Source organism: Myxococcus xanthus (assembly GCF_013116825.1).
Taxonomy (GTDB): Bacteria; Myxococcota; Myxococcia; order Myxococcales; family Myxococcaceae; genus Myxococcus; species Myxococcus xanthus_B.
Genome location: NZ_JABFNS010000072.1, coordinates 1 through 45,391 on the forward strand (window position 1 = coordinate 1; position 45,391 = coordinate 45,391).

A 45,391-nucleotide genomic window follows, 5' to 3' on the forward strand; every position below is an offset into this window, starting at 1 on the left:
CCCCGCGTCCCGAGCCCGCCGCCCCCATCGTGGAGCGTGCGCCGGCTCCCGTCGGGCCTCGGACGAGCCCGCCGCAAGCCCTCCAGAAGCCCGTCGTGGAGCCGCCGCCGGAAGCTCGCGCCACGAGCCCGGAGGACGAGGAGCTGCTGCTCATCGATGACGCCCACCGTGCCCTCCAGCGAGGCGCCGCCGAGGAGGCCCTCTCGCTGCTGCGAGGACACGCGTCCCGGTTCCAGGCGGGCACGCTCGCGCAGGAGCGGGAGGTGCTCGCCATCGAGGCGTTGGTCCTGCTGGGCCGACGCGCGGAAGCCCAGCAGCGCGCCGAGGACTTCCAGGCGAAGTACCCGACGTCCTCACACCTCGTCCGTCTCCAGAAGCTGCTCCGTCCGCCAGCGCTGGAGTGACGAGGTGTTGGAGGCCCCCTTGAGCCCATGGGCGCCGCGAATCCGAATCAGTGACCGGACTGGGCCCCCACGTTGCGGCCATTCAACGGCTGCACGGGGCGGTTGTTCGGGTTGAGGTGGGGCAGCTGCTCGAAGGCGGCAATCTGCGAGTCGGACAGCTGGATGGGGTTCTTCATCACGAACCACTGGAGCCCCTCGCTGCAGGGGGGGCGTGGCAAGTGAGCCAGCGTCATGGAAGAACGCCCGGTTGAAGGGCAGCAGCGCGCTGGCGTTGATGAGCGCGCCCACCGGCGTGCTCGTCTCACCCTCGTGACGGGGCAGGTGGCGGAAGGCGGTGAAGAGCGCCGCGTTCACCAGCCCCTCCTCGATGAGCACGCCCACGACGACCTTGGGCGTCCCCGCTGCGCCGGTGTGCACCAGGTGCACATCGAGCGGATAGTGCTCGCCGTTCTTGGTGTGCTCGCTGGGGGTGTGGAAGTGGAACTGCGCCAGCTTGTACTCCTGGTTGCTCAGGCGCAGGGTGCTGCCCACGTCGTAGTTGAGCTGCACCGTGTGGCCGTTGTTCACCATGCGCACCTGGCTGGTGCCGTAGTGGAAGCTGGGCGCCGTCATCCGCGCGCTCACGCCCTTCGCGGCGACGCTGGGACGGGACGGCATCCCCCGGCCCGAGTTGGAGGACGAGCACCTCCCCACGAACGACGACAACTCGGGGCACCGGCGCCTGCGCTGATTCGAAGCCTCTTCCGCGTCGCGAGCGGAAGGACCTCACGGGCATTGGCACCCCATGAGCCTGTTTTCACCCGGGCACAACCAGACTCGAGCGCCCGTTTCGAATAGAGCGTCAGGACGTCCGACCTCCCCGCGACAGGTGCCGCATGCCTCTCCCCAGACTGACCCTGCTTTCCGCCGTTCTGCTCACGGGCTGTGCGACCAGCCCCGCCGCGAACCGCACTGAATCCACTGAATCCAAGCCCACTCCCGCGGCGTCAGCGCCCGCCGAGCCACGAACCGTCCGTGAAGCGCTCGCCCGGGAGATCACCGCGCCATTGCCGCACAAGCCCGTGGAGGCCGAGGGAGTCCTCTTCCGGGGCAAGGTGCTGGCCGCGGGTACGCCGGAGCTGATGAAGCGCCCAAATGGGGTGACCATCCTCACCCTCCCGATTGGGACCTCCGAGCCGGTCACCTGTCTCTTCTACACGAGCGCCATCGATGCCGGCGCCGCGGTGAGGAGCCTGCTCGAGTCACTCCTCGATGACGTCACCGTGGAGCGGGTGCGCGCCACGGACGTCAAGTCCTTCACGGGCAGCCCCGCCATGTACCTAGAAGGTGACTACTCGCGAGGCGCTGCTCCGGCCGTGCAGGTGGGCCGCATCAAGGTGATGGTCCACGCGGACCCCGTGCTCCCCAAGACCTGCTTCCACAACGAGCTGGGATACACGAAGACCTTCCTCGACGTCACCGAGTCCATCGCCACGGGCCTCACCTCCACGGCGCCGGAGCAGCCGGTGGCGCCCTACTACAGCGACGTGCAGGTGATGCGGCTGGGCGACGTCCCCCTCGGGTTCCAGTACACGGCGCTCTTCGGCTCCAAGGCGGGCGGGAGCATCCTTGAGGTCAGCACCACGATGGTGCGTCCCGGGGCCCCGGCCCAGCTCCAGTTCCAGGACACCAACATCACGGAGCAGGCGGACATCTCGGGAGTGCTCGTCGCCAAGAGCTATTCCAAGCGGGTCAACGACACGGTCGCCGCGAATGTGCGCCTGCGCCGGGAGCAGAACGGGAGCTACGGCGTCTCGGGGCAGGTGGCCACCAAGGAGGTGCAGGCTCAGTTCGGGGGCGAACTCATCGGCGAGGTGGGGCTCGCCGCGCGGCTCCGCGAGGGCCTGCTGAAGGGCCAGGGCGACGCGCTCGAGGCCCTGCTGTGGGTGCCTCCCGCCGACGCGTCCGCACCGACGAAGGTGGTCATCCGCCCCCGCGAGGAGGCGGGAGCCCGCGCCGCCACGATGGAGCTGGGCCCGATGTCCGTGAAGGTGCAGCTCGACGCCCACGGCTTCCCCCAGCGGACGGAAATCCCCGCGGGAAGCGCCACTGTCGTCCAGGAGCGGCTGTCCCAGACTGGCGAGCCGTAGCGGCAGGCGGGCGTCGAACACTCAAGGGGCAACGTCCAGGTTCGACGCGGCCCTGGACGCAGGCGGTTGTGAATGCACCGTGCGATGCGGTGGGCCGTCCCCACCTCACGCACCCCCATGAATCCCTCCCGCACAGCCCACCTCGTCGTTGACCTCGGCTTCGGAGACGCCAGCAAGGGCACGCCCACCGACTGGCTGGTGCGCCGCCATGGCGCGGGGCTCGTGGTGCGCTTCAACGGCGGAGCCCAGGCGGGCCACAAAGTCATCACCGATGACGGGCGGCACCACACCTTCTCGCAGTTCGGCGCGGGCACCTTCGTCCCGGGCGTGCGCACGCACCTGGCGCGGCCCCCCCTCCTCCATCCCCTGGCCATGCGGGTGGAGGCCAGCTACCTCGCGGAGCGCGGCGTGCCGGGCGCGATGGAGTTGGCGCGCTAAAAACTACTGTCGCCCCCAGAGACTCGGCACGGGATGCATTCACTGGACTCTATCCGGCGCCATGTCGAATCAGGCGACCCGTGAGAACCACTCCCCCGTGGAGAACTGGGCCTCCAGCACCGCGGCCAGGTGCGTGTCCTCCAGCAGCACGCCCACTTCGATGTTCCGTGTCTGTCCTCGGTTCGTGAAGTTCGCGGACGTCACGAAGACCCACCGTGCGTCCACCACGACGCATTTCGCATGCAGGCTCGCGAAGACACCCCTCCTGGGTGAGAAGCCGTGGCACTCCGGAAAGGGCGGACCGAAGGGCCAGTGCTCCCGCAAGAACGCCGAGGCCACCGGTGCGCTCGCATAGAGCCTGCAACTCACGCCTCGCTGGAGGGCTTCGTGCAGCGGCCCCAACACGTCCGCCGCGTGGTCGAACGCGAACCCGGCCACCAGCACCGTGCTCGTGGCCTTGTGGAACAGGTCCGCCAGCACCACTGCCGTGTCGCGAGCGCCGCTCCAGCGGGTCTCCGGCCCCGTCCAGACCAGCTCTGGCCGCCGGGCACCCGCGCGCCGCTCCATGAGCACCGTGTCCAGCAGCACCAGCGTTCCCTCCCGTCCCAGCGCGTTCAACGCCGCGACCTCCCCCGTCAGCCGCTCCAGCCCCTCTCCCTGGAGCGCCAGTCGGGACAACGGAAACCCGAGCCGGCGCGTGCCGACCACGGCCTTCAGCCGCTCCAGGTCCAGCGTCGCCACGCCGCTCAGGTCCACGGCATCTTCAGGAAGGCGACGTCCTCGTGGCCCAGCGTGGGCACGACGAGCGCGCGATCGAGGTACTGGTTGAAGCGCTCGCAGGAGCACTCGGGGAGGAAGAGGCACCCGTGGCACGCGGCGCCCTCCAGGTCGCGGTCGTCACGGCCCGTGGGTTCGTGATGCGCGCAGACGGGGTCGTTGGAGCAGAGGCGCGCGTCCTCCAGCGCCCGGGCAAGGTGCTGCCCCAGTCGCCGGCCCTCCTCCACCAGGCCTCCCAGCGTGCCTTCCGCGCCCGTGGTACCCGTCATCAACAGGATGCCCGCCATGGGGACGGCGTCGCTGTGCGGCGCGCAGTAGAGCCGCTCGCGGATGGAGCTCGCGGGATAGCCACACTCCAGCGCCACCTCCGTCATCAACAGGTGCGCCAGCGAATGGAGCAGGTAGAGCCGCACGCCCGGGAAGGGGAGCTTCGAACCGGAGCCCTGCTTCCAGCGCTCATATCCAGCCCTGAGCACCTCCTCGCGCCGCAGCACGGGTTCGGACAGCTCCCAGTCATGCACCTGCTGCTCGTCGAGCACCAGCAGCATGCCCTCGCCCTGCATCTCCGTGACGGGTACCCAGTCCCGGTGGAGCGACATCGGAGCGAGGGCCACGTCCAGGTCGTAGCGGCCCTGGAGGTCCTTCGACAGGGGCTCCAGCCGCGTGAAGCCGACCTGGGCCTGGACCTCCCGCAGTCGTCGCGCCAGCACCACGCGTTCGACCAGCGAGGGCAGTCCCTGGGGCCGAGCGATGCGCCGGGCCCAGAAGACCTCGGTGCGGTCCCGGGGCATCTCGCCAGGCTTCTCCTGTGGCTGCGCAAGGAACTGGAGCCACTCCGCGGTGCGGATCTCCGGGACGGCTTCGGGCGCGTGCTCGCGCTCCGCCGTGATGGCCGCCAGCACCTCCGCGTTGGAGGCGGAGCCGAGCGCCGCCTGCACCTGGGCAATGGTCCGGAAGGCCGGCAGGGTCTCCGCGGTGGCTGACTGGAGGATGCTCCACGCGGACTGCACCTTGCGCCGGAGCGACTCCGGTTCAGGGATCGTGATGGCACTGGTGGTCTGCGCGAAGTAGCCGTTGCTGGCGGTGCGGACCAACAGCCGCTGCTTCTCGCCGCAGCGCTCGCGCGCCTCCAATCCCAGCCAGGGCCGCTCCCCATCGCAGTGGTCCTGCTGCTCCTTGAGTGTCATGTCGATGAGGCGCCTGCGCTTGCCGCACGTCGAGCACGCGACCTCGATGTCACTGAAGTCACCGCTCACGCCCTCCTCAAGCTTGAGCTGTGGGGCGTCGCAAGGCTTGCGCTCGTGCATCCACCAGGTCCAGTCGATGTCCGACAGGTGCCCCCGCGGACAGGCCGCGACGAAGCGCACCGGCACGCAGCGCTCGGGCTTCGCGTCCACACCCGCGCAGCGGTGGCGGTACTCCTGGTTCACGCGCTCCAAGCTGTTGGCCCGCACCAGCGTGCGGCAGTGGGGGTTCTGGCAGACAAACCAGCGCGGAAACTCATACACCTGGATGCCGCAGGACTCTGTCGGCTCTCGCTCATCCCCAGCGGGGGGCTTGCGGAAGGGGGCCTCCTTGCTGAGCGGCCACTTGTTGCGGTGGTAGAGCGGTTCGACGATCTCCAGTAGCCGTGGCTCGTTGACCACCTCACCCTGGCCCTTGAGACGCCAGAAGTCCAGGCCGCCCACGAGGACTGCGTCGTTCAGCAGGTCCAGCATGCTGCCCGGACCGAAGGTGGAGACCACCTGGCTCTGGCGCACGCGCCCATCCGGCGGCCGCGTCGAGCGGGCCCTGGTCCACTTCCTACGGTTCGTCATGCGCTACCTCCTCCGTCGCTGCCTTCGGGGCGCGGTAACCGCCCAGGGGTTGACGTGAAATCCACAGGTGCACCGAGGACTCCACGTCACGCATGGACGTGGGCGCCTCGAACTTGAGCTCGTCCTGGGTGAGGTTGTCGGTGGGGTCCAGGAAACCGCGCAGCAGGGGCTTGAGCCCCTTTCCCTCCGGGTCGTAGGGCGAGTACGCGCGCTGGGCGGCGTCCTTCTTCGCCTGCTCGATGATGTTGCGCCACGAGTCGAGCAGGCTTCGCGCGCGCTGCATCACGATGCCGCTGGCGCGCTCCGACTCCTCCTTGGGCAGCCCTCGGCCAGCGCGCTTCGACAGGGTTTCGAGCGCCTGCTCCAGCGCGTCCCGGTGCGCCTGCAGGGACTTCCACTCCAGGGGCGCGGTCATGGCAGTGTCCAGCAGCCGGCCCAGCGCCACCACCACGCCCGCGAGCCCCCGGTCGAGCGCCGGCGCCGAGAAGGGTGTCACCGAGGTGGCTTCGACGAAGCGATAGAACGACTCGTGGTATGTCCCGAAGCGCTCGTAGTGGCTGCGGTCGCGAGGCTTGGCCGCGTTGAGGCACGTCACCACGAGGCCGGGCTTGTTCATCTTGCGGCCCACGCGGCTGGACGCCTGGATGTACTCGCTGGTCGTCTTGGGCTGTCCCGCCACGACCATGAGTCCCAACCGGTCGATGTCCACGCCGACGGAGATCATGTTGCTGGCGAGCACGACGTCGATGCTCTGGGGCTGACCGTGCGTGAGTTCCAGGCGGCTCTTCGATGCCTTGATGTCAGCGGTCTTCTCTCGGCTGGTCAGCTCGATGGGCTCGCCGCGGATGGTCCTGCCCCGGTACCAGGGATGCTCGGCCTCTCTGCCGAAGTCCTCTGGACGACGGCGGACGCGGTCCATCACCAGTCGGCGCACCTCGTCCTCGACCAGCCGGCGCATGCCGCCCAGTTCGCGCAGGCTGTTGAAGTATCCGACGAGCGTCAGGTACGGGTCCGCGCTCACGGCGCCGTGAAGTTGTTCACCGCGCGCGGCGGCGGCGAGCAGGCTGACATAGACGCGCAGCAGGATGGCCTTCATGGGCCGCCCGGGTGCCGCCACGCCCACGTATTGGCGCGCGCCTTTCTTGCCCACGGAGGCGAAGAACGTCTCGGAGGCATCCACGCCTGGCGGAGGGAAGAGCGCGACGTCCCGTCCATAGAGGCGACTCACCTGTTGCCGGGAGCGGCGGACGGTGGCGGTGGAGGCCACCAACTTCGCCCGGGGCGCGAGCGTCAGGACGGCGCCTTCGTAGAGGCCCACCATGGAGCCCAGCGGGCCGGAGATGAGGTGCAGTTCGTCCTGCACGATGAGCTCTGGGGGAGGCAGCCCCCTCGGGAGCGTCACGAGCGCCGCCTTCACGTCCGCGACATCGTTGCACGGGCCGACAAAGCGCTTCCCGGTGCGCCCCAGGACGCGACCGAAGAGCAATCCCGTCTCTCCACGCCACGGCAGCATGGCGAACTTGTCCACGGTAGCGACGAGGAAGCACGGCAGCTCCCGGTATATCTGCTCGTCGACGAAGAGGACGGGGAGCCCTTCCGGGTTGCGGCCCAGGTTGAAGGCGCACGCGATGTTGGCGCAGCCGACGAGCACCTCCTCGGGTTTGGACTTGGAGGGCCGGAGGATGAAGCACTCCCGTTCGAACGGCGTCGCGCACCAGGGACAGGTGGCCAGCGGGAACGGAGATTGCGCGCGGGCGCTGTTGTCGTTCTTGTACTCGGTGATCTGCGTGGAGGCCTGCTCCAGCGTGTTGGCGGTCGCGGAGCGGCCGACCCACAGTCCGATGGAGAAGCGCACTGCTCCCAGGCGTTTCGGCTCTTGCTTGCGGAGCACTTCGAGCGCGCAGATGAGTGTCGCGGCGCGACCGAGTTGGTCGAGTGTGAGCAGCCGCAGCGTGTAGCGCAGCAGCACGGCCACGCCCAGGCCGCCGTGGAGGTGGGCCTGACCTCGGAGGCGGCGCAGAAGCAGGGTGAAGGCAATGAGTCCCAGGTAGGCCTGCGTCTTTCCGCCGCCGGTGGGGAAGAAGATGAGCTCCACGAGCTCACGGTCCGCGTGGCCTTCGTGCTCGACGGAGGGGAGGTTGAGCAGGATGAAGGCGAGCTGGAAGAGACGCCATTTAGGCGCTTCTTCCTGCCGTACCTTGCGTTCCGCCTGGGCCATGACGCTGTTCATCCAGCGGAAGGCGTCGAAGGCGAGGGGTTCCCGTTTCAGGAGTTGGATGCCCTCCTCGATGCGATCGGCCGCGCGTCGAGCCCTGCGGATGAGTTCATCCCGCGTCTCCTCTCGGCGTTCGCTGCCCACGGCGACAGTGGCCTGGGTGGCCACCCATTCACGGTAGGTCCGCACCAGGGGGAGCAGGGCCGCTACGGCCTCCGAGGGTGTCGTGAACGCGGCGAGCTGCTCCATGCCCACCGTGACTTCGTCAATCTGCCGCGCTTCGACAGGGAGCACCTCGACGCGTGGCAGCCAATCCGTTTCCACGCGGGTGACGGGGACGGAGATGGATGGGACGCGCACGGAGATGCCATGGCCCACCGCCCACCGCTGGCGGTCGCGGAACTGGAGGTCGTTGACGCGGTCGTCGTCGTCCTCGCTCCTGGCGTCGCTGGAGTCCTGTCGGCTGACGAAGCCCTGCTCGCATTCCAGGGCGAGATGGGTCTGGAAGGCATAGGCCTCGTCCCGGTCGACGGCGGTGCTGGTGGGAGGGCGCGCGTTGACGAGGAAGATGGCGACCGCGAGCTCGCCTTCGCGCGTCTTCTCCACGTGGCCTTCCAGGCGCAGGCCCCGGCTGTCCTGGAGGTACAGGCCTTCCCGCAGAGCCGCGTCGTTCAGGGACAGGGTGACGGTGCGTTGGTGGAAGGTGCGGCGCCAGTGCTTGCGCCCCTCTGCTTCGACGCGCTGATAGTCCGCCCAGCAGACATGGGCGGTGAGCTGGGTCGTGTCTACGGGGACGAAGACGGACAGGCCCATGGACGCGGGCAGGCGGCGCACCTTCTTGGCGGTCGGGTCGGGGCGGGAGGCTTCCTCGTTGTCCTCGTCATTGCCCGCGGCCAGGTCGTCTTCCTCGTCGTCGGGGTCATCCTCGATGACACCCTGGTCGAGCGGGACGAGGAATCCCGTCAGGTACCAGCGGGACGGTGGCGTGCGGAGCGCTTCCGGGGCGTCCGAGACAGGAGCACCTGGAGGCTTGTGGAACGGACCGACGAGGTCCGCTTCGAGGGCATCAATGAGGTGGGAGCGGACCGCTCCCGTGTCAGGGGCATTCATGGGAAGGCTCAGGCGGTCTGGACGCGGGACTTCGAGGGACGGCGGACGGTGGGGTGAGCTTCTTCGTGGGCACGCTGGGCGTTCAGGTCGAAGAGGCGGTCGAGGACTTCGTCCTCAAAGGCTTCGAGCTGTTTGGGAGTGGCGTCGCAGTACGGAGGGGCGTGGATGTCATTCCCGCCGTAGGCGTCCAGGACAGCCTGGTCCACGGCCACGTGCAGGTCCCGCAGGCGCTGCGTCGCGGCGTCGGTGACCGACTTGTCCTTGAGCCGGTTGTACGTCGTCGTCAGGCCGATGTTGTTGACCTGCATGTATTGGCTGCGCTCAAGATGGAGCCGTTCGCCTATCGCATTGAGCGCTGAGGTGCTTGCGGAGTCCGGGAAGGGGAAGGTCTCGAAGCAGTCGCTCGGTGCGTAACGAAGATCGTTGCGCATGGAGGATGACAGCAAACGTGCCCAGACTTCATGCACACGTGATTGCAACACCGTAAGCCAGTGGTCTTGTTCCACTGGAATGACAACGACGCCCTCACTGAAGATCGTAGAGGACTGCTGCCAGGAGAACATCAGATGCTTCGAGACTCGAGAGGTCGTGAGGCAACGGCTTAGCGGGCAAAGCGCTTCGTAGAGAGCCGGAGTCGTCTCGCCAAATCGCCACCAATACTTTCGGCGAGCATCGCGCTTGTTCTTGTCTCGCTCAGGTTTTACCAATTCCCGTACAATGCGAATGAGGTCGGGCCAGCGCTCAGCTTCGGCTAAATCCATTTGCCCAAAGTTGATGACATGCCTTTCAAGGCTCGGCCTGGGGTCGGAGTTGATTTCTTCTCCGCCCACATAGCGAAAGATGCGTTCCGCGTTCCTCGGTGACTTCGCGACGAGCGTTGCTCGCTGCTCGGAGCTGAGCACGAACCCCATTCCAAGGACGATGCATCCCTGAAAGCTCTTCCCCGTGTTGGCGGTGAGCACCACGGGGTCTGCTCGCTCGGGTTTTCCTCTCAGTCGAGAGTTGAGGTGCTTTACGGGCAGGCGGTCCAGCCGTGGCTCCAACTTCAAGTCTGAGACATGGCCCTTCGCCAGATGCACCACGGACACCGAGACGTTGGCGCCAGCCACCGGCCACTTCATGGAGCGCACGGCGTCGTAGAGGTGGCCGCCGTGGTCCACCAAGTACTTCAGTCCTGTGGCCCTCGTGTCCCCCTGCGCGATGGTGTTGGTGGCGATGAATCCGAAGCTGCCGTGTTCACCCAGCAGATGGAACGCACGGCGGAAGAAGTGCGCGGAGACATCCGCGTTGCCGTGCGCACCCTCATGAACCGCCTGGAGCCAAGGGAGGTAGTTCTCTCCGCCCGTCTCGATGATGGCGTTCTTTCCCGCGAACGGCGGGTTCCCGACGAACCCATCGATCCATGCAGCCTTGTTGGGCTGCTCGTTGTCGAGCGGATCCGGCCGGCTCCCGTGGAAAACCTCCGGGAACTCCAGTGGCCAGTGGAACGTCCATGACGGCGCGGAGAACGCCGCGATGTCTGCCGGCATGGGAGGCGGAACCCCATTCTTCGCCTTGGACAGCCACGCCCCAATCAGGTCCAACCGGCGGACGCGCTCATTCTCCCGCTCCTTGTCCGAGCCATGGGCGAAGAACGCCCCGACGCACGCGTTGGCGATCCGCTTGATGTCCTCCAACGCCGCATCCGCGTCGCGGAGAAGCCCCTCCTTCACCCGGCCGGGCTCCAGGTCCAACTGCAGCGGCTTGCGCTCAGGCCCTTCCAGGTCGAGCGCGAGTTGGAGGATTTTCTCGCGCTTCTCCAGCGAGCTTTTCAGCGCCTTCGAAATGAACGCCCAGGACAGCTCCGACTGCTTCTTGCTGGTCGGAATCCAGTGGAACGCTTGAAGCTGATCCAGGTCGAGCCCGACCAACGAATCCCCGCACTTGAGCGCATGGTCCAGGAATGTGAAGGGCTCCGTCTTCGCCAACGTCACGAGCCACAGCGACAGCTTCGCGAGCTTCACGGCCCATGGATTCTTGTCCACGCCGTACAGGCATCGCTGGGCCACCAGACGACGTGCCCGCATCACCTCGTCCTCGTGCTTGTCGCGCTTCAGTACGCCCTCACGTGTCCAGGCGGCGACAACCTGGTCCGCGAGAAAGCGGCAGGACTCCACCAGGAACGCACCCGACCCCATGGCCGGGTCGCAGATCTTCAGGTTGAGGAGTCTTTCTGAGGACGGCTGCGGCCCCATCGTCTTGAGCAAAGGCTCCAGCGCCCGGCGGACGATGGGTGATGACAGACTTCGAGGCGTGTAGTGGCTGCTGGTCCGTCGCCGCTCGTCGCCAGGCTGGAGTACCAACTGGGATGCTCGCCGTGTCTCGGTCCCCTTCACGCGGTACGGCTCCAGCGCGGTCAAGACCGTCTGCTGCGTGGAAGCCAGCTCCAGCGCCTTCGACAGGGCTTTCACCGCCTTCGCATCGAGGCCCGCCTCCTCTTCCAGCCATGCCGCACGCCGCGTCGAGGGCTGGGCCAGCACCTCGTTCACGGAGACCCATACCTTCGAAGGCTTGAGGCAGATTCCAGGACCAGTCAGGCGCTTCACGTGGAAGCCCATCAGGCCCTCGTACACGGAGCCGATCTGCTCCACGTCGAGCGACTTGAAGCTCAGTCGCTGTCCCTTGAGGAAGATGAGCCGCTCCAGGACCTGGAGGACCGTCTCGTCATCAATGGGAGGCACCCGCGCATCCGTGCCCGCATCGGCGGGACTCGCGCTTCCCAGGAAGGGGAACGTGTCAGGGTCGAAGAGCTGTCCGCGCCGTGCCGGCATTCGCAGCTTGTCGTGCGAGGCTCCGAGGTAGATGCACCGGAAGAGCGCCAGCAACCGAGGCCACGCGCCGAAGCGCCGGTTCATCGAATCGGGGTATTGGCTGGAGTCCTCGACGAGTTGCGCGTGAAGTGCCTTGACCGACAGGTCATCGCGGTATGGCTCCTGGCCAACGGGAAGCAGGCCTTGGTCCTCCGCGTAGAGGATGAAGACGAGCCGCAAGAGCGTGGAGAGGAGCCCGCCGTAGACATGGTCCTCACCTTGCGAGAGTGCCTCGTCCAGGGCCCGGGAGCCATCCCGTTCAGCGGCCGTCTCGAAACCCGCGAGGAGGATGCCGAGCGATTCCAAGACCTGGCCGGCCAGTTCGTCGGTGACATCCGCCTGCCGGCGGCGTGACTGCTCTAGGAGCGCGGGAAGCTGATGCTCGGGCAGCACGCCGAAGAGACGGCGCACGTGCAGGAGCATCACCATCGCGTCGAACAGCGAACGACCGCTGGCGGTGACGATGTCCTTGAACCGGAAGGTGATGTGACCTGACGTCTCTCCGTGGGGCGCATAGACCAGGCGCACGGAGTCCCCGTTGAACAGCAGACCGATGGGGACACGGGCCGCGCGCAGCAGGCGGTCGAACTTGGCGGTTGGCTCGTAGAACCACGCGCCCGTGGTATCTTCCTTCTTGTCCAGGTCCAACCCGGCCGGCAGCTCCCAGGTCAGGAGCGCGAAGCCTTCGGCGGCGCGGCTGATGGGCGTGGAATCATCCGGCAACCCTTCCGGCTTCGCGGGAGGAAGCCCTCGTCGCAACAGCCCCCGCGTGGGCTTGAGCGTCTGTTGCCCCTCCGCGATATCGAGCTGGAGGTCCTCCGGAAACACCGTGGTGAAATCATCCTCGGTGTAGCCCAGTACCTCCCGGAGGAAGCGCGGGACATCCGTCACGCGAGGTGACTCCCGGCCCGCCAGCAGGACGAACCGCGACTGCGCGGACACCGGCAGGCGCTGCATGCACTGCGCGTCCTCGAGAACCGGGATGGAGACCACCAGTCCTTCGATGGGCTGCGCCATCCCCATCCATGTCTGGTGATAGCGACGCTCGACGTCCCCGCCAAAGTTCTGGCCGTTCATCAGCGCGCCCCCGGCCACAGGTAGACCATGCCCACGGGCACCAAGCGGGCGACCCGCACAGCGTAGGTGGCCTTCAAGGATTCAGGCTGTTCGACGAGTTCCCTTCCGAGCGCTGTCAATCGCTGTTCAAGGTGCACCTTGTCCCTCCTCCACTGGTCCTGCTCCGCCCGGGCGTCGAGCTTGAGCTCAAGCTGCGCGCTCAATGCCTCCTGGATGGCCTCCCGCTGCGTCAGGAGAATCTGTGTCAGCGCCTTGGCTTCGGACGCCCCCCGCGCCGCCAACTTCTTGCGAGCCCCCTGCTCTCGCACCGAGGCCTGCTCCTCAATGGCGGGCCAGAGCTTCGAGAAGTCGGACTCGACACTGGCCAGCAGCCGTTTCTGGACAGCCTTGGATATCGCGGAGAGCGCGGGCGCTTCCGCCAGCGTGGTCTCCAGTTGGTCGATCGCCTTGCGGTCCGCCTCGTCCGCGAAGGGCTTCAGGTGCCCGCGGCCGCCGCCGTCCAGCCACCTTGCTGAAACAGAGACCACCTCGTCATGGAGCCGCGCGGCGCCCTCGCCAAAGAGCGACAACCGGCCGAAGACGATGACGCGCGCCACTGCGTCGCGTTGGGTCTGGACTACCGTGACACGGCTCAGGTCGTTCGCGGAGAACCCCTGCGCCAGGAACCGCTGGAGCACCCGCTGGACGAGCGGATGGGACAGGTGCAGGTGGACGAGCTTGCTGGAAACGCCCGGAGGTGCATCGAAGACGACGGGAGACAGGGGGCGCTTACGCCACTCCCATGCTGCCTCGTCGCGCTCCCGGCGCGGACGAATGGAATCCAAAGTCGTGCTCCACGAAGCAGGAAGAGCGGGGACCTTCCAGGCCTCCAGCGTCCGGCCCTCTTCCGTGATGGCCTCCCGCTCCAACCGGCCCGCGCCGGCCAGCTCGAACCCCACGTCCAGCGCATCGCGCAGCAGGACAGGATTGAAGTCCATCACCTGGCCGCTGCGATCGCGGAGCTCTCCAATCGCATCCAGTTCCTTGCGCAGGGATTGGAGCGTGCGCTGGGACTCCAGTTCCCGCTTCGTCACCTCCGTGCGAGTCGAGGTCGCGGCGCGGGCGAGGCGCTCCAGCGTGCCCTTCGTGATGCCCGAGGCGAGGGCATCGTGCATCTGGTCCATCAGCACGCAGCCCAGGCTGCCCAGCTCGCGCGTGATGGTCTCTACCTTGCGCGCGAGGGTGTCGAGCACCACATCCTCGGCGCGCTGGCCGTAGATGAAGTAGCCACAGCGCACGGTGGACGCGGGTTGCAAGGCACGGTCGATTCGACCGTTGCGCTGCTCCATGCGTGAGGGATTCCACGGAACGTCGATGTGGAAGAGGTCCGCGCAGTGGCCTTGCAGATTGATGCCTTCGCGCGCTGCGTCGGTCGCGAGGAGGACCCGCACGGGGAACTCCTCCATCGCGCCGTTGAAGGCGGCCTGCACCTCCGCGCGCTTCACGTCATCAATGCCGCCCGTCAGCATGAGGATGCGCTCATCACCTCGTTGGGTCCCCTCGAAGGCGGCGGTGAGCTGCTCCTTGAGGTAGCGGAGCGTGTCGCCATACTCGGTAAAAATGATGACCCGGCGGGGCTTCCACGCGGCGCCTCGGGTGAGCGGGCATTGGTGCTTGCGAATCCAGTGGAGCAGGGCCCGCAGCTTCGCGTCCCGGGCAGCGCGGTGCCGGGCGCTCAGCTTGAGCATGTCATCCAGGAGCTTGCGCGCCTGGACGCTGGCGGACAGATCCTGACTGTGCTCGCGGATGGTCTCCGCGAACGACAGCTCGAGTGCGTCGTCCGTCTCGCCGTGCTCCTCGGACTCAGGAGCCGTGTCGCCGGTGAGCGCTCCGCCGTCGGGAGCCAGCGCCCCCGCGCCGAAGGCCGCCGCGTGGATGGAGAGGGTGCGGTGGAACGCCTCGATGCTGGAGAGGAGGCGCTTCTGGAGGTTGATGAAGACCAGGCGCCCCTGCTTCGTGCCGGGCGCCATGAGCTCCGTGTAGCGCGCGAGCTTCTGGGACAGTTCCAGTTCCGGGGCGGAGGCTTCGCCCAGGTCGACACGCTGCTCGACGGTCTTTCCGTCCGGGGCGAGCCATTCTGCGTGCCAGCGTCCCGAGTCATGCGTCAGCCGCACGCCCACCACGTGCCGCTCGGGGTAGCGCTGTGAACTGCCCAGGGCGCGAAGGTCGCCCTTGAGCCGGCGCACCATGACGGGAGCCAGCTGTGTTTCGCGGACGCGGGTGCCCCGCGTGAAGCGCTGTGGGTCCAACATCTCCAGCAGTGCGGAGAAGCTGTTGGAGTGGCCGTTGTGGGGCGTAGCGGAGAGGAAGAGCCGGTGCTCGAAGCGCTCCGCCAGTGAGCGGATGCTGCGAGTGGTCTCCGTGTCGATGGCGTACCGGCTGGCCGATGCGGGCGCGACGACGTGTGCCTCGTCGAGCACCAACAAGGACTTGTGGTGACCCTTCTCCTCCAGGAGGGTCTTCAGCGGCTCGAAGTACTCGCTGCGCCGCAGCGTCTGGTACGACACGATGAAGCGTGAGTGCGTGGCCCAGACTGGGACCTGGAAGCCGCGCTCCTGACGGCGGCGGGAAACGAACTCGCTGTTGAAGATTTCGAAGCGCAGACCGAAGCGCTTCTCCATCTCATCGCGCCACTGGAGCGTCACCGACGCCGGGCAGACGATGAGGACGCGGTCCACGCGCTGGCGGAGGATGAGCTCCTGCAACACCAGCCCAGCCTCGATGGTCTTTCCGAGACCTACGTCATCGGCGATGAAGAGATTCACCCGAGGCAGCTCAAGCGCCTTCTTGAGAGGCGTGAGCTGGTGATTCATCAGGTGGATGCCCGCGCGGAACGGCGCCTGGAAGAGCCGGGCCTCGGTGGCGGTGACGGAGCTCCACTTGAGCGCGTGCAGATACGCGGCGAAGTGACGGGGTTCGTCGAAACGCTCAGGCGTTCCCAATCCACCCTGTTCGGGCCGGATGACTCGAGCGGCGAGCTCACGCTCCCACAAGACAGACAGGGGACGTCCCTGTGCGTCATCATCGAGACACGTGAGACGAACGAGGGTGTGTTGCTCCCGCACATCCGAAGGAGCGATGACCTCGTTGACCAGATACTGACGGTGTCGGACTTGCGCGATATCACCCGCGCACGGCATGGGAGCGATGGGCACGGGAGCAACATGCCGATACAGGCATGTATCGGACATACTCCCCCGGAGGTATGGAACTGCGTCATCAAGCCAAATAGGCTGAGGCGCCGATACGTTTATCGGCTCAGCGCAGAAGCCTTCGCAGCCAGGGTGAGGCCTTCTCCGTGGATGCGGCTCGACTCCGCCCCGACGCGAGATCCAAGGCACCGCGCTCGCCAAGGCCTGCAGGCTCGCCGCACGGCGTCACCAAGGCCGCCGACTTGCTGGGACGAGGAACCTGGAGTGATCTCGAGCCCGAGCCTCGCACGGTGGGGGAACGATGGCAGGGAAGCTGAAGACACGGGTCAACTCCAGCGGCTACAACCAGTTCTGGGACAAGGACGAGCAGCGTTGGGTCTTCACGCACCGTCGGGTCGCCGAGAAGAAGATCGGGCGCGAACCCGTTCCCGGCGAGGAGGTCCACCACATCAACGGTGACAAGACGGACAATCGCCGCCGGAACCTCGTTGTCCTCAAGGGCAGCGTCCACGACCGCGTCCACCAAGAAGATCCTGATGCCTGCTTCCGCTGCGGAAGGTCCGGCCACTGGGCTGAGGACTGCTACGCGGCGACGGACTTCGAGGGAGATGACATCGACGAGGACGACGGGGAGGACGACCTCGACGATGGATACGACGATGAGGACGAGGACTGGGACGATGAGGATGACGACTACTGAGCGCCATCGCCCCCTCTGGCCCGGGTAGTACCGGGGTCCCACGTCCCATGCCGGCAGGCTGTTCTTTGCCAGCATCCCCGCGTGACCGCTCCTGAAACGAGCGAACGACCTCACCAGGGCGTTGGGCCAACGCCGGTACCTGCCCCCGGCAAGCGCTGCACAGGAGCAGTGGGGGCCAGTTTCACTGCTGGCCGTGGCCGGCGGCCGCTGGCTTCTACGAAAAAGAAAGCCCCGGCTCGCCTGATGGCGGCCGGGGCCTTGCTACATCCAGTGGAGGCGGAGGGAATCGAACCCTCGTCCGAAAGCCGTCCGTTCTTCGACCCTACGTGCGTAGTCCGCGGTTTGCTACGTCCCTGAGGCTCCCACGGACGGGATACTCAGAGCCGGTCCTGGAAAGGTCTCGCCACCTCGGGTCCAGGCGCCCTCGGTAGCCAGCCTGCATTATGACGGTCTGTCCCAACCCCACAGGCCGAGGGCGGGGGGACCGCGCACTATGGGCTGTTTTTAGGCAGCCAGCGCGAGCTCAACGTTGTCGTTGGCTTTTGTGTCTTTGCCGGGTTGAATTTACGAGCTACCTGACAAGCTCGGCACGCGTCTCGAACTTCATTGCCCCCGTCGAAACCAGGTCGCCCCCGGTAGGTTCACTGCTGGTGACGCGGCCACTCACTGCGCCGCGTCTTCCTCACATTAACCGCTGACGGGGCCGCGTCAATCCTCCTGAATGGCCGCGGACACACCTGGGCGCACGGCCGCAGACACTCCGCGCACAAGCCCCTCCCCCACCGAGCCAGCCGTCGTAGGGTCGCCTACCCGCCGGGTCCCGCTTCTTCCGCCCCGGCCACGAGGCACCTGAATGAGACGACTGCTCCCCCTCCTTCTGCTCCTGCTGGGCATCGCCCTGCCGGCCGCCGCCGCGCCCACCCCGGCGTCGGACGCGTTCCCGTACACCCTCCACACGGACACCCTGCCCAATGGCCTCACCGTGGTCCGCGTGCCCTACCCGTCGCGCGGCATCATCGCCTACGTCACCGTGGTCCGCGTGGGCTCGCGCAACGAGGTGGAGCCCGGCCGCACCGGCTTCGCCCACTTCTTCGAGCACATGATGTTCAAGGGCACGAAGACGCACCCGGAGGGCGAGCGCGAGCGCATCCTCGGGAACTTCGGCTACGACGACAACGCCTTCACCACCGACGACATCACCCTCTACTACTCCTACGGCCCCACCGCCGGCCTGCCCCAGCTCATCGAAATCGAGGCGGACCGCTTCCGGAACCTGGAGTACAGCCAGCCGTCCTTCCAGACGGAGGCGCTCGCCGTGCTCGGCGAGTACCACAAGAACGCCGCCGCCCCCTTCCTCAAGATGGAGGAGGAGCTCAACGCCGCGGCCTTCACCCGCCACACGTACCAACACACCACCATGGGCTTCTACAAGGACATCCAGGCGATGCCCCAGGCCTATGACTACAGCCGCACCTTCTTCGAGCGCTGGTACACGCCCGACAACACCCTGCTCTTCATCATCGGCGACTTCGACGACGCCAAGGTCATGGAGCTCGTGCGCCAGCACTACGGCCCCTGGGACCGCAAGGCCGCCCACGTTTCCGTCCCCGCCGAGCCGCCCCAGAAGGGCCCTCGCACCGCCCACATCGACTGGCCTCAGCCCACGCAGCCCCGGCAGGTGATTGCGTGGCGCACGCCTGGCGCCGGCACCAGCCCGGCCGACGCCGCCATCCAGACGCTCCTCGTGGACTACCTCGCCGGCCCCACCAGCCCCGCCTACAAGACGCTGGTCCTGGACAAGCAGCTCGTGGAGTCCATTGGCAGCGACTACTCCGAGCACCGCGACCCGCACCTCTTCACCCTCACCGCCACCCTCAAGGACGAGCGCCACCGCGACACCGTCCGCAAGACGCTGCTCCAGGAGGTCAGCCGGCTCGCCGCTGGCCGCGTGGACGCCGCGCGCCTCAAGGCCATCCAGGACCACGCCCGCTACGGCGCGCTCATGGCCCTGGAGACACCTCGCGACGTGGGCATCCAGCTCGGCTGGTACGCCGGCGTCACGGGCTCGCCGGACGGCTTCCAGCGCCACCTGCAGAGCCTGCCCAAGGTGACGCCCGCGCAGCTCTCCGACTTCACCAAGCGCTACCTCACCGCCAACAAGCTCATCCTGCTCAGCCTCACCCCCAAGACGGACGCCCAGGGAGGGACGAAGTGATGAAGACCCGAGCGCTCATGTCCCTCACCGCCCTGCTGGGGCTCGCCGGCTGCGCCACCACGCCAAAGCCGCCTCCCGACGAGAATGCGCCGCCGCCCGCGGTGCCCGCCCAGGCGGCGGCGCCCGAGCCCGCTCCGCGGCCCGCGCGCCCGGAGGCCGTGCCCGCGACGCCGCTGCGCCAGCCCAAGCCCATGGAGCAGGTCGTCCTGGCGCGTCCGGACTCGCCCATCGTCTCCTTCCGGCTCGTGTTCCACACCGGCTCCGTGGACGACCCGAAGGGCAAGGAGGGCCTCACCGCCCTCACCGCGCAGCTCATGGCGGAGGGCGGCACGCAGAAGCTCACCGCCTCGCAACTGCTCGAAGCCCTGTACCCCATGGCCGCGGAGCTGGACGTCTTCGTGGACAAGGAGTTCACGACGTTGTCCGGCCGCGTCCACAAGGACTTCCTGACGCGCTTCCAGGACATCTTCACCGACGTGCTCCTGGCCCCGCGCCTGGACGCCGCCGAGTTGGAGCGCCTGCGCGCCAACGCCATCAGCGACGTGGAGAACGGCCTGCGCAGCGCCAATGACGAGGCGCTGGGCAAGGTCGCGCTGGACGCCCTGCTCTACCAGGGCCACCCCTACGCGCACTTCACGGGCGGCACCGTGCAGGGGTTGAAGGCGATTACGCTGGACGACGTGAAGGCCCACGCCCAGCGCGTCTTCACGCAGGACCGGCTCGTCATCGGCCTGGCGGGCGCGGTGGATGACGCGCTGGCGCAGGCGCTCAGCGCGCGCCTGTCCGCGCTGCCCGCGAAGGGCGCTCCGCGCGTGGAGCTGCCCGCCGTGCCGACGACGGCCGGCCGCACCGTCATCATCCAGAAGCCCACGCTCTCCACCGCCGTCAGCATGGGCTTCGTCAGCACCATCCGCCGCGGCGACCCGGACTTCTTCCCGGTGGCCTTCGCCATGTCCAACCTGGGCGAACACCGCCAGTCCATTGGCGTGCTCTTCACCGAGCTTCGCGAGAAGCGCGGCCTCAACTACGGCGACTACGCCTACGCCGAGCACTTCATCGAGTCACCCGGCACCACGTACAACCGCACCAACATCGCGCGCACGCAGCAGGACATGTCCCTGTGGATTCGGCCCGTGGTGCCCATCAACGGCGTGTTCGCCACACGCGGCGCGGTGTTCTTCCTGGACCAGATGGTGAAGGAGGGCATCCCCCAGGAGCGCTTCGAGCTGATGCGCGGCTTCCTCCAGGGCTACACCCGCCTGTGGGAACAGACGGACCAGCGCCGGCTGGGCTACGCCATTGACGGGCTCTTCTACGGCACGCCCGACTTCCTGGAGCAGTACCGCCAGGCCATGTCGAAGATGACGCCGCAGTCCGTCCAGGAGGCGCTCCGCCGCCGCGTGCAGCCCGAGGCCCTCAACTTCGCCTTCGTCACCGAGGACGCGGAGGGGCTCGCCCAGATGCTGCGCTCCGGTGCGCCGTCGCCCATCACCTACGCGTCCCCCAAGCCGGAGGAGCTGCTGACGCAGGACCAGCGCATCTCCTCGTCCAAGCTGCCCCTGCGCCCGGAGGCCATCCAGGTCATCCCCGCGCAGCAGTTCATGGAGAAATAACACACGGCTGTAATCAGCAGTGCCGGGGGGTGGGTCATTTCCTTCCACCCTCCGGAGTCGGGTGCTATGAGCCTGAGACATGCGAGGCTTCAGCTTGCGTGGTTCAGCCACCCGACTCGCCGTCCTGGGCCTGCTTCTGGCCTCGGTGGCTGCGCACGCCGACCACGACCCGTTCGCCCGCGGATTCGACGCCGTTCCCGTCAAGGCCACCGCGGCTCAGCACAGCGGCATCGCGCTGGAAGGCACGAGCAACGCGCTGCCCGCTGGGAGCTTCCGCGCGGCGCTCTTGTTCGACTTCAACTGGCGCATCCTCGCCCTGAAGCTGGGCGACGAGAAGCTGGGCGACCTCTTGCCCTACCGGCTCGATGCGCACCTGCTGTTCGCCTATCAGCTCCATGAGCGCTTGGAGTTGGCGGTGGACCTGCCCGTCACGCTGCTCCAGGGTGACAACTTCCAGTTGCTGCGCGACGCGCTGAACGCTCCCAACTTCCCGGGCGCCGCGGGCGTGGGCCGCACCACGCTGGGCGACATCCGCCTGCTGCCGCGCGTCCACCTGCTGGACCGCGAGACGTTCCCAGTGGGCGTGTCGCTCGTCGCCGAGGTCCGGCTGCCCACCGGCAGCGCCTCCAGCTTCACCGGCGAGCGCGGCGTGCTCTGGGCGCCTCGCATCGCGCTGGAGCAGCGGTTCACCGCCCTCCCCGTGCCCATCCGCGTGCTCGGCAACGTGGGCGTGCGGCTGCGGCCCCACGCGCAGTACCTCAACCTGCTCGTGGATGACGAGCTGACGCTGGGGGCGGGCGCCATCGCGGAGCTGCCCAACATGGGCCGCTTCACGGACGTGGAGGCCGTGGCGGAAATGCACCTGGGCACCCCGCTGGTGCGCCCCTTCAACTTCGACCAGGCCGACACGCTCAAGACGCCGTGGGAGGCGCTGGTGGGCGCCCGCGCCAAGGTCTGGGGCAACTGGGGCATGGAGCTCAACGTCGGCCGCGGCATCAACCTGTCCAGCGGCTACGGCCGCGAGGCCCTGCGGGTGATGTTCGCGGTGCGCTACGACGAGACGTTCATCGACTCGGACGGCGACGGCGTGCCCGACATCCGCGACCGCTGCCCCAACGAGCCCGAGGACATCGACGGCTTCCAGGACGGCGACGGCTGCCCCGACCCGGACAACGACGGTGACGGCATCCCCGACGGCGAGGACGGCTGCGCCAACGAGAAGGGCCCCAAGCACACCAAGGGCTGCCCGGACCCGAACTACGACACGGACGGCGACGGCGTCGTCGACGGCGAGGACGCCTGCGTCGACAAGCCGGGCCCCAAGTCCAACAAGGGCTGCCCGGAGGATGAGAACGACGCGGACGGCGACGGCATCCCCGATAAGCTCGACAAGTGCCCGGACAAGCCCGGCCCGAAGGACTACGACGGCTGCCCGGACACCGACGGCGACGAGGTGCCCGACAACGAGGACGACTGCCCCGAGCAGTTCGGTCCGCCGGAGAACAACGGCTGCCCGTACGACTCGCCGCCGTATGTCGTCGTCGAGTCCGACCGCATCCGCATCAAGGGCAACGTGCTCTTCGAGACGGGCTCCGCCGTCATCCAGAAGCAGTCGTACCCGCTGCTGGATGAGGTGGCGACGGTGCTGCGGAAGAACCCGACGCTGGGTCCGGTCCTCATCGAAGGCCACACCGACAATCGCGGCTCGCGCGCCCTCAACATGGGCCTGTCCGACCGCCGCGCGAAGTCCGTGCTCGAGTACCTGGTGGCCAAGGGCATCGCGCGCAAGCGCCTCAGCTCCAAGGGCTTCGGCTTCGACAACCCGATTGCCACCAACGACACGGCGCTGGGCCGCGCGAAGAACCGGCGCGTCGACTTCCGGCTCGTGCGCGCCGAGGCGGAGACGGAGAAGAAGGAGACCGTGGTGCCGGCGGGTCAGCCGCCACCGCCGGGGACGACGCCGGCCAACGCGGCCCCGGGCAAGGACGGCAAGCAGTAGCCCACGCGAGCAGGGGCGGAGCGCCCGTGAGGCGCCCGCCCCACTCAGCGGACGGGCGCCACCCACACCTCGCCGACCCAGACCTGCTTGGGCGAGAAGCGGGCGCCTGTACACGCGACGGCGACGCGGCCCTCGCAAGGATTCACGTAGACGAACTTGCAGCTGCCAGCGTTCTTCAGCCACGGCTCCCGCTGCGCCTCGCAGACGTGTTCCTTGTAGTGGCACTCGTCGAGCAACTCGTTGCTCTCCCAGTAGAGGCAGTGCCGCTCCACCGGGGAGCCCCCATCCGCCGGCGAAGGCGCGTTGGGGCAGTACCCTGCCTCTCCACGCCGCATGGGGGCGGACGCGTCCTCCCGCGCTCCGGCCCCGTTGACGTGCATGTTGAAGCCCGTCTCCGTGTAGAACATCGGCGGTGTATCCGCGTAGACGGCCTCGAGGGGCGCCACCCATTCGCTGAGGCACGCCTGCAGCGCGGTGCCGCAGCTCGGCTCCGAGGAGGGCAGGTCCGCGCACGGCCCGGCGCCGCGGATGGCCATGTAGTGGCCCCTGGGCGTAGGCTGGTACTCCAGCGTCAGGGCTTCAGGCGTCACGTCATGGAACGCGGCGAGGTTGAAGTAGACGTTGGCGCGCGTCTTGGCGTCCGCGCCGCTCGCCTTGAGCGCGCGCAGGTAGACGGCCAGTGCCTGCTCTTTCCGGCCCTGCTTCTGGAGACACAGCCCCAGGTCCGCCAGCGTGGGGCCGTGCTCCGGCGCGAGCTTCGCGGCGCGCTCGAACAAGGGGCAGGCCTCGCCGAGCTTCTTCGCCCGGTAGAGCTTCGTGGCGCGCAGACGCAGCGCCTCAGCATCCTCCGCCTTCTTCGCGGCGGCACCTTCCGGCGTGGCCGCGAGCAGGGACAGCGTCAGGAACCAGGACATGTGAAATCCCCCCTGTATTCAGGCGTCAGGGCTGCTTCAGCGCGCGCTCGATGCGGCGGCGGATGCCGTCCTCGGACAGCGCGCCGCGCTGCGCGTCCGTCACCTTGCCGTCGCGGTCCAGGAAGTAGAGCGTCGGCAGCGCGCTGACCTGGAAGGCCCGCGCCACGTCGTCGTCCGCGTACACCACGTACGGCGCCAGTTCCGGCAGGTGGTTGCGCATGAAGTCCTCCACCAGCTTGGGCGCGCGGTCGCCGTCATCCCGGCTGGCCGCCACGAAGACGAGCCCCTGCGGCTCGTACTCCTTGGCCAGCTTCACCAGCGCCGGCATCTCCTCACGGCACGGCGGGCACCAGGTGGCCCAGAAGTCCAGCATCACCACCTGGCCCTTCAGGTCCTCCAGCTTCATCGTGCCGCCACCATGGCGCGCCATCTCCATGCTCGGCGCGGTCGTCCCATCCGGCACCAGCCGGGCTCGTTGCGCTTCCAGAACGCCCAGGAACACCACGCCGCCCACGCCGAGCGCCCCCAGCAGTCCCAGTACCAGCTTCGTTCCGCCGCCCACCTTCTTCGGGGCCGGAGGCGGAGCTCCGATGCTATCCGTCACTCGAATCCACTCCTGGTCAGGCGGCAATGCACCCGCCGCAGCACCCACCGCACACCCTCACGCGCCGCCGGGCGCCTCGCCACCCACGCCGCCACGTCAGGGCCCCACCGATAGTAGCCCCGGATGAACACCCGCCCCGGCGCGCTCTTCCGCAGCACGTCGTCGCGGTAGGCGCGGAAGGCCACGAGCTCCGGCGCGCCCTCGCCGAACGCCACCGTGGCCACGAAGCACGAGGACGCCGGGCTCACCCACATGAGCCGCTGGTTGGTGAGGTTCACCACCGCCTTCAGCTCGCGCGCCTCCGTGTAGACGAACGCCAGCAAGTCGCGCCGCGCGGAGGGGAACTCCTGACCGCTGGCCTCCTCGAACTCGATGCGCGTGCTGCCCGTGGTGCCGACCTCGTCCACCGTGAAGAAGTACCGCTTGGAGCTGCGGCCGACCTCCACCTCCAGTCCGCGCAGCTCGCCGAAGTACGCCAGGAAGGGCGTGCGGCAGACCGGACAGATGAAGCGGTTGTAGGCGTGGCTGGTGAGGAACGCGTAGTCCCCCACCCGCTTGCAGCCCATGTTCGGGCACACCAGCTTCACGCTCGCCTGAGGCGCGGGCCGCGGGTCATAGCGCGACACACGCGAGCCCTTGTCGAACACCGGCGGTGGACGCGGCGGCGACGTCACCAGGTGGCGCGTCGGGTGCGCGGCGCGCTCCAGCTCCTGCGCCCGGCGCCAGGCCGTCTCCGCGGCCTCCAGACGTCCGGCCGCGGTGTGGCAGAGCGCCTCGCCGTGGGCCAGCAGCGCGGCCACCAGCTTCTCCAGCGGGGCCACCGCCGAGACATCCCGCCCGGCGGCCAGCGCCTCCGCCAGCACCCGCTCGACTTCGGGGAGCAGGGCCTGAGCCGCCTTGCGGGAAGGGTCCTCCGCGCGGCGGTACACCGGCGGTTCGGGGATACGAACGAAGAGGGCTGAGGCCGCCGCGCGCACCCGCTCCACCGCCGCGTCGCCACGCCCTACGTCCAACTGCGCCGCCCGCTCACGGGCCGCCTGAAAGAGTTCTTCGGGTTGCAAGCGCGCGGACATTAAAGGCCCCACCCCGCGCTGTCAGCGCATTGGACACCGCGGCGGTCGGAAACTGGCCACGCCCTCCCCTTTGGTGTACGAAGAGGTAGGAGGCTGTGAGCGTGAACGCATTGAAGTTCATCATCTGGACGTGCTGTGCGGTGGGGCTCGGCGTCTTCCTGGCTTCGGGCAAGGTGGATGGCCGCACGCCCTTGAACCACATGGAGCGAGCGTGGAGCCGCTCGGTGGGCTCTTCCACGGTTGATCGGCTCAAGGACGGGCTGGAGGACGCGTACGAGGACGCCAAGGACGCCGTCGCCGGAAACAAGGATTCGTCGCCTCGTGAGCGCATCAGCGCCGAGGACCGTGAAGCGGTGAACCGCATCATCGCGCAGAAGAAGTAGTTCGCCTCCGGGCCCGCTTCCCCTGGCCTCCCCTCCTCCTTAGTTTGCGCGGGAGGCGGCTGGTCGGGGTGGAGGCGGGGCCATGGGCAGGGCGCGAGGCAAGAGTGTCATCCTGTTCGCCGCGCTGGTGTGCGCGCTGGTGCTGCCAGCGCAAGCCACCGGCCGCGAGCGAAACCGGCTGTGGGTGGAGTCACAGAACCGCGCCCTCCAGAAGCAACGCTCCACGCTGAGCGACATCGCCCGGCGCGCCATGCCCGCCGTGGTGTCCATCACCACGCAGCAGGCCGCCGACGTGCAGGCCGTCGCCGCTGGAGAAGAAGCGCAGAAGGGCATCGGCTCCGGCTTCATCATCCATCCGGACGGCTACATCCTCACCAGCGCGCACGTGGTGGAGGGCGCGGCGGAGGTCATCGTCTCCGTCCTGCACCCGCGCGGCTATGTGGAGGAGTTCGAGGCCATCGTGGTGGGCGAGGACGCCCGCACCGACTGCGCGCTGCTGAAAATCGCCGCGCCCCGCAAGCTGCCCGTGCTGAAACTGGCCTCCGCGTCGCACGTGCGCTCGGCGGACTGGATTGTCGTCATCGGCAACCCTTTCGGGCTGGCCCACTCGGTGACGGTGGGCGTGGTCAGCTACATGGGCCGCACGGACGTGACGCCCAACGGGCGCGAAGGCGACTTCGACTACATGCAGATGGACGCCTCCATCAACCCGGGCAACTCCGGCGGGCCGGTGTTGGACCTGCACGGTGACGTGGTGGCGGTGGCCAACGCGGTCAACGTCGCGGGCCAGGGCATCGGCTTCGCCATCCCCATCGACATCGCGAAGACGGTGATTCCGCACCTCAAGTCCCACGGCCGCGTGCGCCGCGGATGGCTGGGCATGAGCGTGCAGGACTTCTCTCCGGAGGTGGCCGAGGCCTTCAACCTGCGGCGCGGCCGCGGGGTGGTGGTGACGGACATCGTCGAAGGCGGCCCGGCCGAGCGCGCGGGCCTGCAGGTGGGCGACGTCATCGTCCGCGTGGACCAGCGACGTGTGCGCCGGGCGCATGCGCTGCGCTGGCAGGTGGCCGCCCGGGGTGTGGGCCGCGACGTGAAGTTCCAGGTCCACCGGCTGGGGCGCCCGATGAAGCTGACCCTGAAGCTGGACGAGATGCCCTCCGAGGAGACGCCCCCTCCCACCGTGGCCAGCACCGCGCCCGGACGGCACGCGGGGCCCCCTCAGCCGGTGGTGGACGACCTGCTGTCCCCGGTGCCTCGCTCGAAGGGCCGCCGGGCGACTCCGCCCTCCGGGGAAGCAGCCCCTGGGACGGGGGGTTCTGGACAAGACGCCCCCGCGCCCTGAAGTCCGGACTGGGCCGTGCTGGACCCTGGTTTCCCGGGCTCCTTGCGTTCGGGGGTCATGGGCGCTAGACAGTGCGCCTTTTTCCGTACCCTTGCGGCGGGTCCACCTCGGTGTGGCGCCGCGACTTCGCATCGTTTCGCAGGAGAGTTTCGCAATGGCCGAGGCCCAGACGACCCAGAAGCGCACCAGTTGGCCGCGTTTCGCCAAGAGCAATGGCAAGAAGGCGTGCACCGTGGAGGGCTGCAAGCGCCCGTACCGCGCCAAGAACTACTGCTACTTCCACTACAAGCAGTGGCGCCAGGGCGACCTGCCGCACAGCCGTTACCGCACCTGCTCCAAGCCGGATTGCCGCGTGAAGACGTTCAAGGGCGGCCTGTGCGAGAAGCACCACGGCGAGGCCTTCAAGAAGGACGCGGCGTAGACCGCGACTCGCCGTCGGCGCCGGGGCGGCCTCTTCCTCAGGTAGAGGCGCCCCGCGTCACCGCGCGCTCCAGGTGCTTGAAGGCCGTGAGCCACAGCTCCGCCTCGCGCTGGGTCAGCCGCGCACGCATCAACGTCTGCTCCAGTTCGTTCAGCACATGCTGCGGCGCCTGCGGGTTGAGGAACTCCGCGCGCAGCATGACGTCCCGCATCCGCTTCGCCAGCGCCCCCAGCGTGCCCAGCTTCGCGCCCGGCGCCTCCTCCACCGCGGCCGTGGGCGTCAGCCCCTGACGGTGACAGAGGTACAGCAGCACCGCTGACGACTGCGCCAGGTTCATGGACGGCTGCACCGCCGACGTGGGAATCGCGAGCACGTCCGTGCACCGCGCCAGGTCCTCGTCGGACATGCCCCGCTGCTCGCCGCCGAAGACGAGCGCCACGCGCCCGCGCACGCTCTCCTCCGCCAGCCGCTGCATGGCCTCCTCCGGCGTCAGCACGGTGCGTCCCTTGAGCTGGGTACGAGAAGTCGTGCCCACCGCGTACACGCAGTCCTTCAGCGCTTCGCCCAGGTCGGACGTCACCTCCATGCCCCGCAGGACGAAGTCACTCTTGACCGCGAGACGCTCCGCGCCCTCGATCGACTTCAGCACCGGCTCGGACAAAATCAGCCGTGAGTAGCCGAAGTTGGCCATGATTCTGGCCACGGCGCCGAGGTTGTCGGTTGAACGCGTCTGATGAAGGACAACGGTAAGCTGCTCCCCTGGCCGCATGCGCTGAGTTTAGCTGGTTGATCCCGAAGCAGATCGGTATATTCCCGGTTGATGCGTCGCTGGCTCCCTGGGTTGCTCCTCTCTCTCGTGACGGTCCTCACCGCGTGTGGTGAGGCGGGTGCCCCTGTCCGTGCCACGATGAGCGCGCGGCAGGCCCTCACCAACCCACCGGAGTTCCTTGAGTTCGAGGCGCCCTCGACGCGACTGGAGCTCTTCCGCGAGGTGGCCCGGCAGTCCGTCGTCGAGGCCGGGCAGGCAGCCCAGGCCCTGGTCCTCTTCCCGGTCAGCCATCAGGGCGAGCTGCTCGCCGCGCCGGGCTTTGATCCGAAGATGGACCTGTTCCAGGCGCCCGACGCGGGTGCGCCACTGGAGCTGGTGTTCGAGTCCGGCGGAGAGCGTTGGCCGGATGACCGTCGCGAGGGCCTTCAGGGCCTCTCCGAGCGCGAAGCCGCCGAGTTGGTGGCCCGCACGCTGCTCGCCCACTGGGGCATCGCGCCGAACAGCGCGGTCCAGGTGGACCGGGCGTCGGGCGCGCCTTACGCGGTCGCTTACGTGGACGGAATCCTGCGCATCAACCCAGCTTTCCTCTACCTGGCAGCAGCGTTCGGTCCTTCTTCCCTGCCCGCTTCGCTCCAGTAGAGTCGCGCGCCTCAAGTCAGGCCCCGTTTCCTCTCGCCCTTCCCGCGAGAGAGAGGGGCCGCGAGGCGACAGTGAATACCTCCGCACTTCACGCGCAGCTTCCCCTCACCCTCCATCAGACGGACCTGCCCGCGCTCGGCCAGCACTACCGTGGCAAGGTTCGCGAGACGTACCGGCAGGATGACCGGCTCATCCTGGTGACGACGGACCGGCTGTCCGCGTTCGACCACATCCTCACCACCATCCCCTTCAAGGGCGAGGTGCTCAACCGGCTGGCCGCGTTCTGGTTCGAGCGCACGAAGCACATCGTCCCCAATCACGTGCTGGACGTGCCCGACGCCAACGTCACCGTGGCGCGTGCCTGTCAGCCCTTCGCCGTGGAAGTGGTGGTGCGCGGCTACCTCACCGGCAGCCTCTGGCGCGACTACCAGAAGGGCACGCACACCGCCTACGGCCTGCCCTTCCCGGACGGCCTGCGCAAGGACGAGGCCTTCCCCGCCCCCCTCATCACCCCGTCCACCAAGGCGGAGTACGGCCTGCACGACGAGCCCATCTCCGAGAAGGAGCTTCTGGCGCGGGGGCTGGCCACGCCGCGTGACTGGGCGCGCATCTCCGAGGCAGCGCTGGGCCTCTTCGCCGAAGGGCAGAAGTGGGCGCGCTCGCGCGGCCTCATCCTCGTGGATACCAAGTACGAGTTCGGCAAGGTGGGCGACACGCTCTACGTCATCGACGAGATGCACACCCCGGACTCCAGCCGCTACTGGGTGGCCGACGAGTACGAGGCGCGCTTCGCGAAGGGCGAGGACCAGCGCATGCTGGACAAGGAGAACATCCGCCAGTGGCTCATCCGCGAGCGGAACTTCTCGGGCCAGGGCACGCCGCCGCCCATCCCTGACGACGTGCGCGTGGACCTGGCCGCCAAGTACGTGGCGGCGTACGAGCACATCACCGGCACCACGCTGACGCTGGAGCCAGGTGACGTGAAGACCCGCATCGAGCGCAACCTGCGCGAGAAGGGCTACCTGAAGTAGCCCTCCTCCATCATCGGCACGGAGTGCCTACGCGCTCCGGCCGAACACGCGCTGGAAGACGTCGTCCATGTGGCGCGTGTGGTAGCCCGGGGAGAAGCAGTCGGAAATCTCCTCGGGCGTCATCATCTTCCGCAGGTCCTCGTCCGCGAGCAGGGCCTGCCGGAAGTCGAGTCCTTCCTCGTACAGCTTCATCGCGTTGCGCTGGACGATGACGTACGCGGCCTGCCGGTCCATGCCCTTGCGCGCCAGCTCCAGCAGGAGGCGCTGCGAGTTCACCACGCCGCCCAGCAGCTCCAGGTTCTTCTTCATCTGCTCCGGGTAGACGCGCAGGTCCTCCATCAGCCGCGCGAAGCGGATGAGCATGAAGTCCGCGAGGATGGTGGCGTCCGGGCCGATGACGCGCTCCACCGAGGAGTGGGAGATGTCCCGCTCATGCCACAGCGCCACGTCCTCCATGGCGCTCACCGCGTAGCCGCGCAGCAGGCGCGCCAGGCCGGTGAGGTTCTCCGACAGAATCGGGTTGCGCTTGTGCGGCATGGCGCTGGAGCCCTTCTGTCCCGCGGTGAAGGGCTCCTCCGCCTCACGCACCTCGGTGCGCTGGAGGTGGCGAATCTCCACGGCGAACTTCTCGATGCTCGAGCCCAGCAGCGCCAGCGCGGTGAAGAACTCCGCGTGCCTGTCTCGCTGCACCACCTGGCTGGAGGCCGGCGCGGGCTTGAGGCCCAGCTTGCGGCAGACGTGCTCCTCCACCGCGGGCGGCAGGTGCGCGAAGGTGCCCACCGCGCCGGAGATCTTCCCCACGGCGATGACGTCCCGCGCGTGCTCCAGGCGCGTCCGGGCACGGCGCAGCTCGTCGTACCAGATGGCCAGCTTGTGGCCGAAGGTGATGGGCTCCGCGTGGATGCCGTGGCTGCGGCCCATCTGCAGCGTGTGCTTGTGCTCGAAGGCGCGCTTCTCCACCGCGGCCATGACGCGGTCCACATCCTTCAGGATGAGGTCCACCGCGTCACGCAAGGTGAGCGCCAGCGACGTGTCCAGGACGTCCGACGACGTCATGCCCAGGTGCAGCCAGCGCGCGCTGGGCCCCACCCGCTCTTCCATGAAGGTGAGGAACGCGATGACGTCGTGCTTGGTGGTGCGCTCAATCTCCTCGATTTTCGCCGCATCCTCGGGCGTGAAGTCTCCGGCGCGAGCCAGACAATCCTGCAGCGCCTCGCGGGGCGCCAGCCCGGCCTCCACCATGCCCTCCAGGGCGGCGAGCTCCACGTCGCGCCAACGGCTGTAACGGGCCTCGTCGGACCAGAGGGAGGACATCTCCTGACGGCTGTATCGCGGAATCACTCGTAGACCTTCACGGCAAAGTCCCGCCGCGCCGCGAGCCGGAGGAGTTCCAGCACGGCGTCGGAGGACGGACCCAACTTCCTGGCGGCGGTGAGATTGAGAGACAAGTCCAACCCCTCAGGCTGAACCACCGCCAGCGCTCCTGGATTCACCTTCTCGTGGATGATGCGGTTGGCCAGCCGCCCGGCCTGCTGGCCGATGGCCGTGGGACTGGGCGAGAGCGCCAACGTGGCCCCTTCCTTCACCTGGCTGGGCGTTAGCGCGGCCAACGGCACCCGGTGCGCCGCCGCGAAGGCGATGAGCGCCTGGACGACCGCCGCGTTGCCCACCGTCTTGTCCGCCACCATCAGCAGCGCGTCCACCTTGCCCACCGCGCCGTCCAACGCCTTCTCCGCCCGGCCCCCCGCCTCCAACTCCAGCGGGAGGATGGACATGCCTCTCGAGGCCGCCGCCGCGCGGGCCTGCGTCACCGTCCCCGCGGAGAACCGCGGGTCATGCAGGATGCCCACGCGCTTCACCTTCGGCGACACGGCCTTCAACGCCTCCAGCTCCGGCCCCATGTCGCTGGTGAGGGAGATGCCGGTGACGTTGGCGCCATCCAGGCCGTACTTCTCGTAGTAGGGCACCATGGCGAAGAGGACGGGAACGTCCTCGCCCAGCGAGCGCCGTGCGGCGTTGGCGGCCAGGGGCCCCAGGGCCAGCACCAGCGCGGGCTTCTGCTCCGCCAGCTTCTTGAAGAGCCGCGCGGCCGCGCCCGCGCTTTCGTCCAGCATGACCTCCTGCACCTCGGCCCGGGCCTCCGCCGCGAAGCCGGCGATGACGGAGGCATACGGCGCCAGGTGGGCGGACTTCACCGCCACCACGCGGGGACGGGCTGGCTGCTGCGCCACGACCGCCGCCGGCAGCAGCGCGACGAGGAGCGCGGCGACGCAGCCCTTCATTGCCGCACGCTCGCGCAGCAGCGGAAGCCCACCGCGTTCGAGCGCACGGTGGGCACGCCGTTGCTCCGCGCCGAGCAACGTGACGCCGGGTCCGGCTGGTCGAAGGCGCCGCCCTTCAGCGCGTAGGCCTGGGCGCCGACGCGGGTGGCCGTCCACTCCGCCGCGTTGCCCGCCAGGTCCATCACCGCGTAGCCCGACTTGCAGCGCTCGAAGCGCCCGGAGGCCGCCAGTCCACCCGGGCTCGCCGCGGTGTTGCACGCGCCCACGGCCTGCTCCTCGCCGAAGGGGAACCGCGAGTTGCCGGGGCCCTTGCACGCCTTCTCCCATTCCTCTTCCGTGCAGAGCCGCTTGCCCTCGCGCTCGCACGCTCCCCGCGCCTCTTCCCAGGCCACGGCCACCTTCGGCATCGCGCCAGCCCGGTTGGGGAATTCGTACTCATCCACGCAGAACGAAGACACCTGGATGCTCGCGACGGGGCGCTCGTCCGGGCTGGCCAGTGCGTCGTCGTCGCTCCGGCCCATCTTGAAGGCTCCGCCACTCACCAGCCGCATGCCCGCGGGACAGCCGCCCACGGGCGCCGCCAGCGCCGCCGCACCACCGGGCCCGGCAACAGGCGCTGTCCCCTGCCCTCTGGATTTCTGCAGCGCCTTGATGGCCAGGAAGCCCCCGCCCGCGCCCAACGCCAGGCAGCCGAGGACGAGCAACACCAACCTCAACATGGAACGCTGGGGCTTCGCCGCGCGCGTGGCGGACCTGGTGAGCACCGCTCCGCGAGGCGCGGCGCGAGGACTGGAGACTTCCGACGGTTCGCTCCGCTTCGCGCCGGAACGAGCGCCCGAGTCAGGCGCCTCCGAACCCCGGCGGCGGGTGCGAACACCTGAGTCCTCGGAGGCACGGCCGCGAGCACGGCTGCCGGTGTCCTCTGCGCCGCCTTCCCGCGAACGAGACGACGCCTCGTCCTGCGCGCCGTCGCGAGCACGCGACCGGGAACGGCCTACCGCGGGCGCGGCGTCCAGCGTGGGCGCGGCGGGGCGGCCCGCGGGCACCGCTGGCGCCTCGTCCAGGGTCATCGCAGCGGAGCGGCCATCCGTCACCGCGGGGGCATCCACCTGCGTGGGCGCCGTGGAGCGGCTCAGCGCGGCCTCGGACGCGGCGCCACGCTCACTGGTGTCCTCGGAATCCTTCCGCGCTGGCGCGGCGCGAGCGGGTACGGGCGAAGACGACGCGGGCCGCGAAGCAGTGCCCTGTGCCGGGGGAGCCGCCTTCGCGGCGACGACGGGCGGCGCGATGAAGGGCAGCGCCTGCTCCGTGAGGTGCTGCGGCGCGGGCGAGGCCACGGGCTTGCCCCGTCCCATGATGGCGGCCAGCGACGCCGCGTCCAGCGGCTGCGTGGCATCCACCGGCGGCGGCAGGTCCGGAATGGGCGCGGGCGGCTTGGGCGCGGCGACACCGGGCGGCGGAGGCAGGTCCTCCTCCTTCACGGCCGGGAGCATGCCCGTGGGCACCGGGGGCGGTGGCCTCGCCGCCTGCCTCGCGGTGTTCGCGGCCGACGAGCCCGGAGGCGCCGGGAGGCTCCGCGCGCGCGCCACCACCGCTGCCGGCGTGCGCGCCAGGATGTTCGAGAACTCGGTGAGGAACTCGCCCGCCGTCTTCGGACGGGCCAGCGGGTTGAAGTTGAGCGCGCGCCGGTACAGGGCCTCGATGGAGGTCGGCAGGTCCGGGTGGTGCATCGTCAGACCGGGGATGACGCCGTCCTCGGGCACGAGCCCGGTGAGCATCTCCCCCACGATGGCCGCGAGCGAGTACACGTCCATGCGCGTGTCCAGCTCACCCCCGCCCACGTACTCCGGCGCGATGTAGACGTCCGCGCGCTGCCCCTTCTGCGCCTGCACGAAGGGCAGGTGCGGCACGGCCAGGCCCAGGCCGTAGTCCGTCACCTTGAGCAGGTCTGGCAGGACGATGACGTTCTCCGGCTTGACGTCGGAGTGCGGTCCGAAGCGGTGCGCCGCGTCCAGGGCCGCCGCCATCTGCGCCAGCAGCGGCTCCACTTCCTTCAGCGAGAAGAGCTGCCCCCGCGCGGTGCGCTGCTCCATCATCCGGCGCAGCGTCATGCCCTCCAGCAACTGCATGGTGATGAAGGGCCGGTCCCCGTCCACGCCCTCCTCGTACACGCGCAGGAGGTTCGGATGATTGAGCTTCTTGGCCACGCGCATGGACAGCGCGAACTGCATGCGCTCCTCGGGCTGCTGCACCAGGCGCGGGTGCACCGCCTTGAGCGCCACTTCGACGTCAATCTCCTCGTCCTGGGCTCGGAAGACGAAGCCCATGGGCCCGGAGCCCACCACGTCCCGGATGGCGTAGCGGCCGGCGACGACGTCCCCTGGCTTGTAGGGTGCGCCGTCCGCGCCGCGCCGGCGAGGCGCCCCGGCGGGGGGACGCGCCGAGGCATCGTGCTTCAGCCCACAGGTGGGGCAGGTGTCTTGGGAGGCAGGAACGAGGCTGCCGCAGCGGTAGCAGAGCAAAGCTGGCGTACTCCAGGAGGCAGTCGGGGGGCCACCTCGGGGGAAGGCCCAGCCTCTTATTCTGCACGCTCCCCTGTCATCAAGGAACGCCGAGCGAGGAAGTCAGCAACTAGCGTCCCGTGGACCCGAAGCCATTTCCACCCCGGGAGGTTTCCTCCAAGAGCTCCACCTCCTGGAGGGAGACCTGCGGCACGGCGGCCACCACCAGTTGGGCCACGCGGTCGCCCCGGCGCAGGGTGAAGGGCTCATGGGAGAGGTTGATGAGGATGACCTGCACCTCCCCCCGGTAGTCCGCGTCCACCGTCCCCGGCGAGTTGAGGAGCGTGACGCCATGCCGCAGCGCCAGGCCCGAGCGCGGACGCACCTGCCCTTCGTACCCAGGGGGTAGCGCGAGCGCGAGCCCGGTGGGCACCGCCAGCCGCTCCAGGGGCCCCAGCACCCGCTCCCCGTCGATGTCCGCGCGCAGGTCCAGGCCCGCGGCCTGCGCCGTTTCGTAGCGGGGAAGTGGCAGGGGCTCCGCATGGGTGCGCACGCGGCGCACCTTCACCGTGAGGGGGGAAGACATGCGCTGGGACTAACACAGCTACCGCCGCTTCGTGCCACGGCGGCGTGACAACCTCGCGCGTCGGCCCCTCAGGGTGTGGGGTCCTTCGCCACGGGCCGCAAGGCGGTGCGGAACTTCAGCGGGTCCATGGGCCGCGCCGCCAGCTCCAACTGGTAGTGCAGGTGGGGACCGGTGGAGCGCCCCGTGTTGCCCGAGTGCGCCACCCGTTCTCCCCGGCTCACCCGCTGTCCAACCTTCACCAGCAGCTCCGAGTTGTGACAGTACGCCGTCGTGACGCCCCGCCCGTGGTCCACCACGAGCACGCGGCCATTCACGGCGTCCTCGCTGGCACGCCGGACGACGCCATCCGCCACCGCCACCACGGGCGTCCCCACTGGTACGCCCAGGTCCACACCGGTGTGCATCTTCCGGCGCCCCAGCACCGGGTGAAAGCGCTCGCCGAAGGGGCTCGTGACACGCGCGCTCTCATGAACGGGCCACGCGAGCCCGAAGGCGGTGGCCAGCGCCAGGGCCTGCGCGGCGCCCACCGACGCATCCTCGAAGCCCGGCGGGAGCTGACCCGACAGGCGCTCCAGCGTGGGCGCCCCACCCTCCGCCTCCACGCGCTCCAGCGCGTAGCGCGCCGGGACGCGACCCGCGAAGAGCGCCATGAGCCGGGCCTCCTCCCCTGGAAAGTCCTTGGACAGCGCGGTGTGCAGGCTGCGCGCGGCCGCCGGGCCCGTCTGCGGATCCAACAGCGACGGGGCGGGGACACCCAGCTCCGCGGCCAACTCCAGCGCGGGCTGGCGGGCTCGCACCTGGGCGCCCTTGAGCGCCAGGTGGGTTCCCCAGGCCAGGGCCTCCGCGTCCGTGAGGGCCCGGGACAGAGGCACGTCGGGAGCCCCCCATGGCGGTGACAGCGAGGTGCCACTGACGCCGTCATAGTACGCGAGCAAGGGCCGCGCGCTGCTGCGCGTCCCCGTGGCCCATGCCGTGGCATTGCGCACCAGCGCGCCCGCGGGCGTGTGGTGGTACGCCGCCCACAAGCACAGCGTCGCCATGCAGAAGTCCAGCAGTCCTTTCGCCTGGCGCGGGAACATGGGCACCTACCGGAAGAAGGACAGCACGGGCGTCGCATCCACCACCGCCGCCACGGCCAGCGGCACCACGACCGCGCAGCCCAGCAGTCCGCGCCGCAAGGCCGCTCTGCCTCCGGCGTCCTCACACACCGCGTCCGCGTGTTGCAGGTTGCGCAGCACCGCGCGCCACCCGAGCGAAACCAGGACACCCACCAGCGAGGCCACCGCCAGTGCCCGCGCCGCCACGTCCGCGGCACCATCCCCGAAGAGTTCACGCCAGGAGAGGTACACCGAGCCCTGGATGAGCCTGGCCACCGCGCACGCGCCCGCCAGCACCACGGCCGCCGTCGCCAGAGGCCGCAGCCACCGCATGGGCGTGGGCTTGCGCAGGCACCGCGACCACAGCTGACGCCACGTCGGACGCGCGGCCTTCTGGGGCTCCAGCACCCTGCGCCATGCCTCCGCCGGAACCGGTGCGGCGGACTCCCGGTAGCCCAGCGCGGGCAGCGCCAACACCACGTCCGCAGCCAGCTCCCACGCGAGCGCGAGGAAGCGCGCAATCCGGGTGCGCTGCTCCAGCGACACCCACTCCACCAGGGGCGCCGTCAACGCGTAGCGGCCCACGAGCGCGTCGAAGCCCGCGTCCACCCGGTCCACCAGCGCCAGCAGCCGTTCATCCAGCGTGTCCGCCGCCGAGTGCACCCCCACCGCCACCAGCGCGACCAGCCCCAGCGGCATGAACGCCCAGCGGAAGGCCCCCAGGAAACGGGAGACGTCCGCCAGGAAGGGCGTGGACGACGACGCAGGCGGTGGTCGAGGTGGCAAACAGCCTCCGTGCGGATGGGGCTCGCACCTCAACGCACGGCCCGCCCGGAAGTGTCTAAGCCACCCCGGCCCGAAACGAAAACACCCCCTCCCGCGCGGTGGCGGAAAGGGGCGTCATGAGCGCCGGGCTCTCAGTGAAGGAGCCCGGGCTTTCGGGCGTGAATCAAGCCTTGGCGTCAGGCTGCGTGGGCGCGGGCGCCGGCTGCGCGGCGGCCTCACCGGCGGCGGCGCCCTGCTGCGCGGCGCGCTCCGCCATGGCCTCCTTGCGCGACAGGCGAATCTTGCCCGTCTTGTCGATGCTGACGACCTTCACCAACACCTCGTCGCCCTCGTTCAGCACGTCGGAGACGCTCTTGACGCGCTTGTCGGACAGCTCGGAGATGTGGATGAGGCCGTCGGTGCCCGGGAACAGCTCCACGAAGGCGCCGAACTCGGCGATCTTGCGCACCGTCCCCGTGTAGATCTTCCCGATCTCCGCCTCGCGGGTCAGCGCCTGAATCATCGCGATGGCGGCCTTCACGGCCTCGCCGTTCGCGCTGGCGATGTCCACGCGGCCCGAGTCCTCGATGTTAATCGCGGCACCCGTGCGGGCGATGATGTCCTTGATGACCTTGCCGCCCGGCCCGATGACGTTCTTGATGAACTCGGGACGAATCTGGATGGTGGTGATGCGCGGCGCGTACTGGCTGATCTCCTTGCGGGACTCGGCCAGCGTCTTGAGCATCTCGCCCAGGATGTGGAGGCGGCCCTGACGCGCCTGCTCCAGCGCGCGGCTCATGATTTCCGTCGTGAGGCCGGTGATCTTGATGTCCATCTGGATGGACGTGATGCCCTTCGAGGTGCCGCACACCTTGAAGTCCATGTCGCCCAGGTGGTCCTCGTCACCGAGGATGTCGGAGAGGATGGCAATCTTGTCGCCCTCCTTCACCAGACCCATGGCGATACCCGCCACCGGGGCCTTGAGCGGAACACCCGCGTCCATCAGCGCCAGCGTGCCGCCGCAGACGGAGGCCATGGACGAGGAGCCGTTGGACTCCAGGATGTCCGACACCAGGCGCACCGTGTACGGGAAGGACTCGCTCTTCGGCACCATGTTGCGCAGCGCGCGCTCCGCCAGCGCCCCGTGTCCGACTTCACGGCGGCCCGGGCCACGCAAAGGCTTCGTCTCGTTCACGCTGAACGGCGGGAAGTTGTAGTGCAGCATGAAGCGCTTGAAGGCCATGCCGCCCAGCATCTCCAGGCGCTGCTCGTCATCGCTGGTGCCCAGCGTGGTGACCACGAGCGCCTGCGTCTCGCCGCGCGTGAAGACGGCGCTGCCGTGGGTGCGCGGGAGCACGCCCACCTCGCACGTAATCGGACGGACCACGTCGTGGCCGCGGTCGCCGATGCGGCCACCGTTGACCGTCATCTCGCGCATGTGCTCGTACTTCAGGTCCTCCACCACCGACTTGGCGTGCTTCTCCACCAAGGGGGTGTAGCCGTCGCCCAGCTGCTCCTTGAGCTTGGCGAGCGTCTCCTTCTTCGTCTTGCCGAGCGCCTCGTAACGCGCGGCCTTCTCCTTGATGCCGTAGCCCGCCTTGATGCCGCCCATGGCCAGCTCACGCACCTTGGCGCGCAGGCCCTCGTCCACCGCGGCGGGCTTCTCGAAGGAGCGAACCTGCTTGTTCAGCTCGCGCCGCAGTTCGTCCTGCAGGTCCAGCGCGGGCTGCGCCGCCTTGAAGCCGAAGTCGAGCGCCGCGACCATGTCGGCCTCGGAGACCTCCTCCGCGCCACCTTCCACCATGACGATGGCCTTGCGGCTCACCGCCATGACCAGGTCCAGGTCGCTCTGCTCGCGCTGCTTCGCGGTGGGGTTGGCCACCAGCTGACCGCCGACGCGGCCCACGCGGATGCCGGCGATGGGGCCGTCGAACGGGATGTCCGACACCCACAGCGCCGCGGAGGCGCCGGTGATGCCGTGGATGTCACCCTCGTTCTCCGGGTCGGAGGAGATGACGCTGGCGATGACCTGCGTCTCGTACGCGTAGCCTTCCGGGAACAACGGGCGGCAGGAGCGGTCGACCAGGCGGCTGGCCAGCGTCTCCTTCTCCGTGAGGCGGCCCTCGCGCTTGAAGTAGCTGCCGGGGATGCGGCCGGCCGAATACAGCTTCTCCTGGTACTCCACCGTCAGGGGGAGGAAGTCGACGTCCTTCTTCTCCCGGGCGCTCACCGCCGTCACCAGCAGCATGGTGTCGCCATAGCGGACCACCACGGAACCGTCGGCCTGCTTCGCCAGACGGCCCACTTCGATGCTCAGCTCGCTCTCGCCAATCTTGACGCTCTTCTTCAACATGTCCGTGCCTCTGGATCCTTCAGGGCGAAGACCCCACCGCGCGCACCCGGTCCGAGAAATGGACCCGGCACCCCGGGAGGGCCCTCGGGGTGTTTGAGCGGTCACCAGGGCCTGGAACAGGCGCCAGTTGAGGCAACCGCCAGCATGTACTGCGGAGGGCGCTTGCGGAGCGCCGGAGGGATGTCTCGGAACTTTTGATCCCTGGTCGCAGGGGCCGACCGCGGTCAGCCCATCCGAACGGAAACCAAAACCTCCGCAGCCACCACTCCCTTGCCCGCCTCCACCCACCGCGCTTCGACTGCTTCACGTCACTGCACTACGGCCTATGTCCTAAACGCGCGGGGCGCTGGTTTCCGCCAGCGCCCCGGGCCCTGCTCAACTGCCTACTTGCGGATGCCGAGGCCGTCGATGAGCTTCTTGTACCGCGCGACGTCCTTGGACTTCAGGTAGTCCAGCAGGCGGCGGCGCTGACCGACCAGCTTCAGCAGACCGCGGCGGGAGTGGTGGTCCTTCTTGTGCGTCTTGAAGTGCTCGGTGAGCATGGTGATGCGCTCGGACAGCAGCGCCACCTGGACCTCGGGGGAACCCGTGTCCGACTCGTGGGTCCGGAACTTCGACACCAGCTCCGACTTACGCTCCTGGTGCAGCGACATGAGACTCTTCCTTGCCCGCTCCGGTGGAGGTTGCTGCTCGCGTCACCACGGTCCGCGGAGGGGTACAGACCGGGTGCATCCTTCTGACGAGCGGGGGGCTTATAAGCTTCACCCCCCGTGGGGTCAACCTTCGACGCCTGCCCGTGAGAAGACGTACAGCCACAATCCCACGAAAAATCCCGGACTTACACCAGGACGCGCAGATAGCGCAGGCGGCCACCGGCCACTTCGGCCACCGCCAGCAGCGCGTCGTCCGGCCCCATGACGCGCACCCGCCCCACCTTCCCGGCGGGGACCTCCACCGGGACACCGTGGGAGACGCGCTTCGCGTCGGCGGCGCCCACCCGGACCTCCGGCAGCTCCACCAGCGCATGCGACATGGTCATCAGCCGGCTGGCCAGGGCGCCCTCCTTCAGCAGCTCCGGCACGTCCGCCAGCGGCAGCGCCTGCGCCAGGGTGAAGGGGCCACTGGCGGTACGCCGCAGCGCCTCCAGGTGGGCGCCACAACCCAGCGCCCGGCCCACGTCCTGGGCCAGGGTGCGCACGAAGAAGCCCTTGGAGCAGCGCACCGACAGCTGCAGGCGCTCGGCGGAGAAGTCCCGCAGCACCAGCTCATACACCGTCACCTGGCGGGCGGCGCGCTCCACTTCCTCGCCCGCCCGGGCCAGCTCGTAGAGCCGCTTCCCGCCCACCTTGACGGCCGAATACATGGGGGGAACCTGGTCGAAAGTGCCCCGGAAGCGCGCCAACGCGGCTTCAATCAGCGCGGGCGTCAGGGCAGGTACAGGCGCCTGCGCCGTCACCTGCCCTTCGGCGTCCAGGGTGTCCGTCTCCGACCCCAGACGCACCGTGGCGTCGTAGGCCTTGTCGCCCTCGGTGATGAAGCCCGCGACCTTGGTGGCTTCCCCCAGGCAGAGCGGCAGCACTCCAGTGGCCAGCGGGTCCAGCGTCCCCGTGTGGCCCACCTTCTTCAGGCGAAGCAGCGAACGCACCTGGCGGACCACGTCGAACGACGTGGGACCGGTGGGCTTGTCAATGACGAGGACGCCGTCCATGGCACGCCAATCGTGGAGGCCCGGAGCTGGACCTACCAGCCTTCCTTGTTGCGGACTTCGCGCAGCAGCCGGTCAATCTTGTCACCTTCGCCCACCGATTCGTCGAAGGAGAAGTAGATTTCCGGCGACACGCGCAGGTTGACGGCGGACGTCACCTCGCGGCGCACGAAGCCCTTGGCGGCTTCCAGGCCCTTCTGCGTGTCCGCCCGCTCCTGCTCGCTGCCCATCATCGAATAGAAGACACGGGCCACGCGAAGGTCCGGGGAGACCTTCACGCCTGTAATCGTGATGTAGCCGATGCGCGGGTCCCTCAGCATGCCCCGGGTGAGCAAGTCACCGATGGCCGCCTGGATTTCCTGCCCCACGCGCTCCGGTCGGGAATGCGTCGTCATTTCTTCTCCCAGTCTCGCGGGTTGCGCAGGGAACGGGCCCGAGCCCGTGCCTCGTCAAACGTCATCCGTCCACCGCTCGACGGAGACGGGCGGCCCGTGCCGCCATCCATGCCACCTTCATGGCGGCTTTCCCACTCTCCCAACCCCTCCGCCTCCGCGAGCGAGCCGCGCTCGCCGCGCAGGAAGCGGGCAATGGCAGCCTCCGAATGCGCCGCCGCCTGCTCTGGGGAAAGGTCCAACTCCTCCGCGTCCTCATCCACGGCCTGCGCCGAGAAGGAACCTCGCGAGGCCGTCTGGCCGCTCGCGAAGAGCTGGTCCCCGAAGCCGAGGATTTCCGTCTCCCGCGACACCAGCGGGGCGACGTACATCTCCTCGACGGAGTGGATGATTTTCTCCAGCTGCTCGTCCACGTGGCGTCGCTCGTTGCCCACCACCGCGAGCGCCAGTGACGCCTTCTGCCAGAGATCCTGGTCCTCGACCTCGGCCACCGCCACGTTGAAGCGGGCCTTGAGCCGGTCCGTCACCCGGCGGAGCACCTGCCGCTTGGACTTCAGCGAGCCACTGTCCGGAATCTGCAGGGTGAGGCGTGCGACACCTACGAACATGAATGTCCCCCTTGCCACGGGTGGCCACGCCCGAAGGCGGTGGCAACCCGGGCATCAGCACCCTGGGAAGATGGGGTCTTCCCAGGGTTTCAGGGAGGCGCCGGGGCTCTCCTGCAACTAGGTGAGGCTCTGCCGAGTCTCTTCGATCTCGTACGCCTCGATGATGTCACCGGGCTTGAGGTCGTTGAAGCTCTCGATGCCGATACCGCACTCGAAGCCCTGAGCGACTTCCTTGACGTCGTCCTTGAAGCGCCGCAGCGACGCCATCTTCCCGGAGAACAGCTGCTTGTTCTCACGCATGAGGCGGACGAAGGCGCCGCGCTTCATGACGCCATCCAGCACCGCCGCACCGGCGATGGTGCCCAGACGCGGCACGTTGAAGGTGTTGCGCACCTCCGCACGGCCCAGCTTGCGCTCGGTGCGGATGGGCTCCAGCAGGCCCTCCATCTCCGTACGAACCCCGTCGATGAGCTCGTAGATGATGGAGTAGCTCTTGAGCACCACTTCCTGAGCCTTGGCCGCGGCCTCCGCTCCGGACTCCGGGTTGACGTTGAAGCCCAGCACGACGCCCTTGGAGGCCGCCGCCCGCATCACGTCGCCCTCGGTGATGGCGCCCACACCAGAGTGGACCACCTCCACCTTGACCTTGTGGGTGGAGAGCTTCTGGACGGCCTGCTTGACGGCCTCGGCCGAGCCCTGCACGTCCGCCTTGATGACGACGCGCAGCTCCTTGGGGCCGCCGCCCGCCTTCGTCTTGGCGAACAGCTGCTCCAGGGACTCGCGGCTGACCTTGGACAGCTCGGTCTGCCGCTCCTTCATGTTGCGGTGCTCGGCGATCTGCTTGGCCGCCTTCTCGTCCGCCACCACGTTGATGGCGTCACCCGCGCCCGGCACGCCGGACAGACCGACGACCTCGGCGCAGTAGCCCGGCTTCACTTCCTTCACCTGCTCGCCGCGGCTGTTCGTCATCGCGCGGACGCGGCCGTAGTGCGAGCCGGTGACGACGGCGTCACCCAGCTTCAGCGTGCCCTCCTGCACCAGCACCGTGGCGACGGGGCCACGGCCGCGGTCCAGCTTGGCCTCGATGATGGCGCCCACCGACGGACGGCTCGGGTTGGAGGTCAGCTCGAGCACCTCGGCCTGGAGGGCCAGGTTCTCCAGCAGGAGCTCCAGGTTCTCCTTCGTCTTCGCGGAGACGGGCACCATGATGGTCTCCCCGCCCCACTCTTCCGGCACGAGCTCGTGGGTGGCCAGGTCCTTCTTCACGCGGTCCAGGTTCGCGGTCGGCAGGTCCATCTTGTTGATGGCGACGACGATGGGCACCTCCGCCGCCTTCGCGTGCTTGATGGCCTCCACCGTCTGAGGCATCACGCCGTCGTCCGAGGCCACCACCAGCACCACGATGTCCGTCACATCGGCGCCGCGGGCGCGCATGGACGTGAAGGCCTCGTGGCCCGGCGTGTCGAGGAACGTCACGTCACCGCGCGCGGTGCTGATGCTGTAGGCGCCGATGTGCTGGGTGATGCCACCCGCCTCGCCCTGCGCGACGCTGGCCTTCCGGATGGCGTCCAGGAGGCTCGTCTTGCCGTGGTCGACGTGGCCCATGATGGCGACGACCGGCGGACGGGGACGCTCGTCCTCGGGACGGGCCTCCACCTCGGGCAGGTAGTCCTCCACCTCGAAGCCCACGCGGTCGATCTTCCAGCCGTAGTCGCCGGCGATCATCTCCGCCGTGTCCGCGTCCACCAGCTGGTTCGCGGTGGCCATCTTCCCCAGGCCCATCAGCTTCTTGATGAGCTCGGCGCTGCGCACACCCATGCGCTGGCCCAGGTCGGACACGGAGATGCCCTCCTGCAGCTTGATGACCTTCTTCTCCTCGGCCATCTGGGTGATCTGCGTCTTGGCGCCCTTCTTCGTGGGCTTGCGCTTCTTGCCACGGATGGGGATGGTGACGCGGCCCCAGACCATGTCCGTCAGTTCCTGCTTGGACACGCTCTGCGTATCACCGCTGGTGCGCTTGCGCTGGCCACGCTCCTTGTTCTTGGAGACGTCCACCAGCTCGCGGCCACGGCCCAGGTGGTCCGGGACCACCTTGTACTCACGCCGCTCGGGGATGCCCGTGCGGCCCGGCGCCATGGGGTACTGCTTGGCCTGACCGGCCGTGGGCGTCACGCGGCGCACCTGGATGAGCGGGCGCGAGATGACGACGGCCTGAGTCGCCGTGGGACGGGCCGAGCCCGTGGGCGACACCTGGGCGTGCGGCACGCCGCCGACCATGATGGTGGGGCCCTGCGGCGTCGGAGAGGCAGAGGCCGAGGCCTGCACCCCCGTGCCGGGCGCCGAGGTCGGACGCACCGGTCCCTGACCGGGACGGCCGGCTCCCTGATACGAGCCCGGTCCCTGGTAGGACGGACGCCCACCCGGACCACCGGGACGACCACCCGGGCCGCCCGGACCACCGGGACGACCACCCGGGCCACCCGGACCACCCGGACCACCGGGACGACCACCCGGGCCGCCCGGACCACCGGGACGACCACCCGGGCCACCCGGACCACCGGGGCGACCACCACCGGGCCCACCACGCTGCTGGTAGCCAGGCGCAGGGCCCCGGGAGACGACGGTCGCGGACGAAGAAGTGCTCGAAGGCGTCCGGACTGCCGGCGGTACCGGTGAGCGTGGGGGGGGTTGGGGCAAGGTGGTGCTCTCCTGAACAGAGGGACGAGGCTGCGCGGCGGCGGGAGCCGGCACGGCAGCGCGAGGAGCCTCCACCGGGGCCTGAGGGGCCTCGGCGACCTGCGCGGGGGGCATAGACGTGACTGCAGCCGGAGCCGTGGGCTCCGGGGCGGCGGCGACCGGGGCCTCGACGCGCTGGGGCTCCGGGACGCTCGGCGGCTCGGCGGCCGCGCGGGGCGCCTCGACAGGCGGAGGCGCCTGCACCGGCTCCTCGGCGGCGAACTCGGGCGCCGACGGCGGCGGCTCATAGGCGGGCTCGGCGGCCTGTGAAGCCTCGACCCCACTGTCCGCGGTCGCACCGGCGGGCGGACCCACCTTGCGGCGCACGACGAAGCCCTTCGCCGTCACGGGCGGCGTGGCCTGCTTCGGCTTGCGCTTGTCCAGAATCTTCTGGACGGCAGCGGTCGCCTGGTCGTCATCGAGAGACGACGAGTGGCTCTTGACGTCGTAACCGAGGCTCGACAGCTCGGTGACGACCTCCTTGTTGTCGAGCTCAATCCCGTGGCTCTTGAGTTCCTTGGCGATTTCGTGGACGCGCTTCTTCGACATATTGCCCTTGATGGCCTTCTGCTCCGCCGACTCCGGGGCGCAGCACCCTAGTCCAAACCCGAAAATGTGTGCGAGTGGCGACTAACACCCACTCCCCCCCGCACCCC

The 45,391-nt window shown here is 68.8% G+C and carries 34 protein-coding genes and 1 other RNA gene; 12 read left to right on the plus strand and 23 right to left on the minus strand.

Features of this window, described 5'->3' with window-relative positions:
- On the plus strand, positions 1 to 404 hold a 404-nt coding region (locus HNV26_RS21225; RefSeq protein ID WP_301340301.1), incomplete at its 5' end, for a hypothetical protein.
- On the opposite strand, the gene HNV26_RS39490 is transcribed toward HNV26_RS21225, so the two are convergent.
- Positions 354 to 1,061: a carbonic anhydrase family protein gene (locus HNV26_RS39490; RefSeq protein ID WP_436410051.1), complete on the minus strand. Its 708-nt coding sequence runs from the start codon at positions 1,059 to 1,061 to the stop codon at positions 354 to 356. The genes HNV26_RS21225 and HNV26_RS39490 overlap by 51 nt on opposite strands.
- A gap of 218 nt (positions 1,062 to 1,279) precedes the next feature.
- Here HNV26_RS39490 and HNV26_RS21235 point away from each other — a divergent pair, with 218 nt between their 5' ends.
- A complete protein-coding gene (locus HNV26_RS21235; RefSeq protein WP_171439903.1) occupies positions 1,280 to 2,533 on the plus strand; it encodes a hypothetical protein in 1,254 nt (417 codons plus the stop codon).
- Between the two features lie 117 nt (positions 2,534 to 2,650).
- Entirely contained in the window at positions 2,651 to 2,971 is a 321-nt protein-coding gene (locus HNV26_RS21240) for an adenylosuccinate synthetase (protein WP_171439902.1), read from the plus strand.
- Positions 2,972 to 3,040: 69 nt separating this feature from the next.
- Here HNV26_RS21240 and drmC read toward each other — a convergent pair whose 3' ends face one another.
- The 5 genes from drmC to drmD are packed head-to-tail and all read right to left on the minus strand — an operon-like array spanning position 3,041 to position 16,010.
- A complete protein-coding gene (drmC, locus tag HNV26_RS21245; protein ID WP_171439901.1) occupies positions 3,041 to 3,727 on the minus strand; it encodes a DISARM system phospholipase D-like protein DrmC in 687 nt (228 codons plus the stop codon).
- On the minus strand, positions 3,718 to 5,565 hold the full coding sequence (gene drmB / locus HNV26_RS21250) for a DUF1998 domain-containing protein (RefSeq protein ID WP_171439900.1): 1,848 nt from the start codon (positions 5,563 to 5,565) through the stop codon (positions 3,718 to 3,720). Before drmB ends, drmC begins: the two co-directional genes overlap by 10 nt.
- A complete protein-coding gene (gene drmA / locus HNV26_RS21255) occupies positions 5,552 to 8,890 on the minus strand; it encodes a DISARM system helicase DrmA (protein ID WP_171439899.1) in 3,339 nt (1,112 codons plus the stop codon). Before drmA ends, drmB begins: the two co-directional genes overlap by 14 nt.
- An 8-nt stretch (positions 8,891 to 8,898) precedes the next feature.
- Complete coding sequence (locus tag HNV26_RS21260; RefSeq protein WP_171439898.1) at positions 8,899 to 12,816, minus strand: DNA methyltransferase; 3,918 nt, start codon at positions 12,814 to 12,816, stop codon at positions 8,899 to 8,901.
- Positions 12,816 to 16,010: a DISARM system SNF2-like helicase DrmD gene (drmD, locus tag HNV26_RS21265; protein WP_366816912.1), complete on the minus strand. Its 3,195-nt coding sequence runs from the start codon at positions 16,008 to 16,010 to the stop codon at positions 12,816 to 12,818. Before drmD ends, HNV26_RS21260 begins: the two co-directional genes overlap by 1 nt.
- Positions 16,011 to 16,308: 298 nt before the next feature.
- Here drmD and HNV26_RS21270 point away from each other — a divergent pair, with 298 nt between their 5' ends.
- A complete protein-coding gene (locus HNV26_RS21270; protein WP_171439897.1) occupies positions 16,309 to 16,707 on the plus strand; it encodes an HNH endonuclease in 399 nt (132 codons plus the stop codon).
- Between the two features lie 268 nt (positions 16,708 to 16,975).
- On the opposite strand, the gene ssrA is transcribed toward HNV26_RS21270, so the two are convergent.
- Positions 16,976 to 17,341, minus strand: a transfer-messenger RNA (tmRNA) gene (ssrA, locus tag HNV26_RS21275).
- A 219-nt stretch (positions 17,342 to 17,560) separates the two neighbouring features.
- On the opposite strand from ssrA, the gene HNV26_RS21280 reads away from it, so the two are divergent.
- The 3 genes from HNV26_RS21280 to HNV26_RS21290 all read left to right on the plus strand — a co-directional run bounded on the left by HNV26_RS21280 (position 17,561) and on the right by HNV26_RS21290 (position 22,534).
- Positions 17,561 to 18,922, plus strand: a complete 1,362-nt coding sequence (locus tag HNV26_RS21280) for a M16 family metallopeptidase (protein ID WP_171439896.1) — start codon at positions 17,561 to 17,563, stop codon at positions 18,920 to 18,922.
- A complete protein-coding gene (locus tag HNV26_RS21285) occupies positions 18,922 to 20,535 on the plus strand; it encodes a M16 family metallopeptidase (RefSeq protein ID WP_171439949.1) in 1,614 nt (537 codons plus the stop codon). The genes HNV26_RS21280 and HNV26_RS21285 overlap by 1 nt, the downstream gene beginning before the upstream one ends.
- A 79-nt stretch (positions 20,536 to 20,614) precedes the next feature.
- The gene (locus tag HNV26_RS21290; protein ID WP_171439895.1) at positions 20,615 to 22,534 is read left to right on the plus strand and encodes an OmpA family protein; all 1,920 of its coding nucleotides are present in this window, start codon (positions 20,615 to 20,617) and stop codon (positions 22,532 to 22,534) included.
- Positions 22,535 to 22,578: 44 nt separating this feature from the next.
- On the opposite strand, the gene HNV26_RS21295 is transcribed toward HNV26_RS21290, so the two are convergent.
- From HNV26_RS21295 to HNV26_RS21305, 3 genes are read right to left on the minus strand one after another with little or no spacing between them, the layout of a single operon-like run.
- Positions 22,579 to 23,448 (minus strand): tetratricopeptide repeat protein, encoded by an 870-nt coding sequence (locus HNV26_RS21295; RefSeq protein WP_171439894.1) that lies wholly within the window; start codon positions 23,446 to 23,448, stop codon positions 22,579 to 22,581.
- Positions 23,449 to 23,473: 25 nt separating this feature from the next.
- Complete coding sequence (locus HNV26_RS21300; protein WP_171439893.1) at positions 23,474 to 24,052, minus strand: TlpA family protein disulfide reductase; 579 nt, start codon at positions 24,050 to 24,052, stop codon at positions 23,474 to 23,476.
- Entirely contained in the window at positions 24,049 to 25,125 is a 1,077-nt protein-coding gene (locus HNV26_RS21305; protein WP_171439892.1) for a CFI-box-CTERM domain-containing protein, read from the minus strand. Before HNV26_RS21305 ends, HNV26_RS21300 begins: the two co-directional genes overlap by 4 nt.
- Before the next feature lie 95 nt (positions 25,126 to 25,220).
- On the opposite strand from HNV26_RS21305, the gene HNV26_RS21310 reads away from it, so the two are divergent.
- The 3 genes from HNV26_RS21310 (at position 25,221) to HNV26_RS21320 (ending at position 27,271) form a co-directional block, all read left to right on the plus strand.
- Positions 25,221 to 25,508: a hypothetical protein gene (locus HNV26_RS21310; RefSeq protein WP_171439891.1), complete on the plus strand. Its 288-nt coding sequence runs from the start codon at positions 25,221 to 25,223 to the stop codon at positions 25,506 to 25,508.
- Between the two features lie 82 nt (positions 25,509 to 25,590).
- Complete coding sequence (locus tag HNV26_RS21315; protein WP_171439890.1) at positions 25,591 to 26,850, plus strand: trypsin-like peptidase domain-containing protein; 1,260 nt, start codon at positions 25,591 to 25,593, stop codon at positions 26,848 to 26,850.
- A 154-nt stretch (positions 26,851 to 27,004) separates the two neighbouring features.
- Positions 27,005 to 27,271 (plus strand): vegetative protein, encoded by a 267-nt coding sequence (locus tag HNV26_RS21320; protein WP_090492024.1) that lies wholly within the window; start codon positions 27,005 to 27,007, stop codon positions 27,269 to 27,271.
- A gap of 37 nt (positions 27,272 to 27,308) precedes the next feature.
- Here the strand turns inward: HNV26_RS21320 and HNV26_RS21325 are convergent, their stop codons facing one another.
- On the minus strand, positions 27,309 to 28,040 hold the full coding sequence (locus tag HNV26_RS21325) for an RNA methyltransferase (RefSeq protein ID WP_011552166.1): 732 nt from the start codon (positions 28,038 to 28,040) through the stop codon (positions 27,309 to 27,311).
- Positions 28,041 to 28,088: 48 nt separating this feature from the next.
- Here HNV26_RS21325 and HNV26_RS21330 point away from each other — a divergent pair, with 48 nt between their 5' ends.
- Positions 28,089 to 28,679: a hypothetical protein gene (locus tag HNV26_RS21330; RefSeq protein ID WP_436410052.1), complete on the plus strand. Its 591-nt coding sequence runs from the start codon at positions 28,089 to 28,091 to the stop codon at positions 28,677 to 28,679.
- 71 nt (positions 28,680 to 28,750) lie between these two features.
- The gene (locus tag HNV26_RS21335; RefSeq protein ID WP_171439888.1) at positions 28,751 to 29,710 is read left to right on the plus strand and encodes a phosphoribosylaminoimidazolesuccinocarboxamide synthase; all 960 of its coding nucleotides are present in this window, start codon (positions 28,751 to 28,753) and stop codon (positions 29,708 to 29,710) included.
- Positions 29,711 to 29,737: 27 nt separating this feature from the next.
- Here the strand turns inward: HNV26_RS21335 and purB are convergent, their stop codons facing one another.
- From purB to infB, 12 genes are all read right to left on the minus strand, one after another.
- Positions 29,738 to 31,051, minus strand: coding sequence for an adenylosuccinate lyase (gene purB / locus HNV26_RS21340; protein ID WP_171439887.1), 1,314 nt, complete (start codon positions 31,049 to 31,051; stop codon positions 29,738 to 29,740).
- A complete protein-coding gene (locus HNV26_RS21345; protein ID WP_171439886.1) occupies positions 31,048 to 31,992 on the minus strand; it encodes an ABC transporter substrate-binding protein in 945 nt (314 codons plus the stop codon). The genes purB and HNV26_RS21345 overlap by 4 nt, the downstream gene beginning before the upstream one ends.
- Positions 31,989 to 34,514: a bifunctional serine/threonine-protein kinase/formylglycine-generating enzyme family protein gene (locus tag HNV26_RS21350; protein WP_171439885.1), complete on the minus strand. Its 2,526-nt coding sequence runs from the start codon at positions 34,512 to 34,514 to the stop codon at positions 31,989 to 31,991. The genes HNV26_RS21345 and HNV26_RS21350 overlap by 4 nt, the downstream gene beginning before the upstream one ends.
- Before the next feature lie 109 nt (positions 34,515 to 34,623).
- Positions 34,624 to 35,079, minus strand: coding sequence for a dUTP diphosphatase (gene dut / locus HNV26_RS21355; protein WP_171439884.1), 456 nt, complete (start codon positions 35,077 to 35,079; stop codon positions 34,624 to 34,626).
- Positions 35,080 to 35,147: 68 nt separating this feature from the next.
- Positions 35,148 to 36,158 (minus strand): M23 family metallopeptidase, encoded by a 1,011-nt coding sequence (locus HNV26_RS21360; RefSeq protein WP_171439948.1) that lies wholly within the window; start codon positions 36,156 to 36,158, stop codon positions 35,148 to 35,150.
- 6 nt (positions 36,159 to 36,164) lie between these two features.
- The gene (locus HNV26_RS21365) at positions 36,165 to 36,962 is read right to left on the minus strand and encodes a hypothetical protein (RefSeq protein ID WP_171439883.1); all 798 of its coding nucleotides are present in this window, start codon (positions 36,960 to 36,962) and stop codon (positions 36,165 to 36,167) included.
- Between the two features lie 163 nt (positions 36,963 to 37,125).
- Complete coding sequence (pnp, locus tag HNV26_RS21370) at positions 37,126 to 39,294, minus strand: polyribonucleotide nucleotidyltransferase (protein ID WP_171439882.1); 2,169 nt, start codon at positions 39,292 to 39,294, stop codon at positions 37,126 to 37,128.
- A 383-nt stretch (positions 39,295 to 39,677) separates the two neighbouring features.
- A complete protein-coding gene (gene rpsO / locus HNV26_RS21375; protein ID WP_011552156.1) occupies positions 39,678 to 39,947 on the minus strand; it encodes a 30S ribosomal protein S15 in 270 nt (89 codons plus the stop codon).
- A gap of 185 nt (positions 39,948 to 40,132) precedes the next feature.
- Positions 40,133 to 41,002, minus strand: a complete 870-nt coding sequence (truB, locus tag HNV26_RS21380; protein ID WP_171439881.1) for a tRNA pseudouridine(55) synthase TruB — start codon at positions 41,000 to 41,002, stop codon at positions 40,133 to 40,135.
- A gap of 32 nt (positions 41,003 to 41,034) precedes the next feature.
- Positions 41,035 to 41,394: a 30S ribosome-binding factor RbfA gene (gene rbfA, locus HNV26_RS21385; protein ID WP_171439880.1), complete on the minus strand. Its 360-nt coding sequence runs from the start codon at positions 41,392 to 41,394 to the stop codon at positions 41,035 to 41,037.
- The gene (locus HNV26_RS21390) at positions 41,391 to 41,999 is read right to left on the minus strand and encodes a DUF503 domain-containing protein (protein ID WP_171439879.1); all 609 of its coding nucleotides are present in this window, start codon (positions 41,997 to 41,999) and stop codon (positions 41,391 to 41,393) included. Before HNV26_RS21390 ends, rbfA begins: the two co-directional genes overlap by 4 nt.
- A gap of 117 nt (positions 42,000 to 42,116) precedes the next feature.
- Positions 42,117 to 45,284, minus strand: coding sequence for a translation initiation factor IF-2 (infB, locus tag HNV26_RS21395; RefSeq protein WP_171452858.1), 3,168 nt, complete (start codon positions 45,282 to 45,284; stop codon positions 42,117 to 42,119).
- Between the last annotated feature and the right edge of the window lie 107 nt (positions 45,285 to 45,391).

Coding starts and splice junctions, on each gene's coding strand:
- HNV26_RS39490 (WP_436410051.1), bottom strand. CDS start 1,061: ATGCCGTCCCGTCCCAGCGTCGCCGCGAAGGGCGTGAGCGCGCGGATG.
- HNV26_RS21235 (WP_171439903.1), top strand. CDS start 1,280: ATGCCTCTCCCCAGACTGACCCTGCTTTCCGCCGTTCTGCTCACGGGC.
- HNV26_RS21240 (WP_171439902.1), top strand. CDS start 2,651: ATGAATCCCTCCCGCACAGCCCACCTCGTCGTTGACCTCGGCTTCGGA.
- drmB (WP_171439900.1), bottom strand. CDS start 5,565: ATGACGAACCGTAGGAAGTGGACCAGGGCCCGCTCGACGCGGCCGCCG.
- drmA (WP_171439899.1), bottom strand. CDS start 8,890: ATGAATGCCCCTGACACGGGAGCGGTCCGCTCCCACCTCATTGATGCC.
- HNV26_RS21260 (WP_171439898.1), bottom strand. CDS start 12,816: ATGAACGGCCAGAACTTTGGCGGGGACGTCGAGCGTCGCTATCACCAG.
- HNV26_RS21270 (WP_171439897.1), top strand. CDS start 16,309: ATGGCAGGGAAGCTGAAGACACGGGTCAACTCCAGCGGCTACAACCAG.
- HNV26_RS21280 (WP_171439896.1), top strand. CDS start 17,561: ATGAGACGACTGCTCCCCCTCCTTCTGCTCCTGCTGGGCATCGCCCTG.
- HNV26_RS21285 (WP_171439949.1), top strand. CDS start 18,922: ATGAAGACCCGAGCGCTCATGTCCCTCACCGCCCTGCTGGGGCTCGCC.
- HNV26_RS21290 (WP_171439895.1), top strand. CDS start 20,615: ATGCGAGGCTTCAGCTTGCGTGGTTCAGCCACCCGACTCGCCGTCCTG.
- HNV26_RS21295 (WP_171439894.1), bottom strand. CDS start 23,448: ATGTCCTGGTTCCTGACGCTGTCCCTGCTCGCGGCCACGCCGGAAGGT.
- HNV26_RS21305 (WP_171439892.1), bottom strand. CDS start 25,125: ATGTCCGCGCGCTTGCAACCCGAAGAACTCTTTCAGGCGGCCCGTGAG.
- HNV26_RS21315 (WP_171439890.1), top strand. CDS start 25,591: ATGGGCAGGGCGCGAGGCAAGAGTGTCATCCTGTTCGCCGCGCTGGTG.
- HNV26_RS21320 (WP_090492024.1), top strand. CDS start 27,005: ATGGCCGAGGCCCAGACGACCCAGAAGCGCACCAGTTGGCCGCGTTTC.
- HNV26_RS21325 (WP_011552166.1), bottom strand. CDS start 28,040: ATGCGGCCAGGGGAGCAGCTTACCGTTGTCCTTCATCAGACGCGTTCA.
- HNV26_RS21345 (WP_171439886.1), bottom strand. CDS start 31,992: ATGAAGGGCTGCGTCGCCGCGCTCCTCGTCGCGCTGCTGCCGGCGGCG.
- dut (WP_171439884.1), bottom strand. CDS start 35,079: ATGTCTTCCCCCCTCACGGTGAAGGTGCGCCGCGTGCGCACCCATGCG.
- HNV26_RS21360 (WP_171439948.1), bottom strand. CDS start 36,158: ATGTTCCCGCGCCAGGCGAAAGGACTGCTGGACTTCTGCATGGCGACG.
- pnp (WP_171439882.1), bottom strand. CDS start 39,294: ATGTTGAAGAAGAGCGTCAAGATTGGCGAGAGCGAGCTGAGCATCGAA.
- rpsO (WP_011552156.1), bottom strand. CDS start 39,947: ATGTCGCTGCACCAGGAGCGTAAGTCGGAGCTGGTGTCGAAGTTCCGG.
- truB (WP_171439881.1), bottom strand. CDS start 41,002: ATGGACGGCGTCCTCGTCATTGACAAGCCCACCGGTCCCACGTCGTTC.
- rbfA (WP_171439880.1), bottom strand. CDS start 41,394: ATGACGACGCATTCCCGACCGGAGCGCGTGGGGCAGGAAATCCAGGCG.
- HNV26_RS21390 (WP_171439879.1), bottom strand. CDS start 41,999: ATGTTCGTAGGTGTCGCACGCCTCACCCTGCAGATTCCGGACAGTGGC.
- infB (WP_171452858.1), bottom strand. CDS start 45,284: ATGTCGAAGAAGCGCGTCCACGAAATCGCCAAGGAACTCAAGAGCCAC.